General features: G+C 65.3%; 49 protein-coding genes and 1 riboswitch (2 of these 50 running past the window's edge). Of the genes, 28 read left to right on the top strand and 21 right to left on the bottom strand.

The features are described 5' to 3' along the window. Window positions 1–2638, bottom strand: partial view of a glycosyltransferase gene (locus C7455_RS06785; RefSeq protein WP_170119015.1) — the 5' portion only. The gene continues 983 nt to the left of window position 1, outside the view; only the first 2638 of its 3621 coding nucleotides appear in the window; its start codon is at window positions 2636–2638; its stop codon lies off the left edge, out of view. Window positions 2639–2823: 185 nt separating this feature from the next. Here C7455_RS06785 and gpmI point away from each other — a divergent pair, with 185 nt between their 5' ends. The 7 genes from gpmI to C7455_RS06750 all read left to right on the top strand — a co-directional run bounded on the left by gpmI (window position 2824) and on the right by C7455_RS06750 (window position 11325). Beyond that, window positions 2824–4350, top strand: coding sequence for a 2,3-bisphosphoglycerate-independent phosphoglycerate mutase (gene gpmI / locus C7455_RS06780; protein ID WP_109666743.1), 1527 nt, complete (start codon window positions 2824–2826; stop codon window positions 4348–4350). Further along, a complete protein-coding gene (locus C7455_RS06775) occupies window positions 4350–5480 on the top strand; it encodes a murein hydrolase activator EnvC family protein (RefSeq protein WP_109666862.1) in 1131 nt (376 codons plus the stop codon). Before gpmI ends, C7455_RS06775 begins: the two co-directional genes overlap by 1 nt. Window positions 5481–5498: 18 nt before the next feature. Beyond that, window positions 5499–6833, top strand: a complete 1335-nt coding sequence (locus C7455_RS06770; protein ID WP_109666741.1) for a S41 family peptidase — start codon at window positions 5499–5501, stop codon at window positions 6831–6833. Between the two features lie 3 nt (window positions 6834–6836). Beyond that, window positions 6837–7310 (top strand): RNA pyrophosphohydrolase, encoded by a 474-nt coding sequence (locus C7455_RS06765; RefSeq protein WP_109666740.1) that lies wholly within the window; start codon window positions 6837–6839, stop codon window positions 7308–7310. 81 nt (window positions 7311–7391) lie between these two features. After that, on the top strand, window positions 7392–7853 hold the full coding sequence (locus tag C7455_RS06760; protein ID WP_109666738.1) for a hypothetical protein: 462 nt from the start codon (window positions 7392–7394) through the stop codon (window positions 7851–7853). A gap of 20 nt (window positions 7854–7873) precedes the next feature. Beyond that, the gene (locus C7455_RS06755; protein WP_109666736.1) at window positions 7874–8329 is read left to right on the top strand and encodes a hypothetical protein; all 456 of its coding nucleotides are present in this window, start codon (window positions 7874–7876) and stop codon (window positions 8327–8329) included. Between the two features lie 56 nt (window positions 8330–8385). Further along, a complete protein-coding gene (locus tag C7455_RS06750) occupies window positions 8386–11325 on the top strand; it encodes an error-prone DNA polymerase (RefSeq protein WP_109666735.1) in 2940 nt (979 codons plus the stop codon). On the opposite strand, the gene pip is transcribed toward C7455_RS06750, so the two are convergent. Next, window positions 11276–12265 (bottom strand): prolyl aminopeptidase, encoded by a 990-nt coding sequence (pip, locus tag C7455_RS06745; RefSeq protein ID WP_109666733.1) that lies wholly within the window; start codon window positions 12263–12265, stop codon window positions 11276–11278. The two genes, C7455_RS06750 and pip, sit on opposite strands and share 50 nt — an antisense overlap. A gap of 69 nt (window positions 12266–12334) precedes the next feature. Between pip and ubiG the strand changes: the two genes are divergently transcribed. Beyond that, window positions 12335–13081: a bifunctional 2-polyprenyl-6-hydroxyphenol methylase/3-demethylubiquinol 3-O-methyltransferase UbiG gene (ubiG, locus tag C7455_RS06740; protein ID WP_109666731.1), complete on the top strand. Its 747-nt coding sequence runs from the start codon at window positions 12335–12337 to the stop codon at window positions 13079–13081. Here the strand turns inward: ubiG and C7455_RS06735 are convergent. From C7455_RS06735 to C7455_RS06725, 3 genes are read right to left on the bottom strand one after another with little or no spacing between them, the layout of a single operon-like run. Continuing rightward, window positions 13078–13521, bottom strand: coding sequence for a MarR family winged helix-turn-helix transcriptional regulator (locus tag C7455_RS06735; RefSeq protein ID WP_109666729.1), 444 nt, complete (start codon window positions 13519–13521; stop codon window positions 13078–13080). The two genes, ubiG and C7455_RS06735, sit on opposite strands and share 4 nt — an antisense overlap. Before the next feature lie 59 nt (window positions 13522–13580). Beyond that, window positions 13581–13841: a glutaredoxin 3 gene (grxC, locus tag C7455_RS06730; protein WP_109666727.1), complete on the bottom strand. Its 261-nt coding sequence runs from the start codon at window positions 13839–13841 to the stop codon at window positions 13581–13583. A gap of 35 nt (window positions 13842–13876) precedes the next feature. After that, window positions 13877–14602, bottom strand: coding sequence for a ComF family protein (locus C7455_RS06725; protein WP_109666725.1), 726 nt, complete (start codon window positions 14600–14602; stop codon window positions 13877–13879). A gap of 57 nt (window positions 14603–14659) precedes the next feature. Between C7455_RS06725 and C7455_RS06720 the strand changes: the two genes are divergently transcribed. Then, the gene (locus C7455_RS06720; protein WP_109666724.1) at window positions 14660–15514 is read left to right on the top strand and encodes a methyltransferase domain-containing protein; all 855 of its coding nucleotides are present in this window, start codon (window positions 14660–14662) and stop codon (window positions 15512–15514) included. Window positions 15515–15524: 10 nt separating this feature from the next. Then, window positions 15525–16601: a ferrochelatase gene (hemH, locus tag C7455_RS06715; protein ID WP_425450628.1), complete on the top strand. Its 1077-nt coding sequence runs from the start codon at window positions 15525–15527 to the stop codon at window positions 16599–16601. 4 nt (window positions 16602–16605) lie between these two features. Here the strand turns inward: hemH and C7455_RS20090 are convergent, their stop codons facing one another. The 4 genes from C7455_RS20090 to C7455_RS06700 form a co-directional block, all read right to left on the bottom strand. Continuing rightward, window positions 16606–16746: a hypothetical protein gene (locus C7455_RS20090; protein WP_170119014.1), complete on the bottom strand. Its 141-nt coding sequence runs from the start codon at window positions 16744–16746 to the stop codon at window positions 16606–16608. A 134-nt stretch (window positions 16747–16880) separates the two neighbouring features. After that, window positions 16881–17279 carry an 8-oxo-dGTP diphosphatase MutT gene (gene mutT, locus C7455_RS06710; RefSeq protein ID WP_109666723.1) on the bottom strand — a complete coding sequence of 133 codons (399 nt, stop codon included), beginning with the start codon at window positions 17277–17279 and terminating at the stop codon, window positions 16881–16883. A 22-nt stretch (window positions 17280–17301) separates the two neighbouring features. Next, complete coding sequence (gene argJ, locus C7455_RS06705) at window positions 17302–18639, bottom strand: bifunctional glutamate N-acetyltransferase/amino-acid acetyltransferase ArgJ (protein ID WP_109666721.1); 1338 nt, start codon at window positions 18637–18639, stop codon at window positions 17302–17304. Between the two features lie 25 nt (window positions 18640–18664). Next, window positions 18665–19504, bottom strand: a complete 840-nt coding sequence (locus C7455_RS06700; RefSeq protein ID WP_109666720.1) for a peptidylprolyl isomerase — start codon at window positions 19502–19504, stop codon at window positions 18665–18667. A 220-nt stretch (window positions 19505–19724) separates the two neighbouring features. On the opposite strand from C7455_RS06700, the gene secA reads away from it, so the two are divergent. The 3 genes from secA to C7455_RS06685 all read left to right on the top strand — a co-directional run bounded on the left by secA (window position 19725) and on the right by C7455_RS06685 (window position 25075). Then, a complete protein-coding gene (gene secA / locus C7455_RS06695; RefSeq protein WP_109666718.1) occupies window positions 19725–22430 on the top strand; it encodes a preprotein translocase subunit SecA in 2706 nt (901 codons plus the stop codon). Between the two features lie 118 nt (window positions 22431–22548). Beyond that, a complete protein-coding gene (locus tag C7455_RS06690; RefSeq protein ID WP_109666716.1) occupies window positions 22549–23487 on the top strand; it encodes a hypothetical protein in 939 nt (312 codons plus the stop codon). An 82-nt stretch (window positions 23488–23569) separates the two neighbouring features. Then, a complete protein-coding gene (locus C7455_RS06685) occupies window positions 23570–25075 on the top strand; it encodes a phosphate ABC transporter substrate-binding/OmpA family protein (RefSeq protein ID WP_245904246.1) in 1506 nt (501 codons plus the stop codon). Between the two features lie 155 nt (window positions 25076–25230). Here C7455_RS06685 and radC read toward each other — a convergent pair whose 3' ends face one another. Both radC and map read right to left on the bottom strand, forming a co-directional pair. Then, a complete protein-coding gene (gene radC / locus C7455_RS06680; protein WP_109666712.1) occupies window positions 25231–26016 on the bottom strand; it encodes a RadC family protein in 786 nt (261 codons plus the stop codon). 37 nt (window positions 26017–26053) lie between these two features. Further along, entirely contained in the window at window positions 26054–26863 is an 810-nt protein-coding gene (map, locus tag C7455_RS06675) for a type I methionyl aminopeptidase (RefSeq protein ID WP_109666711.1), read from the bottom strand. A gap of 217 nt (window positions 26864–27080) precedes the next feature. On the opposite strand from map, the gene C7455_RS06670 reads away from it, so the two are divergent. From C7455_RS06670 to C7455_RS06660, 3 genes are all read left to right on the top strand, one after another. Next, a complete protein-coding gene (locus C7455_RS06670) occupies window positions 27081–27809 on the top strand; it encodes a competence/damage-inducible protein A (RefSeq protein WP_109666709.1) in 729 nt (242 codons plus the stop codon). Window positions 27810–27815: 6 nt separating this feature from the next. Beyond that, complete coding sequence (locus C7455_RS06665) at window positions 27816–28541, top strand: GNAT family N-acetyltransferase (RefSeq protein WP_109666708.1); 726 nt, start codon at window positions 27816–27818, stop codon at window positions 28539–28541. A 76-nt stretch (window positions 28542–28617) separates the two neighbouring features. Beyond that, window positions 28618–29514: an OmpA family protein gene (locus C7455_RS06660; RefSeq protein WP_170119013.1), complete on the top strand. Its 897-nt coding sequence runs from the start codon at window positions 28618–28620 to the stop codon at window positions 29512–29514. 124 nt (window positions 29515–29638) lie between these two features. Here the strand turns inward: C7455_RS06660 and C7455_RS06655 are convergent, their stop codons facing one another. Next, window positions 29639–30544 carry a LysR family transcriptional regulator gene (locus C7455_RS06655; RefSeq protein WP_109666858.1) on the bottom strand — a complete coding sequence of 302 codons (906 nt, stop codon included), beginning with the start codon at window positions 30542–30544 and terminating at the stop codon, window positions 29639–29641. Window positions 30545–30781: 237 nt separating this feature from the next. Here C7455_RS06655 and mtgA point away from each other — a divergent pair, with 237 nt between their 5' ends. Genes mtgA through C7455_RS06630 form a run of 5 tightly spaced genes read left to right on the top strand, consistent with a single transcriptional unit; the run spans window position 30782 to window position 34725 of the window. Beyond that, window positions 30782–31549 (top strand): monofunctional biosynthetic peptidoglycan transglycosylase, encoded by a 768-nt coding sequence (gene mtgA, locus C7455_RS06650; protein WP_425450627.1) that lies wholly within the window; start codon window positions 30782–30784, stop codon window positions 31547–31549. A gap of 54 nt (window positions 31550–31603) precedes the next feature. Continuing rightward, window positions 31604–32269 carry an FtsZ-binding protein FzlA gene (gene fzlA, locus C7455_RS06645; RefSeq protein WP_109666855.1) on the top strand — a complete coding sequence of 222 codons (666 nt, stop codon included), beginning with the start codon at window positions 31604–31606 and terminating at the stop codon, window positions 32267–32269. Beyond that, on the top strand, window positions 32266–33297 hold the full coding sequence (gene queG, locus C7455_RS06640) for a tRNA epoxyqueuosine(34) reductase QueG (RefSeq protein WP_109666704.1): 1032 nt from the start codon (window positions 32266–32268) through the stop codon (window positions 33295–33297). The genes fzlA and queG overlap by 4 nt, the downstream gene beginning before the upstream one ends. Further along, window positions 33294–34160, top strand: a complete 867-nt coding sequence (locus C7455_RS06635; RefSeq protein ID WP_109666703.1) for an SDR family oxidoreductase — start codon at window positions 33294–33296, stop codon at window positions 34158–34160. Before queG ends, C7455_RS06635 begins: the two co-directional genes overlap by 4 nt. A gap of 58 nt (window positions 34161–34218) precedes the next feature. Next, on the top strand, window positions 34219–34725 hold the full coding sequence (locus C7455_RS06630; RefSeq protein ID WP_245904244.1) for a L,D-transpeptidase family protein: 507 nt from the start codon (window positions 34219–34221) through the stop codon (window positions 34723–34725). Between the two features lie 6 nt (window positions 34726–34731). Here C7455_RS06630 and dalA read toward each other — a convergent pair whose 3' ends face one another. Then, on the bottom strand, window positions 34732–35289 hold the full coding sequence (gene dalA, locus C7455_RS06625) for a divisome-associated lipoprotein DalA (RefSeq protein ID WP_109666700.1): 558 nt from the start codon (window positions 35287–35289) through the stop codon (window positions 34732–34734). Window positions 35290–35475: 186 nt separating this feature from the next. Here dalA and C7455_RS06620 point away from each other — a divergent pair, with 186 nt between their 5' ends. Both C7455_RS06620 and C7455_RS06615 read left to right on the top strand, forming a co-directional pair. Continuing rightward, window positions 35476–36072 (top strand): L,D-transpeptidase, encoded by a 597-nt coding sequence (locus tag C7455_RS06620; RefSeq protein ID WP_109666853.1) that lies wholly within the window; start codon window positions 35476–35478, stop codon window positions 36070–36072. A gap of 148 nt (window positions 36073–36220) precedes the next feature. Then, the gene (locus C7455_RS06615; RefSeq protein WP_109666851.1) at window positions 36221–36406 is read left to right on the top strand and encodes a hypothetical protein; all 186 of its coding nucleotides are present in this window, start codon (window positions 36221–36223) and stop codon (window positions 36404–36406) included. A gap of 71 nt (window positions 36407–36477) precedes the next feature. Here C7455_RS06615 and rlmN read toward each other — a convergent pair whose 3' ends face one another. Continuing rightward, window positions 36478–37662: a dual-specificity RNA methyltransferase RlmN gene (gene rlmN / locus C7455_RS06610; protein WP_109666849.1), complete on the bottom strand. Its 1185-nt coding sequence runs from the start codon at window positions 37660–37662 to the stop codon at window positions 36478–36480. Window positions 37663–37746: 84 nt separating this feature from the next. Next, window positions 37747–38277: an invasion associated locus B family protein gene (locus C7455_RS06605; RefSeq protein WP_109666698.1), complete on the bottom strand. Its 531-nt coding sequence runs from the start codon at window positions 38275–38277 to the stop codon at window positions 37747–37749. Between the two features lie 162 nt (window positions 38278–38439). Between C7455_RS06605 and C7455_RS06600 the strand changes: the two genes are divergently transcribed. Then, window positions 38440–39450 carry an asparaginase gene (locus C7455_RS06600; RefSeq protein WP_109666696.1) on the top strand — a complete coding sequence of 337 codons (1011 nt, stop codon included), beginning with the start codon at window positions 38440–38442 and terminating at the stop codon, window positions 39448–39450. On the opposite strand, the gene C7455_RS06595 is transcribed toward C7455_RS06600, so the two are convergent. Continuing rightward, window positions 39419–41647: an ATP-binding protein gene (locus tag C7455_RS06595; protein WP_109666694.1), complete on the bottom strand. Its 2229-nt coding sequence runs from the start codon at window positions 41645–41647 to the stop codon at window positions 39419–39421. The genes C7455_RS06600 and C7455_RS06595 overlap by 32 nt on opposite strands. A gap of 163 nt (window positions 41648–41810) precedes the next feature. On the opposite strand from C7455_RS06595, the gene C7455_RS06590 reads away from it, so the two are divergent. Then, window positions 41811–47219, top strand: coding sequence for an alpha-2-macroglobulin family protein (locus tag C7455_RS06590; protein ID WP_109666692.1), 5409 nt, complete (start codon window positions 41811–41813; stop codon window positions 47217–47219). Beyond that, on the top strand, window positions 47216–49258 hold the full coding sequence (gene pbpC / locus C7455_RS06585; RefSeq protein ID WP_109666691.1) for a penicillin-binding protein 1C: 2043 nt from the start codon (window positions 47216–47218) through the stop codon (window positions 49256–49258). The genes C7455_RS06590 and pbpC overlap by 4 nt, the downstream gene beginning before the upstream one ends. Window positions 49259–49315: 57 nt before the next feature. Here the strand turns inward: pbpC and C7455_RS06580 are convergent, their stop codons facing one another. The 4 genes from C7455_RS06580 to C7455_RS06565 form a co-directional block, all read right to left on the bottom strand. Next, complete coding sequence (locus C7455_RS06580; protein WP_109666689.1) at window positions 49316–50491, bottom strand: acetyl-CoA C-acyltransferase family protein; 1176 nt, start codon at window positions 50489–50491, stop codon at window positions 49316–49318. Window positions 50492–50515: 24 nt separating this feature from the next. After that, complete coding sequence (locus C7455_RS06575; RefSeq protein WP_109666688.1) at window positions 50516–50989, bottom strand: MarR family winged helix-turn-helix transcriptional regulator; 474 nt, start codon at window positions 50987–50989, stop codon at window positions 50516–50518. Window positions 50990–51082: 93 nt separating this feature from the next. Then, window positions 51083–52678, bottom strand: a complete 1596-nt coding sequence (gene serA, locus C7455_RS06570) for a phosphoglycerate dehydrogenase (protein ID WP_109666686.1) — start codon at window positions 52676–52678, stop codon at window positions 51083–51085. 99 nt (window positions 52679–52777) lie between these two features. Next, window positions 52778–53932 (bottom strand): phosphoserine transaminase, encoded by a 1155-nt coding sequence (locus tag C7455_RS06565; protein ID WP_109666685.1) that lies wholly within the window; start codon window positions 53930–53932, stop codon window positions 52778–52780. A 378-nt stretch (window positions 53933–54310) separates the two neighbouring features. On the opposite strand from C7455_RS06565, the gene C7455_RS06560 reads away from it, so the two are divergent. Beyond that, window positions 54311–54745: a MarR family winged helix-turn-helix transcriptional regulator gene (locus tag C7455_RS06560; protein WP_211315453.1), complete on the top strand. Its 435-nt coding sequence runs from the start codon at window positions 54311–54313 to the stop codon at window positions 54743–54745. Here C7455_RS06560 and C7455_RS06555 read toward each other — a convergent pair. Then, entirely contained in the window at window positions 54730–55542 is an 813-nt protein-coding gene (locus tag C7455_RS06555; RefSeq protein ID WP_109666848.1) for an alpha/beta hydrolase, read from the bottom strand. The genes C7455_RS06560 and C7455_RS06555 overlap by 16 nt on opposite strands. 128 nt (window positions 55543–55670) lie before the next feature. Continuing rightward, window positions 55671–55863: riboswitch (cobalamin riboswitch) on the top strand. Between the two features lie 137 nt (window positions 55864–56000). On the opposite strand from C7455_RS06555, the gene C7455_RS06550 reads away from it, so the two are divergent. Further along, window positions 56001–57671 carry the 5' portion of a TonB-dependent receptor plug domain-containing protein gene (locus C7455_RS06550; RefSeq protein WP_170119012.1) on the top strand. It continues 156 nt past the right edge of the window, so only the first 1671 of its 1827 coding nucleotides appear in the window; it begins with the start codon at window positions 56001–56003; its stop codon lies off the right edge, out of view.

Raw genomic sequence — 57671 nt, 5'->3', positions numbered from 1 at the left:
TGACGGTCCAGACCCGGACACCGTCGCGTGCCGCACAAGCTACCTCGTAGGGCGTCGTCCCGCCGTCCAAGGTGGCGATCACGTCGATCTCGTAGCTCTCTCCGTAAAGCCGCATCAGGTCGGTGATGTTGTCTTGCACCACACGCGTCGCACCGCCGATATCTTGCGGCGGGTAGAAGACATTGACGATCAGGAGCCGCGCCTTGGGCGCAGGCAGGGGCGGGCGCACCGCATCGAACATGCCGGACAGGCGCGTGCCCATCGCAGCGATGGAATAGTCGCGCATCACGACGTCTCGGGCGGCGGTCCCGATCCGGGCGCGCAGACCGGCATCATCCACCAGCCGCAGGATTGCAGCAGAGAACCCGTCCTTCCCCTCGGCCAGAAGGCCGGTCACGCCATCCTCGATCACCGCGCGATGGGTGGCGGTGGGGCTGATCACCGAAGGCACGCCAAACATCGCGGCCTCCATCCACTTGATCTCGCTTTTCGCGTCGGTGATGGGCGAGGGGAAGAGGATCGACAGATTGATGTCGGCCTCGGCCACCTCGGCGCAGAACGCCTCGAAATCCCAGATCGGCGGCACGAGATGCACATCCGGGTGGGCGGGGTCGAGATGCCGGAACTCCGGGAAATCGCCGATGATGCGGATCTCGACCTTGCCGGGACGCTTGGCCAGAACCTCGGCCAGCGCGGGTTCCAGCACCTCTGCGAATTCGGCCTTGTGGGCCTTGGTTCCCGACCCGTAGTAGATCACCAGCTTCTCGCGGTCCTTCCGCGTCGGGGCGTTTTCCAGCGCGCGCAGATGCGGCAGGCCCAGCGCATTGGGGTGCAAGAAGACTTTGCCGCTGCGCACCACACCCGCCATCGCGTCCTGCATCGTCGGGGTCGAGGCGATGCCATGCGCGCACAGCGCCATCGCATGCCGGAACAGCGGAACACCGCAAGCGATGGCGGCATGGTCCTTGGCGGTGATCTGGCCTGCATAGGTCGACAATGGCGGCGGGAAAAGCGCGGGGTCAAAGATCAGGTCGTCGCAGTCGTAAAAGGTTTCCAGCCCTTGCTGGGCGGCATCCGTGATCAGGTCGATAATCGGCAGAAAGGCCGGGACCCGCATGAAGATCACGGCATCATAGACATCCAGACGCTGACGCAAACGGTCCAGATCGAGACTGTGGAGGAACAGGTCGGCCTCAAAGCCCGCGGCGCGCAACTGGTCGATCTTCTGGTCGGCGCGGTAAAGCTTGCATTGGTAGAGATCGTCGTTGGCCAGCACGGCGACCCGCCGGATCGGGGCGCTGCGCCGGGGCGCCTCGAAGGGCGGGGTGTAGAGCGCCAGCGCACGCGCCAGCAGGGATTGCACGTCGCAGACCAGCCTCGTTTCGATATGATCGCCGAGTTTGCCCCAAAGCGCGCCAAAGACGGCGGCCCCAAGGTTGCGTCGCCGCTGCCGCAGCGCGACATCGCCGAAGATCTCGGCGGGCAGGTTGTCGCAGACATCCATCGCCTCTTGTAGCCGGTCCTGGGCCACCAGCCGTTCTGCCAGCGTGATGGCATTGGCTCCGATGTCGAAATCGGCAGGCACTGCGCGACGCAACTGGATCTCGGTCCCGATCCGGTTCTGGCGATAGGCAATATCGGCCAGATCGAGGCTGGCGCGCGGATTGTCGGGCGCACGGTCGAGAACGCGCATCAGCAACCACTCGGCCGCGCCGGGGTCGCCGCCATTGCGTTTGCGCCGCGCCAGATCAAGCAAGAAGGCCTGAACCCCCGGTTCGCCAGCATCGAACACCGACGTCCCGGGCAACGGCACCGCGTCCAGATGGGCCAGCGTCGCGGGAAGGTTCGCGTCGGCGCTCAAATCGGCCGAGGCGTCGCGGAAGGCCCCAAGCCGGTCCAGAACCGCCGGCGGCAAGGTGACATCGGTGCGCATCTTGAACCATGTCTGCGGATTGGCATGCGCGCCCGCCCGCAACCCGATCCGCGCCCAGTGGCGCAAAAGCGTCCGCAGGTCGGCGCCTTCGGGGGCGGCGATCCCGGCAAAGGCGCAGGCGGCGCGGTAGAAGTCGGGCTCCAACCGATGATCGGGATGCGGCGGGATGCCAGCGGCAAGCCCGATGTCGCAAAAATGCGCGATGGCGCTGAACCGATCCTGCGCGGGCAGGGCATGGCCCGCAGCCTCGGCCAGCGCGGCATAGATCTCATGCTCGAAGATCTTGGCCAGAACCGGCCCATGCAGCCCGCGCGCCAGCCAAAGATGTGCCTCGCTCAGGACGGCCGCATCAATGGTAACACCGGCCATCGCAAGACGGGAGGCGGCGGTCTTGGCGGTCAGATCGGGCGGGAGGTCCAGACCATGCCAGCGCCGTACGAAGCCTGCGTCCCAGTCTTCGGGCGCGCCGTCGCGGTCTTCTGCAAGGCCGAATTCGAGATAGTGGAACACGGCCTCGCCCGGTGAGGCGACGACATCGGCGACATCGGGATTTTTCTCGAGATAGGCGCCAACGCTGAACCCCTCGGCCAGTATCCCCGCCTTCTCATGCCGTCCCAGAACCTCGGCCGGGGGCCACTTGCGCGTGGCCTGCCGATACCACGCCTGCCAGTCGAACGGGCTGTCTTGACCCATCAGGCGCGCCATTCGGCCGCCCAACCGTCTCAAGGTGCGCGATGCGTCCTGCCCGATCATGTTCTGCCATCCTGTGCCCGATTGCCCTTGGGCTTTGCTTACCCGCCGCAACGGCCTCTGTCATCCGCCGCGCGGCAGCCTTGCCGCCTTGCATGACGCCATGCCGCTGCCTACAACCCGCAGCCAAGGAGGTCGCCATGCCCAAGGATCAAGTGCCCAAGCCCGTCGTGCTTTGTATCCTTGACGGATGGGGCATCGGCCCGACGCTGGACGACAATGCCCCGCATCTGGCGCAGACGCCGAATTTCGACAGGTTGATGGCGACCTGCCCGCATGCGACGCTGATCACGCATGGGCGCGACGTGGGTCTGCCGCAGGGTCAGATGGGCAATTCCGAGGTGGGCCATACCAATATCGGCGCGGGGCGTATCGTGGCGATGGACCTTGGAATGATCGACCTGTCGATCGAGGACGGATCGTTCTTCCGGGCCCCTGCACTGGTCGATTTCATCGCCACGCTGAAGGCCTCGGGCGGGCGGGCGCATGTCGCGGGGCTGGCTTCGCCGGGCGGGGTGCACTCCCACCAGAGCCATATCGCGGCTGCGGCAAGGGCGCTGACGGACGCCGGTCTTGAGGTGCTGATCCACGCCATCACCGACGGGCGCGACGTGGCGCCCGTGTCGGCGGCCGACCAGATCGCCGCACTGCACGCCGGCCTGCCCGCTGGAGCGCGCATCGTCACCATCTGTGGGCGCTATTTCGCCATGGACCGCGACAATCGCTGGGACAGGGTGGAAAAGGCCTATCGCGTCATGGTGGCGGGCGTTGGCCATGCCCAACCGGATGCGCAGACCGCCATCCGCGGCGCTCATGCCCATGGCACCACGGATGAATTCATCGAACCCGCCACGATTGGCGGCTATGACGGGATGCGTGACGGCGACGGTCTGTTCTTCGTCAACTTCCGCGCCGATCGCGCGCGCGAGATCCTTGCCGCCATCGGCGATCCGGATTTCACCGGCTTCGACCGCGGCCATGGTCCCTCGCTGGCCGGGATGTTGGGCATGGTGGATTATTCCAAGTCACATGACCGCTACATGACCACGATGTTTCCCAAGCAAGAGATCGTGAATACGCTGGCCGAATGGGTGGGCAAGCAGGGCCTCAGGCAATTCCACATCGCCGAGACCGAGAAATACCCCCATGTCACCTTCTTCCTGAACGGCGGCAAGGAACCCCCGGTGCCGGGCGAAGATCGCTACATGGCGCAATCGCCCAAGGTGGCGACTTATGACTTGCAGCCCGAGATGTCGGCCAGCGAGGTGACCGATCATCTGGTCGCGGCCATCGGCGCAGGCTATGACCTGATCGTGGCGAATTACGCGAACCCGGACATGGTCGGCCATACTGGTGACCTCAAGGCGGCCATCCGCGCCTGCGAGGCGGTGGATGCGGAGCTGGGCCGGGTGTTGGTGGCGCTGGACCACGCAGGCGGCGCGATGATCGTCACCGCCGACCACGGCAATTGCGAAACCATGCGCGACCCTGCGACGGGCGGGCCGCATACGGCACATACCACAAACCCGGTTCCCGTGATCCTTGCGGGCGGGCCTGAGGGCGCGCGCCTGCGCGACGGCATACTTGCCGATCTTGCGCCCACGCTGCTGCGTCTGATGGGCCTGCCGCAACCGCCCGAGATGACCGGAAAGTCGCTGATCGCATGATGCTGCGCGCCGCCTGTGTTGCCGTCCTGCTGCTGGCCACACCGGCGCGCGCCGAGCTTGATGCCGTGGCGACCACGGAACAGGCCGCCGAGATGCTGGAACAGGCCGCCTTTGCCCTGCTGGAGGCTGAAGGCGCGCGTGACCGTGTCGAGGCGCTGACCCAGACCGTCCGTGCCTACGAGGAGGGGCTTTTGGCGCTGCGCGAAGGCATGCGGCAAGCAGCCCTGCGCGAACAGACCATCCTTGCCGTCTTCGAGGCCGAACGTGACCGGCTTGCCCGGCTTCTCGGCGTCTTGCAAAGCATCGAGGGCGCGCCTGCGCCCTTGTTGCTGCTGCACCCCGAGGGGCCTTTGGGCACCGCACGCTCAGGCATGATCTTGTCCGATGTCACACCCGCCGTAGCCGCAGAGGCGCGCGCGCTCAGGGGACAGTTGCAGGAACTGGCCGACATCCGCGCCCTGCAGACCGATGCGCTGGACCGTCTTTCGCTGGCGCTCGACCGGGTGCAGGCCGCGCGGACGCAGTTGAGCCAGGCCATCGCCGACCGCAGGATGCTGCCCGAGAACTTTGTCCGCGACGAGACGGCGATGCTGGAACTGCTGGAAAGCGTCGACTCGCTGGATGGACTGGCCGCCGTCCTGTCGCAAGACACACCCGCCACCTCGTTCGACCTGCCCGATTTCGCCGCCGCGCGCGGCAGCTTGTCCATGCCGGTGTTGGGCACGGCGCTGCGCCGCTTTGGCGAGGCCGATGCCGCGGGCGTCACACGACCCGGGCTGGTGCACGCGACCCGGCCCCGCGCGCTGGTCACCGCACCCTGGGCCGCATCCGTGCGCTATGCCGGTCCGCTGCTTGATTACGGAAATGTCATTATCCTTGAGCCCGAGGCCGACTATCTGCTGGTGCTGGCAGGGTTGGGCTCCCTTTACGTCACCCCCGGTACAATCGTAGCCTCGGGCGAGGCGCTGGGGCTTATGCCGGGCGATCTTGAAACGGACAGCGAAGAATTGATCGTCGCAACGACGCAAGGTGGTGGCGCTGGACTTACGGAAACGCTTTATATCGAGATGCGGGAGGGGGGCGTGCCGGTCGACCCCGCCGCATGGTTCACCGCGCCCGGGCGCGACTGAGACGAAGGATGGAACACCATGAACAAGCTGATCATCGCCGCCATCGGTGGCATCGCGGGTGGGGTTCTGCTCAGCACGCAGGTGGCCGGACCGCTGATCGCGCAAGAAAGCCGCGCGAACGCGTCGGTTTACGAACAGCTTGACCTGTTCGGGGACATCTTCGAACGCATCCGCGCCAATTACGTCGAAGAGGTTGACGAGGCCGCTCTGATCGAGGCGGCGATCAACGGCATGCTGACCTCGCTCGACCCGCATTCCAGCTACCTGCCGCCCAATGATTTCGACGACATGCAGGTTCAGACCCGCGGCGAGTTCGGCGGTCTTGGCATCGAGGTGACGCAAGAAGATGGATTCGTGCGCGTCATCGCACCCATGGATGATACCCCGGCCATGGAGGCGGGCGTCGAGGCGGGCGATTTCATCACCCATGTGAATGGCGAGGCGCTGCTGGGCCTGACGCTGGAACAAGCGGTGGACATGATGCGCGGCCCGGTTGGGTCCGAGATCGTAATCACCGTGGTGCGCGAAGGCCGCGACCAGCCTTTTGACATCACCATCGTACGAGACCGTATCCGTTTGACAGCCGTGCGTGTCCGACTTGAGGGCAACACCGCGATCTTGCGCATTTCGACCTTCAACGACCAGACCTATCCCAATCTGGAACAGGGTCTGCGCGACCTGATCGCCGAGGTCGGTGGCCTTGAGAACCTCAACGGAGTCGTCATAGACCTGCGCAACAACCCCGGTGGGCTGCTGAGCCAGGCGATCCGCGTCTCGGATGCGTTCCTAGAACAGGGCGAGATCGTGTCGACCCGCGGCCGCAATCCCGAAGATGGCGAGCGCTACAATGCCACGCCGGGCGACCTGATCTCGGGGCTGCCGCTGGTGGTTCTGGTCAATGGCGGCTCGGCCTCGGCCTCGGAAATCGTGGCGGGCGCGTTGCAGGACCATCGCCGCGCCGTCGTCGTGGGCACCAACAGTTTCGGCAAAGGGTCTGTGCAATCGATCATGCCGCTGGCGGGTGATGGCGCGATGCGGCTGACCACATCGCTTTATTACACGCCATCGGGCCGGTCGATCCAGGCACTGGGCATCGCACCCGATATCTTGGTCGAACAGCGCGAACCGGTCGAAGTGGATGAGGATGCGGCCGAGGCTCAGACGCGCCGCAACGAGGCGTCACTGCGCGGTGCGATCCAGAATTCGACCCTGACCGAAGATCAGCGCCGCCAACTGGAAGAAGAACAGGCCATCGCCGAGGCGACAGCGACTCTGCGCAACGAGGATTATCAGCTGGCATACGCCATCGACATCCTGACCGGGCTGAATGCGCTGGGCCCGCGCGCGAACTGACCCGTGACGCCCGAGGATATCGCCCGCCTGCCCTATCGCCCCTGTGTGGGGGTGGTGCTGATGCACCCAGACGGGCGGGTTTTTGCCGGGCAGCGGTCGGACATGGAAACGCCCGCCTGGCAGATGCCGCAAGGCGGGATCGACGCAGGCGAAACCCCGGTCGATGCCGCGCTCAGGGAATTGCGCGAGGAGACGGGCGTCAAAAAGCGCCATGTCACCGTTCTGGACGAAACGGCCGAATGGCTGCCCTATGACCTGCCCGCCGAGGTGCTGCCTTACCGCGGCAAGTTTCGCGGACAGACCCAGAAATGGGTGCTGATGCGGCTCGATGCGGGCGACGAGGTGATCGACCTGAGCCATGAGGATGTGGAGTTTTCCGATTGGCGTTGGATGACCGGCGCAGAGCTGCTGTCGCTGATCGTGCCCTTCAAGCGGCCGATCTACGCGGCTGTGCTGGGCGAATTCGGGCTGGCCTGAGCGGGGGCGGGAAATCCCGTCTAGGGCGGCCCGGGCCTGCGGTGTAATGTGGCGATGCTTGCTCCCGCCCCGAGTCCCGCCATGCGCGCCCTGTTCCTGTGCTTCGCCCTTCTTGCCGCAGGCCCCGCCGCGGCCCTATCGTGCATGCGGCCCGAGATCGCCACGAGCTTTGCCATGGCTGCCGAAAGCCCGGATGATTTCGTCCTTGCCGTCGGGCGTCTGGTCCGCAGCGGCCCCGACCGCACCGAGGGCGTGCCCGGCCCGAACCCCGGCGAACGGGGCAGCTACAGTTTTGCCGCCCGGTTCGAGGGCAATCTGGCCAGCCCCCGCGGCTTCGACATTCCGCGCAGCTTCGATGTGACGGTCGAGGTGGAATGCTTCTCGGTCTGGTGCGGCAGCCCCTCGCTGGGCGAGAATGGCCTCTATTTCTTTCGCCGCGACGGGGCCGATGACCATGCCTTGATCGCGGGGCTGTGCGGCGGGTTCCATTTCGGCAATCCGACCCCGGCGCAACTGCGGCAGATCTTGTCACTGGCCCGGTGACAGAGCGGAGGATAGAACCCATGCGCCACATCGCCACCACCGCCCTGCTTGGCCTCGGCCTCTGCGGCCCCGCCGCTGGTTTCATCTGCCCCGAGCTTGATCCGGTGCGGGATTTCGCGGCCATCGCCTCGGCGCCGGAGAGTTACGTCGTGGTGTTCGGCACCCTGTCCGTCACCGGAGAGCAGCGGGAAACCGGCCGTTTTGCCGTCGCTCCGGCACGGGTTGTCGGGCGCCAACTGGGACGCAACGGGTTTGCGCGCCGGGTTTCTCTGGAGTTCGAGCTGCGGTTCGAATGCACTGCGCTGTCCTGTCCGATCCTGGGAACCGGTGGCGAGGCGCTGGTGTTCCTGCGCCGTGAAGCGGCAGGTTTGGTGCTGGAGTCGGGGTATTGCAGCCGGAATGAGCATTACGGCGTCGACCCGGCCACGCTTGAGGCGGTCGCGGCATGTCACACACGGGGCGCCTGCGGCGGCTGATGCCCGCGCGCGTTCGGACTCCACGTGAGAACAAAACGTGAATATACTCCTATTCCATGGGATTCGCGGAACTCTCCATCACCTCGAACTTCACCTTCCTCACCGGCGGGTCGCACCCCGAGGAGCATGCGCGGCGTGCTGCCCTGCTGGGACTGTCCGCGTTGGCGATTGCCGATGTAAACTCCGTCTCGGGCGTGGTGCGCGCCTGGTCCGAGCTCAAGAAGATCGCCGCCGACATCGCCGATGCGCAGGCCGCGCGTGCCGATCTGACCGGCCCGCCGAAACCCACGCATCTGCCGGACCCGCCGCGCGCGCCCATCGACCATCTGCCGCGCCTCTTGCCTGCGGCTTGCCTTGTGCTGATGGGTGGCATGACATTGACCGCCCTGCCGCGCGACCGGACCGGTTGGGGCAACCTGTGCCGCATCCTGTCGGCGGGGCGGCTGCGCGCGGACAAGGGCGATTGCCACCTGACCCCCGACGATATCCTGCGCTTTCCCGAGGGGCTGGACCTGCTGCTCCATGCCCCCGACCGGCCCTGCGCGGACTGGCAGCGCGATGCCGCAAGGCTGATCGCGGCCTTGGGGGCACAGATGCACCTGCTGATGGCGCCTGCCTATGACGGACAGGATGCCGCAAGGCTGGACCGCGCTGCGCGGCTGGCCGTGGCCCTTGGCCTGCCGACCATCGCCTCGGCCCGGCCGATCATGCACCACGGGGCAAGGCGGCGGCTGACCGATATCCTGACATGCATCCGGGAAGGGTTGCGGATCGAGGATCTGGGCACCGCCGCGCAGGCCAATGCCGAACAGCGCCTGCGGTCCGAGGGGGAGATGCGGCGCATCTTCAAGGGGCATGAGGGCGCGGTGGACCGTGCCGCGGCGCTGGCCGAAAGGCTGGAATTCGACATCGCCAGCCTGCGCTACGAATACCCGTCGGAAATCGCGGATGGCGAAACCGCCGCTGGCCGGTTGCAACGGCTGGCACAGGCGGGCCTGCATTGGCGCTACCCTCAGGGCATCCCCGAGCGCGCGCAAACCCAACTGGCCCATGAGCTGCGCCTGATCGGCAAGCTGGGCTATGAGCCTTATTTCCTGACCGTCCACGACATCGTGGCCTTTGCACGCTCGCGCGGCATTCTGTGCCAGGGGCGTGGGTCGGCGGCCAATTCGATCACCTGCTACGCGCTGGGCGTCACCTCGGTCAGCCCGGAAATCGGCACCATGGTCTTCGAGCGATTCGTATCCGAGGCGCGGAACGAGCCGCCCGACATCGACGTGGATTTCGAACATGAACGCCGCGAGGAGGTGATCCAGCACATCTACGAGCGCTACGGCCGCCACCGCGCAGGGCTGTGCGCCACGGTCATCCACTACCGCGGCAAGCGCGCCGTGCGCGAGGTTGGGCGCGCCATGGGCCTGTCCGAGGATGTGCTGTCGGCTCTCAGTTCCCAAATCTGGGGGTCATGGTCCAAGACCGGGCCGGAAATCGCCCGGATGCGTGAAATAGGCCTCGACCCTGACAGCCCGCGCCTGAAGCAGACGATGCAGCTGATCGAGGAGATCATCGGCTTTCCCCGCCACCTGTCCCAGCATGTCGGCGGCTTTGTCATTACCGAAGGGCGGCTGGACGAGCTGGTGCCGATCGAGAACGCAAGCATGGAGGATCGCACCGTCATCTGCTGGGACAAGGATGACATCGACGCGCTGGGCATCCTCAAGGTCGATGTTCTGGCGCTGGGGATGCTGTCGTGCATCCGCAAAGCCTTCGACCTGCTCAAGCAGCACCATCAGACCGAGTATACGCTGGCCACCCTGCCGCCCGAGGACCCGGCGGTTTACGACATGGCGTGCCGGTCCGATACGCTGGGCGTGTTCCAGATCGAGAGCCGCGCACAGATGAATTTCCTGCCGCGCATGCGCCCGCGCTGCTTCTACGATCTGGTGATCCAGGTCGCCATCATCCGCCCCGGCCCGATCCAGGGCGACATGGTCCATCCCTTCATCCGGCGGCGGAATGGCGAAGAACCAGTCAGCTTTCCCTCCGACGATCTGGGGCGGGTCTTGGGCAAGACGCTGGGTGTGCCGCTGTTTCAGGAACAGGCGATGCAGATCGCCATCACCGGCGCGGGGTTTACCCCGGACGAGGCTGACCGGCTGCGCCGCTCGCTCGCCACCTTCAAGAAACATGGGAGCGTGTCGGATTTCCGCACCCGTTTCCTGCGCGGCATGCGCGCCAATGGCTACGATCAGGATTTCGCCGAACGCTGTTTTTCCCAGATCGAAGGGTTCGGCAGCTACGGCTTTCCCGAAAGCCACGCCGCCAGCTTTGCGCTGCTGGTCTATGCCTCCGCATGGTTGAAACGGCATCACCCCGGCATCTTCGCCTGCGCGCTGCTGAATTCGCAACCGATGGGCTTTTACGCCCCCGCCCAGATCGTGCGCGACGCCCGCGAACATGGGGTGGAGGTGCGACCGGTCTGCATCAACCGATCCCGCTGGGACACTGTTATGGAACGGACCGAGCGCGGCGATCTGGCGCTGCGGCTGGGGTTTCGCCAGATCAAGGCGATGCGCGAGGAGGAAGCCGATTGGCTGACGGCGGCGCGCGGCAACGGCTACACGGCGGTCGAGGATGTGTGGCGCCGCGCAGGGCTCGCGTCCAAGACACTGACCATCCTGGCGGAAGCCGATGCTTTCGCGTCACTGGGCATCTCGCGGCGCGATGCGCTTTGGGCCGCGCGCGCGCTGACACCCAAAAAGGAACTGCCGCTGTTTTCCGGCGATCTGGACGGCGAGGGGATCGTGGAACCCACCGTCTACCTGCCAAAGATGACCGAGGGCGAGGCGGTGGTGGAGGATTACGTTGCGATGCGCCTGACGCTCAGGTCACACCCGGTGGCACTGATCCGCGACAGGTTGAGCCCCGGCATAGACCCCCGCCTGCTCACATCCCGTATTTCTCACGGCGTTCACCAACCTGTTTCATCACTTTAACCAGTTCTTGACTGATTCCGGGCTCCGACAGGGCGTGACCCGCCGCCTTGATCATGTGCAACCGTCCCGCAGGCCAGCCTGACAAGAGTTTATGCGCCGAAAGCGGCGGACAAATCATGTCATAGCGCCCCTGCACGATGGTGCCGGGCACCTGCGCAATACGGTACAGGTCGCGCAGGATCTGACCATCCTCCTCTAGAAAACCTTTATTTGCGAAATAATGGTTTTCCAGCCGCGCAAAGGCCCGCGCATATTCCGCCGGGCTCTCACCACCGCCCCCGTCACTCTCCATCGAGGCCAGCGCATTTTCCCATGACGCCCACGCGCGCGCATAGCGCGTTTCCACCATCAGGTCCCCGGAAAACAGGCGGCGGTTGTAGGCCGCGATCAGATCGCCGCGTTCCTCCTCGGGGATCAGCGCGCAAAACCGCGCCCATTGGTCGGGCCAGAACTGCCCCGCGCCGCCGCCATAGAACCAGTCAAGCTCCCGCTGCATCGACAAGAACACGCCGCGCAGCGCCAGATAGGCGACGCGGTCTGGATGGGATTGCGCATAGATCAGGCCCAGCGTGGCGCCCCAGCTGCCGCCAAACACCGCCCAACGCTCGATCCCCAACGTCATGCGGATGCGCTCGATATCGGCCACCAGATGCCAGGTCGTGTTCGACCGCACGCTGGCGTGGGGCCGCGACCGGCCGCAGCCACGTTGGTCGAACAGGATGATCCGCCATTGTTCCGGGTCGAAGTAGCGACGCATCGCCGGCGAACAGCCACCACCCGGCCCGCCGTGCAACACCACGACCGGCGCGCCGTCAGGATTGCCGCATTGTTCCACGTAGATGTGATGCCCGTCGCCCACATCCAGCATACGCTGATCGAACGGGTCGATCGGCGGAAACAGGTGCGCAACTGCGCGCTTTTGGCCGGAGAACTTGTCCATGCCGCTCCTATATAGATCGGGTGACGCGGTCCGTCGGGCCCAAAGTGACAGAATGCGAGGGGATATTCCATGGCAGAGGTCAATCAAACCGTCGACAGCGGCGAAATCGCCAAGTTCGAAGCGATGGCCGCCGAATGGTGGGACCCGAACGGCAAGTTCAAGCCGCTGCACATGCTCAACCCGACGCGGCTTGACTACATCACCCGCCAGATCGCCGCGGAATTTGGCCGCGACCTGAAGGCACCCCGCCCGTTCGAGGGGCTGCGTCTGCTCGACATCGGCTGCGGTGGCGGGCTTTTGTCGGAACCGATGGCGCGACTGGGCGCGACCGTCGTGGGCGCCGATGCAGCACCACGCAATATCCCGGTGGCGCAGGTTCATGCCGAGCAGTCGGGCCTGTCCATCGACTACCGCCACACGACGGCAGAGGCTCTGGCTGCCGATGGCGAACAGTTCGACGTGGTGCTGAACATGGAGGTGGTCGAACATGTCTCCGACCCTCTGGCCTATCTGACGGCCTGCCAGCAGCTTTTGAAACCGGACGGGCTGATGATCTGCTCGACCATCAACCGCAACCCGAAAAGCTTCCTGATGGCGATCATCGGGGCGGAATATGTCATGCGCTGGCTGCCAAAGGGCACGCATGAATGGCAGAAATTCATCACGCCCGACGAACTCTATGACCTGATCCGGCAGGCTGGACTGGACCCAGTTGACCGCAAGGGATTCGTCTTCAACAAGCTGACTTGGACGTGGTCGATTTCGGACAGCGACCTTGGCGTGAATTACGTCACCGCGTCGGTGAAACGCAGTTAACCCTCATTCTCCAGCCGCAGGCGCAATTCGCGGATCACCGGGATTGCTGCCCGAACACGGTCGGCCCCGATCTCGCGCACACTGTCGGACAAGATGGGCGCGATGGCCGACACCGCGGCCTCACGCGCGCGGCGGCCCGCGGGGCTGATCGACACCATCTTGCGGCGTGCATCATCCCAATCGGGGCGGATGTGGATGTACCCCGACCATTCCAACCGATTCAGCGTATTGGTCATGGCACCGCGTGTGACGTGAAACACGCGCGCCAATTGCGCCGGAGATTTCTCCTCGCTCGACGCGACAAGGTGGTTCAGCACGGAAAAATGGCTCAGCTCCATGCCCTTGGGCAGGGCACGGCTCAACCGGTTCCTGGCCAACTGGTCGGCCATGAACATTTCGCTGAACAATGCGACCGACAGGGGATCGTCTGGGGATGCCATGCCGCGCAGTAGGCCATCGCCTTGCCCCTCGTGGCAAGCGGCGAAGGGTCGCAAGTGGTTCAGGACGCGGCCAAAAGCGGGTCGAGTTTCCCGTTGCGATCCAGCGCCGCCATATCGTCATAGCCGCCCACATGGGTGTCGCCGATGAAGATCTGCGGCACCGTATGCCGGCCATTCGCGCGAGCCATCATTTCCTGCCGCTTGGACGGGTCGCGGGCGACATCGTATTCGACGTAAGCCGCGCCCTTATCGGCCAAAAGCCGCTTTGCCGCATGGCAATAACCGCACAGCGGCGAGGTGTAGATCTCGATCGTCGGCATCGTGGCACATCCTTTTTTGGCACAACGCAGCCGATCTAGACATCGCGGGCCACGCGCGCCAGTGCGATCACGCAAACCTGTTGTGCTCCGGCCGCATGGCAGGCCTGGGTCGCGGCCGAAAAGGTCGCGCCCGAGGTCATGACGTCATCGACCAGCAGCACTCTCCGACCGGACAGGGCGGCCGCACGCCTAGGATGCACCAAGATCGCGGCGTCGAGGTTGGCAAAACGGTTGTCCCGGTCGCGCCCGTCTTGCGTGCCGGTGTTACGCACCCGGATCAACGCATCGGGCAACCAGTCGCACCCGCTGGCCTCGGCCAGTGCCTTTGCCAGCAAGGCCGACTGGTTGAACCGCCGCTTTGCCAAACGCTGCCAATGCAGTGGAATGGGCACAATCAGGGGGGCATCAGCCAGAAGATCCGACGCAGCCCGCGCCATCCACGGACCGGCGGCACGCGCGATCTCGGCCCGGTCACCGTGTTTGAGGCCCAGCACCAGCTTGCGCCCGTTGTCCGCGTAATGCAGCACCGACCGCCCGCGCGCCCAAGGCCGGGCGACCATATGGCATTCCTCGCAAATGAGGGGTGCGCCATTCCCACGCTGGCCCGGCAAACCCACCCCGCACAGGTCACAAGACGCGCCCAGAACGAAGGGCGTATCGCGCCAGCAGGCGCCACAGATGGCGAAATCGGTCTCGACCCGCGCGCCGCAGCACAAGCATTCCGGCGGAAATACCGCATGCAGCAACGTTTGCAATCTCATCCCAGCCCTCTAAGTAGCACAAGATCAAGCAACAGGACCTGCGCCGCCGTGCCCGAGATGACCACACAGCCCCGTCTTGTGGACCAAACCCTCCTTGCACGGGCGCGGTCCCGCGCGCGGCTCGAGGTGGCAGGCTTCCTGCATGACGAGGCCATGGCCGAGCTTCAGGAAAGACTGATCGACGTTAACAGAAGGTTTACAGCGCCTGCGCTCGTGACCCCGTTTCCCGATTTTTGGGCCGCTCTGCTGCCCGCTGCCCGCATCGTGACACCGTCCGAGACGCTGGACCTTCAACCCGGCGCCCATGATCTGGTCGTGCATGCCATGGCGCTTCATTGGGCCGATGACCCCGTGGGGCAGATCGTGCAGTGCCGCCGCGCGCTGAAGCCGGACGGGTTCTTCCTGTCAGTGGCCTTTGGCGGCGAGACGCTGACCGAATTGCGTCAGGCGCTTGCGCTTGCGGAAACAGAAATACTTGGCGGTCTGTCGCCACGCGTCGCGCCAATGGCCGAGATTCGCGACATGGGCGCGCTTTTGCAGCGGGCGGGCCTTGCCCTGCCGGTGGCCGACCGCCTGAAAAAGACCGTGACCTATGCCAACGCCATCGCGCTGATGGCCGATCTGCGCGCCATGGGCGAAACCAACGCTTTGGCCGACCGCCACCGCGCACCCGTTCCGCGCAACCTGTTCGGGCGCGCGGCCGCGATCTATGCCGACAGCTTTGCCGCCCATGACGACCCGACCCGTATCCGCGCCACCTTCGAGATGATCTTTCTCTCGGGTTGGGCGCCGCATGACAGCCAGCAAAAACCGCTCCGCCCCGGGGCCGCCAAGGCGCGCCTTGCCGCCGCACTGGGGACATCGGAGTTTGACGAGACCGCGCAACCGGTCCTACACCCGACCGACGATTGAGGCCGCAAAGATGAACATGATGTCCGAAACGCAAGCCGCCCAGCCCGCCACCGACCTGCCCCACGCCCCCGCCGATCACCCCAGGGTGAAGATGGGCAAAGTCGGCGTGCTGCTGGCCAATCTCGGGACGCCGGATCATTACAGCTACTGGCCGATGCGCCGCTATCTGAACGAGTTCCTCTCGGATCGCCGGGTGATCGACTACAGCCCGTGGATCTGGCAGCCGCTGTTGCAGCTTGTGATCTTGACCAAGCGGCCGTTTTCCTCGGGTGCGAACTACAAGTCGATCTGGAACGAGGAGCGGAACGAAAGCCCGCTGATGACCATCACCAAGGCGCAGACCGCGCTGATGGCCGAACGGATGAAGGCGCGTTATGGCGACGACGTGGTGGTCGATTTCTGCATGCGCTATGGCAACCCCTCGACCAAATCCAAGGTCGATGCGCTGGTCGCCCAAGGTTGCACCAAGATCCTGTTTTTCCCGCTCTATCCGCAATACGCGGGCGCGACATCGGCCACCGCCTGCGACCAGTTCTTTCGCAGCCTCGAGAACATCAAGTGGCAGCCGATCGTGCGCACGGTAGAGCCTTATTACGAGGACCGCCGCTATATCGAAGCCTTGGCCCAGTCGGTCGAACGGGCCTATGCGGGGCTGGAACACCGGCCCGATGTGCTGGTCTGCAGCTACCACGGGGTGCCCAAGCGCTACCTGATGGAAGGCGACCCCTACCATTGCCAGTGCCAGAAAACCACGCGCCTGCTGCGCGAACGTCTGGGCTGGGACAAGACCGACATCGTAACCACTTTCCAGAGCCGCTTCGGCCCCGAGGAATGGTTGCAGCCCTACACCGTCGAGGAAGTCGCGCGACTGGCCGAGCAGGGCAAGAAGCGTATCGCCGTGGTCGCGCCCGCCTTCAGCGCCGATTGCATCGAAACGCTGGAAGAGATCAACGAAGAGATCAAGGAAAGCTTCGAGCACGCCGGCGGTGAGGAGTTTACCTACATTCCCTGCCTCAACGATGATGCCGCGCATATCGATGCGCTGGCCGCCGTGGTCGAAGACAATTTGCGGGGCTGGCTGGGCTGATCTATCAGGCAGCCAAGCTTGCGCTGACAGGACGACCGGTGAACAGCTGGTCGCCGACGCGCACCGTCACCAGACCGCCCGCCGTGCGCCGCACGAAAAGCCCCTGAACGGAAACGCAAGTGCCCATGATGATGGTTGCCAGCACAGTCCTATCCCCCAACACGACCGATTGAGGGGATGTTACGGCAAACCATCCGAAAATCACGCGGAATTTGTGCGCAATCGGCAATATGTTGCACAAATACTGTGCCAATGTGAAACTTTGATGACGTTTCGCGATCAGAGCCAGTCGCGCAGGATCGGGATCAGGGGAATGTCGGCGGGTGGCATCGGGTAGTCGCGCAGTTCGGATTTCTTCGCCCATGCCAATTTCTGCCCCTCGCGTGGCTGCGGGATGCCCTGCCATTTACGACAGGCAAAGAGCGGCATGAGCAGATGGAAATCGTCGTAGCTGTGGCTGGCAAAGGTCAGCGGCGCAAGGCAGGAGGTCCAGGTGTCGATCCCCAGTTCTTCTTGCAACTCGCGGATCAGGGCCTGTTCCGGAGTCTCGCCCGCCTCGACCTTGCCGCCCGGGAATTCCCACAGACCGGCCATGGATTTCCCCTCGGGGCGCTGCGCCAGAAGCACCCGGCCGTCGCGATCGATCAGCGCGACGGCCGAGACAAGGATCGTTTTCATCCGCGCCCCTCTGGGTCGACATTCAAGACCGGTAATCCGCGTTGATGTCGATGTAGGCGTGCGTCAGGTCGCAGGTCCAGACAGTGGCGGTGCCACGACCAAGCCCGAGGTCGACGCCGATCAGCAACTCCTGCCCCTTCATGTAAGCGGCGCACTCAGCCTCGGAATAGCTTTCCGACCGCCAACCCTTTTCAGCAACGACAAGATCGCCAAAGCGGATGGTCAACAGATCCCGATCAGCGGCCGCGCCCGATTTGCCCACCGCCATGACGATCCGGCCCCAGTTCGGGTCCTGCCCGGCGATGGCGGTCTTGACCAAGGGCGAATTGGCGATGGCCCGCGCCACGCGGTCGGCATCGCGGGCCGATTTCGCGCCGGTCACCTGAACCTCGACCAGCTTGGTCGCGCCTTCGCCGTCGCGCACGATCTGCAGCGCGAGGTCACGCATCACCGCGCCGAGCGCCTTTGCAAAGGCCCGCCCTTCAGCCGAACGGCCCGAGGCAATGGGGGTGTTGCCCGCCTTGCCCGTCGCCGCCAACAGCACGGTGTCCGAGGTCGAGGTGTCACTGTCCACCGTCACCGCGTTGAAACTGCGGTTGGTCGCGGCCTGCAGCATCGCCTGCAACGCACCCGGCGTCACGGCGGCATCGGTGAAGATATAGCCCAGCATCGTCGCCATATCGGGCGCGATCATGCCCGAGCCCTTGGCGAACCCTGCGATCTTGACCGGCTTGCCCTCGATCTCAAGCGTCGCCACAGCGCCCTTGGGGAAGGTGTCGGTGGTCATGATCGCGCGCGCCGCGACCGCCGCCTTTCCGGCATCCAGCCCGTCGGCCAGCACCGGCAGGATCGTGGTGATCTTGTCGGCGGGCAACGGTTCGCCGATCACGCCTGTGGACGAGGTAAAGACATGGGCTGCGGGGATCTTGAGCGCGGCGGCGGCGGCCTCGGAGATAAGCGCCACATCGCTTGCCCCGCGCGCCCCCGTGAAGGTGTTGGCGTTGCCAGAGTTCACGACGATGGCAAAGCCCTTCTTCGACTTGCCGGGTAGTGCTGCCAATTTCGCCTGCCCGTCCAGCACCGCCGCCGACCGGGTGGCCGATCGGGTGAAGACGCCCGCGATGGCGGCGCCTGCCGCGATTTCGGCCAGCATCACATCGGTGCGGTTGAGGTAGCGCACCCCCGCCTCACCGGCGGCGAAGCGGACGCCATCGATCACCGGCATATCGGGGAAGGATGCGGGCGCAAGGGGCGAGACCTTGAGCGGCGCCTTGCCCGCAGGCTTGGTCCCCTTGTCCTTCTTGGCGGCCTTGTCCTTTGACTTGGCCTTTTTCTTCTTGTCGTCCTTGACCTTTGCCATCGTCGTGTTCCCCTGAAACCTGCCGTCAGTCGCCGAGCAGATCCAAATCCCGGATCACGGACGGGTCAATCTCTATCTCGGGGCGGATGACATCTGCCTCCGCCGAAAGCTCGGTGATCGCGGCATCGACACGGGCGCGGCGCAACCCATCCTCAAGTTCGGCGCGGACCTGTTCCAGCCCCGGAGGCTCCACCGCGCGGCTGTCGTTGAGCACGATGACATGCCAGCCGAACTGCGTCTCGACAGGCGCGGAGACCTCGCCAACCTCGAGCGCGAACACCGCCGCCTCGAAGCTCGGCACCATCATGCCGGCGGTGAACCAGCCCAGCTCGCCGCCATTCGGCCCCGACGGCCCCACAGAGCGTTCTTGCGCCAATTCGGCGAAATCGGCACCTTCGGCCAGTTCCGTGATCAGGGCCTGTGCCTCTTCCTCGGTTTCGACAAGGATGTGGCTGGCGTTGAATTCCATCGCCGCCCCCGCGCTGCCGTATTGCGCGTCATACTCGGCCTGCACCTCTTCCTCGGGCAGGTCGGCCATGCCGATCTGGTCAAGCAGCATTGCGGCAAGGAAGGCGCGGCGCTCATTGTCGAGACCCAGTTCCATCCGGCGCGTGATGTCCTGCGCGGCCACGGCAGCCAGAACTTCCTGCTGCACAAGCTGTTCCAGCAACCCGTCAAAGAGCACGTTGTCGGGCAGTTCCTGATACTGCGGGGGCAGCATCTGGCGCATGGCGATCAGGTGGCCCAGCGTGATGTCGGTACCGTTGACGGTGGCCAGCACGGTTTCGGCATTGGGGGCGTCTTGCGCCGTGACGGGCAGGGCCAATAGGGCCGTCACGGCGACGGTGGCGAGAAACTTCTTCATGGAACGCGTCCTTTTGCTTGGTCGCGGACAGGGCAGCCCGCGTTGACACACTTGTAGCGGGCCCTTATGTCGCTTGACGGATCGCAACGGTGCCCTGACCTGTTGACGCCTTTGATAGACCGGCGCGATGGGCCGAACAACCCGGATGCCCCACACGATCGTTTGAGATTTCCGGCCTGCGCGATGTCCCGCGCCATGGCCACCACAGAAGGCGCGTCACATGCTTGGATTGGGTTCGCTGGCGAAAAAGGTTTTCGGCAGCCCGAACGACCGCAAGGTCAAGTCCGTCCGCCCCATCGTGGCGCAGATCACCGCGCTGGAGCCCGAATACAAGGCCAAGTCCGACACTGAAATCGTGGCAAAGACCGCAGAATTGCGGGCCCGCGCCCAGAACGGTGAAACGCTCGACGCGCTCTTGCCCGAGGCCTTCGCGAATTGCCGCGAGGCCGCGCGTCGTGCTCTTGGCCTGCGCGCCCATGACGTGCAGCTGATCGGCGGAATCTTCCTGCATCAAGGCAACATCGCCGAGATGAAGACCGGTGAGGGCAAGACGCTGGTTGCGACATTTCCCGCCTATCTGAACGCATTGACGGGCAAGGGCGTTCATATCGTGACCGTCAACGACTACCTCGCCAAGCGGGACGCCGACTGGATGGGCAAGGTCTATGCCGCCCTTGGCCTGTCGACGGGCGTGGTCTATCCGCGCCAGCCCGATGACGAAAAGCGCCGCGCCTATGCGGCCGACATCACCTACGCGACGAACAACGAGCTTGGCTTCGACTACCTGCGCGACAACATGCGCGCCAGCCTCGAGGATATGGCGCAGCGCGGCCACAACTATGCCATCGTGGACGAGGTCGACAGCATCTTGATCGACGAGGCGCGCACGCCGCTGATCATCTCGGGCCCGACGCAGGACCGGTCCGACCTGTATCTGTCCATCGACAAGATCATCCCCGAGGTGAAGGACGACCACTTCACCATGGACGAAAAGACCCGCAACGCGACCTTCACCGACGAGGGCAATGATTTCCTCGAGGATCGCCTGCACGAGGTGGGCCTGCTGCCCGAGGGGCAGAGCCTGTACGACCCCGAGAGCACCACCATCGTGCACCATGTCACCAACGCGCTGCGCGCCCACAAACTGTTCCACAAGGATCAGCAATACATCGTCCGCTCGAACGAGGTGGTGCTGGTCGACGAATTCACCGGCCGCATGATGCCGGGCCGCCGCCTGTCGGACGGTCTGCATCAGGCCATCGAGGCCAAGGAGGGCTGTCAGATTCAGCCCGAGAACGTGACCTTGGCCAGCGTCACCTTTCAGAACTACTTCCGCCTCTATGACAAGCTGGCGGGCATGACCGGCACGGCCGTGACCGAGGCCGAGGAATTCATGTCGATCTACGGGCTTGGCGTGGTCGAGATCCCGACCAACGTGCCCGTCGCGCGGCAAGACGATGATGACGCCGTCTACCGCACGGCCCGCGAGAAATACGAGGCCATCGTCGAAACCATCCGCGAGGCGCATGCCAAGGGGCAGCCGGTTCTGGTCGGAACCACGTCGATCGAAAAATCCGAGATGCTGGGCCGGATGCTGGAAGCGGCCAAACTGCCCCACAACATCCTGAATGCGCGCCAACACGAGCAGGAAGCGCAGATTGTCGCCGACGCGGGCAAGCTGGGCGGCATCACCATCGCCACAAACATGGCCGGCCGCGGCACCGACATCAAGCTGGGCGGCAATGTCGAATTCAAGATCATGCAAGCCATCGCCGCCGACCCCGAGGGCGATCACGCCGCCATCCGCGCCCGGATCGAAGCCGATCACAGAGCCGACGAACAAAAGGTCAAGGACGCGGGCGGCCTTTATGTTCTGGCCACCGAACGCCATGAATCCCGCCGCATCGACAACCAGTTGCGCGGCCGCTCGGGCCGTCAGGGCGACCCGGGCAGGTCGTCCTTCTTCTTGTCGCTCGAGGATGACCTGATGCGCATCTTCGGGTCCGACAAGCTCGACAAGATGCTGTCGACGTTGGGCATGAAAGAAGGCGAGGCGATCGTGCACCCGTGGGTGAACAAGTCGCTGGAACGCGCGCAGGCCAAGGTCGAGGGGCGCAACTTCGACATCCGCAAGCAATTGCTGAAATTCGACGACGTGATGAACGACCAGCGCAAGGTCATCTTCGGCCAGCGCCGCGAGGTCATGGCGGCGCAAGACATCGCCGAGGTCGCGCGCGACATGCGCCATCAGGTGATCGAGGATCTGGTCGCCACCCATATGCCGCCGAAATCCTACGCCGATCAGTGGGACATCGACGAGATGACGCAAGCCCTGCGCGACACGCTAGGCATCGACGTGCCGCTGGCCGATTGGGCCGGTGAGGATGGCGTCGATCAGGAGGTGGTCGAGGAACGGTTGACCAAGGTCGCCGACGAATACATGGCCTCCAAGGCCGCGCAGTTCGGCCCGGACCAGATGCGCAGCATTGAAAAGCAGGTGCTGTTGCAAACCATCGACGCCAAATGGCGCGACCATCTGCTGACGCTGGAACATCTGCGGTCGGTCGTGGGCTTCCGCGGCTATGCCCAGCGCGACCCGCTGAACGAATACAAGACCGAAGGCTTCCAGCTGTTCGAATCCATGCTCGACAGCCTGCGCACGGATGTGACCGCGAAACTGGCGCGCATCCAGCCGCTCAGCCCCGAGCAGCAGGACCAGTTGATCCGCCAGTTGCAGGCGCAGCAACAAGCCGCCCAGCGCGCGCTGGAACCCGTGGCCGCCGAAGCGCCGGAAGACGCGGCAGGGCCCGCGCGCGATGGTTTCGACGAAACCAACCCCGAGACCTGGGGCAATCCCGGCCGCAACGATGCCTGCCCCTGCGGATCGGGCAAGAAGTTCAAGCATTGCCACGGACGTCTGACCTGAACCGCCAAAATCCTGCGCCTTGGCGCAGGTTTCATAAACAATGTCCAATTCGACCGTGGTTTCGCCTCAATCTCGGAACAATAAGCCTCTGACCAGAAGTTCCAGAGGCATCGTGTTCATGTCTGTCCGCAAACTGTTGCTGCGCTCCATCACCCTTGCCGCCCTGTGCGGGTCCGGGGTCGCGGCCTTCGTGCATTACGATCTGGCCGCAACGCCCGTTCGGGCCGAGGTCGGCGCGGTCGTCCTGACGGCAGGCCCCGCGCCCGCCAGCACACCGCCAGCGCAACCCGAAGCGCCGACGCAGGCTCTGGAGCAGGGCGGCCCAATCCCTCCGACCGCCGAAACCCCGCGCGAAGATGCCGTGGCGCTGAGCCCGCTGGGCCTGCCCTGCGGCCTGAACGTCAGCGCCGAAGCCATGCCGGGCGCGATGGTCGCCCTCGACATCATCGACCCCTGCGCGCCCGAGACGCGGGTCGACATCACCCATGGCGCGCTGCGCTTCAGCGGCAGGACCGATGCCATGGGTCTGCTGACGCTGGACATTCCGGCGCTCGAGACACCCGCCTTCTTCACCGTCCGCCTTGAAACCGGGGCTGAGGCAACGACGCTCGCCGGTCTGCCCGACCTGATCGACCACGCGCGGGCGGCGATCACATGGACCGGCGACATCGGCCTGCAACTGCACGGCTATCTGGGCGAAGCCACCTTTGGCCAGACCGGTCACGTCTGGCAGGACAGTCCCGGCAGCGTGGCCGACGCCTCGATCGGGGCGGGGGGCTTCTTGAGCATTCTCGGCGATCCCGGTCTTGCGCAACCGCAACTGGCGCAGGTGTTTACCATCCCGCGCGCCCTGCGCGACGACCTGTCCCTCGTGGTCGAGGTGCCGATCACCGAAACGACCTGTGGCCGGCCCGTGCGTGCACAAAGCCTGCAGATCACCCCCGGCGAGGCGATCGAGATCCGGCCCGTGACGATGACATTGCCCGGTTGCGAAGCCGTGGGCGAGTTTCTGATGTTGCAAAATCTCTTTCTTGACCTGAGACTCGCCTCGAACTGAAGCCTGTCGCGCAGCATACATGCCATATCTCCGGGGGGCGGCCATCTGTGCCGCCTTGACCCTATTCAGCCTTTCCGGCCCCATGACTGCCATCGCGCAGGATGTGCAACTGCGCTCGCTCGACGGCAGCGTGACGTTGGAGGGCAACCTCATGGCCTTTGACGGGGCCTATTACCGTCTAGACAGCATCTACGGCCCGCTCACCATCGCCGCAGAAGGGGTGCAGTGCGCAGGGCCCGGATGCCCCGACCTTGAACGCTTCGTGGCCGAAGCGCGCATCGCGGGCGAGGCCACGGTCGTCGAAGGCCTGCTGCCCGCCCTGCTGGCGGGCTTCGCCGAAAGCCGCGGCATGGTTCTGGCCACGCCCGAGATCACCGACAATGGTCTGTCCTATGCCCTGATCCGGGCCGATGGCAGCCCGGCCGCCCGCTTTGACATCGCAGCGGGCACCAGCGACACGGGCATGCTGGCGCTACTGAACGGCGAGGCCGACCTGGCCATCAGCCTGCGAGAGGCGTCCGAGGCGGAACGCCGCGCCGACCGCGCAGCGGCGCCCGACGATCCCGCCCTGATCCGGCGGGTGCGGGTCATCGGGCTTGAAGCGCTGGTGCCCGTGGTGGCGGCGCAGAACCCGATCAACGCGATATCCCTGCCGCAACTGGCGCAAGTCTTTACGGGCGAGATCGACAACTGGCAGGCACTTGGTGGACCGGATGCGCCCATCGCGCTGCATCTGCTGGATGCCGATCTGGGGCTGGCGCAGGTCTTCGAGACCCGAATCCTGCCACCCGGCATATCCACGCTCGGCACCGAGGCGCTGACCCGCCACGCCAGCGCCCGCGATCTGGCCAGCGCCGTGGCGCGCGACGCCTATGCCATCGGTATCACGGCGCAATCGGCGCGCGGCCCGGCGCAAAGTCTGCCACTTGCGGGCAGCTGCGGGTTTTCGCAGGCGGCTGATGCCAATGCCGTCAAGGCCGAGGATTATCCCCTCACCGCGCCGGTCTACCTGTATCTCGCGCCGCGCCGCTTGCCACAGTTGGTGCGCGATTTCCTGATCTGGACCGAATCTGAGGCCGCCGAGCGCACCGTGGCCGCGGCCGGTTTCGTGAACCAGAGCCTGACGCGGACACCAATGGCCCTGCAGGGCAGCCGCATCGCAAATGCCATCACCGCCGCCGGTGACGAGGTGCCGCTTGCCGAGTTGCAACGCCTTGTCGCAACACTGGGACAGGCCGAACGTCTGTCATCGACCTTTCGGTTTGACGACGGGTCGATCGACCTAGATGCGCAATCGCGCGCCTCTGTCGCGCGTCTGGCCGCCGCCATCGAACGCGGCGCGTTTGACGGGCGTCGGCTTGTCTTCGTCGGATTTTCCGATGGCGAGGGACAGGCTGAGCTGAACCTGCGCTTGTCGCTGCGCCGCGCGGAAACGGTGCGAAACGCCATCCAGGCCGCCGCTGAGGCCGCTGAGCCCGACCGCGTGACGCTCGACATCGATGCCTTCGGCGAGGCGATGCCGATGGCCTGCGAGGACAGCGACTGGGGGCGCGCCGTGAACCGTCGGGTGGAGGTCTGGCTGGAGTGAGCCCTCAGGCGGCGTTACGCCTTGGATCAGACGGCTGTTGTTCGTCGGCTTTCGCCTGATCGGGGCGGCGGACCGGCGCTGGCGCCTCGGTCTCGGTCTCGGTCTCGGATAGCGGTGGACGGGAAAACACGGGAAAACACGGACGACCCAACATACTACAGATACCCTTCACTGCGAAAACTCAACTCACGCGCCTTGCCGATGATCAGATGATCATGGATGACCAGACCCAGCACATGCGCAGCATCGCGGATCGCAAAGGTCATGTCGATATCCGCCTGACTGGGGGACGGATCGCCCGACGGATGGTTGTGCACAAGGATCAGGGCCGACGCGTTCAGTTCCAGTGCGCGCTTGACCACCTCGCGCGGGTAGACCGGCACGTGATCCACAGTGCCGTCCGCCTGCGCCTCATCCGCGATCAGCACGTTCTTGCGGTCGAGGTAGAGCACACGGAATTGCTCGAGGTCGCGGTGCGCCATGGCCGTCTGGCAATACTCCAGCAGCGCATCCCATGATGACAGGATCGGCTTTTTCAAGACACGTGCCCGCGCCATGCGGTGGCCCACAGCCTCGATCAGCTTCAGCTCGAAGATCACCCGTTCGCCCACCCCCTCCACCTCCTTGAGGCGGGCGGGCGGGGCGGCCAGAACGTGGTTGAGATCGCCAAAGCGTTTCAGCAGCGCCTTGGCCAGCGGTTTGGTATCGCCGCGCGGCAGCGCGCGATAAAGGATCATCTCCAGCAGTTCGTAATCCGGCACGGCCTCGGCCCCGCCATCGGTGAAGCGTTGGCGCAGCCGGTCACGATGGGCGTGGCGGTGCAGCTCGGCCCCTGTTGACGGGCCGCCGGCCTTGCGCGCTGCAGATCGCGGCATGTCGGCCTTGGCGGGCACGAAACGCGGCGACACCTCGCCAAAGGAAAAGGACGGCTGATCGGACATGCGACCAGCCTCCGCAAAAAAGGTTAACGGTCTGTTATCAGGTCCAGGTCGGGTGGAATTTTCCGCCGGGCGACAGGGTGAAGATATCGGCCCCGGTCGCGGTCACGCCGATGGAATGCTCGAACTGCGCCGACAGCGACTTGTCGCGGGTCACCGCCGTCCAGTCATCGGCCAGAACCTTGGTTTCCGGCCTGCCCAGATTGACCATCGGCTCGATGGTGAAGAACATGCCTTCTTCCAGCCGGGGGCCCGTGCCGGGGCGGCCGTAATGCAAGACGTTGGGCGGTGCGTGAAACACCTGCCCCAGCCCATGCCCGCAGAAATCGCGCACAACCGACATACGCTGCGCCTCCACGAAGCTCTGGATGGCGTGGCCGATGTCACCGAAGGTATTGCCGGGCCGGACCGCCTCGATCCCCTTCATCAGGGCGTCATGGGTGACTTGCACCAAGCGCTCGGCCTTGCGGCCCAGCTTTCCGGCGACGTACATCCGGCTGGTGTCGCCAAACCAGCCATCGACGATCACGGTCACGTCGATGTTGAGGATATCGCCCTCTTTCAGCACCTTGGGTCCGGGAATCCCGTGGCAGACCACATGGTTCACGCTGATGCAGGACGCATGCTTGTAGCCACGATAGCCGATGGTGGCCGAGACAGCGCCTGCATCCGCCACCATCCCTTCGATCGCGGCGTCGATCTCCTCGGTGGTCTGGCCGGGGAACACCATAGGGGCCACATCGTCGAGAATGCGCGCGGCCAAGTGTCCCGCGCGGTGCATCCCGGCGAAATCCTCTGCCCCGTGTATGCGAATGCCGTCTTTTGTGAGACGGCCCTTGAAATCGTCCAAACCCCGGACCTCCGAACGCGTGCCGATGGCTAAGTTAGTCGCCTTGCGTGACAATTTCCAGTCAGGCAGGCCTGACAATCGCGTGGGCCCCAAACCCTTGCCGACCAGCCCGTTTCGACCGGCGGCGGATAGGGGCCGTACCGATGAGAGGGCTTGGAAACCGCATGGGCAGGGGCCTATACCGATCTTGCAGGGATGGACAAGCGAAGGGCACAGAATGCATACCCCCACCGCCGCGATGCTGGTGATCGGCGACGAGATCCTGTCGGGCCGCACGCGCGACAGCAACACCAATTTCCTCGCCCGCGCGCTGACCGATCACGGCATCCGCCTGACCGAGGCGCGCGTCGTCGCCGACGAGCATGACAGGATCAAACAGGCCGTACAGGCCCTGTCTGCCGCCTATGACCATGTCTTCACCTCGGGTGGAATCGGCCCTACCCATGACGACATCACCGCCGATGCCGTCGCCGATGCGATGGGCGCGCCGATCGACATCCGCGACGACGCGCGTGCGATCTTGCAAGCGCATTATGACGCCCGTGGACAGGAGCTGAACGCCGCCCGCCTGCGCATGGCCCGCATCCCGGCAGGGGCCCGCCTGATTGACAACCCGATTTCCGCGGCACCCGGCTTCACCATCGGCAATGTCCATGTGATGGCAGGTGTCCCCAGCATCTTCGAGGCGATGGTGGCCAGCGTCATGCCCACCCTCACCGGCGGGCCGCCGATGCTGTCGCAATCGCTGCGCGTGGTCCGCGGCGAAGGCGACATCGCCGAGGCGCTGGGCCGGCTCGCCGCCGATCATCCCGAGGTCTCGATCGGGTCCTACCCGTTCCAACGTGACGGGGTGCACGGGTCCAACATCGTGGTGCGCAGTCAGGACGGCCCGGCCGTCGACGCCGTGATGGGCGCGCTGGTGCGCCTGTTCCCCGCAACAGGGTGACGCGGCATGCGGCTCGTCGATCTTGCCCCGGTCATCGCTGCCACTTGGCCCCCTGCCGCAGTGCGGACCATAGGGCCCTTCACGGTGCCGACAGGGGCGGGCGGCGGCCAGCGGGTCAGCGCCGCACGCCTGACCGATCCCGACGCCACCGACGCCAGCGAGGCAGAGATCGACGCGGCCCTTGCTGCGCAGGCCGATCAGGGGCAGGCGCCACTGGTCATGGTGCAAGATCATCAGACCGCGCTGGATGTGCGGCTGTCCGCGCGCAGGTTTGCCATCCGCGACACGACCCATGCGATGATCGCGCCCACAGCAACACTTGCCGCCCATCCACCACCCGTCACCTGCTTTGCCACATGGCCGCCGCTGGCCATACAGACCGAGATCTGGGCGGCCGCAGGCGTGGGCCCCGGCAGGTTGGCCGTTATGGACCGTGCGACAGGGCGCAAGATGTCCTTTTTCGGCAGGGTCGATGACAAGCCTGCAGGCACGGCCTTCGTCGCCATCCATGACGGCATCGCCATGCTGCACGCGCTGGAAATCGCGCCCGCGCAGCGTCGGAAGGGTCTGGGTCAGATCATGATGCGCGCTGCCGCCGATTGGGCACAGGCCGAGGGCGCTGCGCGGTTCGCCATCCTTGTCACCGGCGAAAACCAGCCGGCGCTTGGGCTTTATGCTTCCTTGGGGTTCGAGGCTGTGGGAACATACCACTACCGATCCCCGCAAGCCTGACAGGCCCATGACGCAAAACGGCCGCGCGCAGCCCATTGTCCGATGTCTGACCGCAGTGCTTGTTTCCTTGTGTGGCGTGCTGCCTGCCGCGGGGCTGGATCTGGATTGGCCGACAGGGGCAGAGCTTGTCCGGATCGAGACCGACAGGGTGGCAGGGTTCCGCATCGCCACGGGCCCCTTCGACGGCCGCGCCGTGCCCACGCTCGAGTTTGCCGGCGACCTGTCGCAGGAAATATGGGTCCTGCCCGACGAAGCAGGCGACTCGACCCGGATTTTTGCGACGATCGAGGGCCAGCTGACCGCGCAAGGCTACACGATCGGGTTTGCCTGCGCCGACATCGGCTGCGGCGGCTTCGATTTCCGCTTTGCCCTGCCCATAGCGGATGGCCCGTCGATGCATGTCGATCTGGGCCGGTTCCACTATCTGACCGCCTCGCGCGCGCTGGTCGACGCGGTGGAACATCTGGCCGTGACGATCTCGCAAGGGGGTCAGCATGGCTATGTGCATGTTGCGCGCGTGACCCCGGTGGGCGCCTTGGCCGTGCCGGTGACATCCTCCACCCGGCAGACCGACCCGCACGAAGGTGCCGCGGACGCCGAGGGGGTGATCGCGCGCCTGACCACCACCGGCTCTGCCGTCCTGAGTGACGTGACCTTCGCCACGGGCGCCTCTGCCTTGGCGGGCGACCGCATTGAAAGCCTTGTGGCGCTGGCCGCCTATCTTGCCGAAGACCCGAGGCGACGGATCGTTTTGGTCGGGCATACCGACACCGAAGGCTCGCGCGAGGCCAATATCGCCGTCAGCAGGGCCCGGGCCTCTGCCGTACGCGCATATCTGGTCGATGCTCTCGGCGCGGACCCGGCCCAGATCGAGGCCGAGGGGATCGGCTATCTTGCCCCCCGCGCCTCCAACAGCACGACCGCCGGCCGCGAGGCCAATCGGCGGGTCGAGGCCGTCTTGATCGCCTATTGACGAAAAAACGCCCGGATCGGCGCGGAGCCAATCCGGGCGCAGTCAGGCACGCGCCCCGGAACAGAAGACAGGGCGCAGGCACGGCATCAGGCAAAAAAATCAGCGGGGCAGGCGCGACAGCGCATCACCAGTCGGTGGGTCCCTTGTCCTTGAAGGCGTCGACAAGAAAGTCGATGAAGGATCTTACCTTGGGCTGCGTGTAGCGGCCGGGCGGATAGATCGCGTATACGCCTTGGATGTCGACCGGCAGATCGGGGATCACATCCTCGATCAACCCGGCACGAAGCGGGTCAGCATAAAGGAAACTGGGCAGGTAGGCGATGCCCAGCCCCCCGATCGCGGCATTGAGCAGCGACTGGCCGTCGTTCACGGTCAGCCAGCCACCGCTGCGCACCTGCCGCTGTTCGCCCGAAGGGGCGGTGATCTTCCAGACGTTGCCATTGGCGTTGTTGGAATAATGCAAGAGCTTGTGTTCGTTCAGGTCGTCGATCTTTTCCGGGCGGCCATAGCGCTGGAAATAGGACGGCGCCGCGATCATCCGGCGCTGCGTCTCGCAAATCTTGCGGGCGCGCAGGCTGCTGTCCTCCAACTCGCCCACCCGGATCGCCATGTCGAACCCTTCCGAGATCAGTTCGACATAGCGGTTGTTGAGCACCATGTTGACGGTGACATCGGGGTATCTGTGCAGGAACTTGCCCAGAATGGGCGAGACATGATTCACCCCGAAATCGGTGGCGATGGACACGCGCAATGTGCCCGACGGAGCCGATTGCATCGCGGTTACCAGCGCGTCGGCCTCGCCGGCGTCGTTGAGCACGCGGCGGGCGCGGTCGTAATAAGCTAGGCCGATCTCGGTCGGGCTGACGCGGCGCGTGGTGCGGTTGAGCAGTCGCGCGCCCAAACGCGTCTCAAGACTGGAGACATGCTTGGACACGGCGGATTTGGAAATCCCCATCTTCTTCGCGGCATCGGTAAAGCCACCCTGGTCCACCACCATGGCGAAGGCTTCCATTTCCGTAAGTCGATCCATCTTTACTACCTGCTCGGGCTTGTTGGTCTTCTCCTGTTTGACCCCCAAATGCGGCGCGATTGCGGAAGCGGGCGGGCCAAAGCCGGGTAATTCAACGGATCGTTCGTGGTGCCGCATCAATTTGGCGTCGACGCGAGGCGAGAACACGGGCAAGGGATCTGTCCGCCGGGGTATTGGCCTTCCTGCCCCACAGGAACTAGCCTGCCCGCGCAAGGGCATGAACGACATGAGGTCAGATTGGCCAGAAAATCCGATCCGGACAGCGCGGTGAAATCCGCGATCCGTGGCAAGCCGCACAAACGCGCACAGGCACGGCAGCCCTCTCGCCTGCGCCGTGCGGCGATATGGCTGCGGCGCTGGCTTGTGCGGTCGGTCGCGGCGCTTATCGTCCTTGGGCTTGGATGGGTCATTCTCTATGCCTTCATCCCGGTACCCACGACGGCCTACATGATCGGCGAAAGCCGTCGGCTGGGCGGAATCGAGCGCCAATGGATCCCGATCGAGGAGATTTCGGTCAATCTGCAACGAGCCGTGGTCGCGGCGGAAGACGCGAATTTCTGCCGGCATTGGGGCTTTGACATGGATGCCATCCGAGACGCCATCGCCGAAGGCGGGCAGCGCGGCGCGTCTACGATCAGCCAGCAGACGGTCAAGAACACCTTTCTGTGGCATGGCCGGACATGGGTGCGAAAAGCGCTCGAGGCGGCATTCACCCCGGTGATGGAACTGCTTTGGTCCAAGCGGCGCGTGCTCGAGGTCTACCTGAACGTCGCCGAATTCGGCGAAGGTGTCTTTGGTGCGGAGGCCGCCGCGCAGCATCATTTCGGTGTGTCTGCCGCCGATCTGTCGCTGCGGCAGGCTTCGCTGCTGGCCGCCGTCCTGCCCAGCCCGCAGAACCGGATCGCCTCGGCGCCCTCGGGATTTGTCGACCGACGCGCGCGGTCCATCGCGGGCGGGGCCGCCACCATCGCCGCCGATGGGCGCGATGATTGCTTTGCGAATTGAAGTCGGACACTCTTTCGCGCCATAGAAGGTCAGCCTAACATGATCGAGCAGTCCATGGCGCGCCTGTACCATTTTGCCCTCTCCCCCTTTTGCCGCAAGGTCCGGCTTGTGCTTGCCGAAAAGCGGATCGAGGTGGAATTGCTCGAAGAACGCTATTGGGAGCCCACGACCGAATTCCTGCGTCGCAATCCCGCAGGCAAGGTTCCGGTCCTCAAGATCGACGGAATGCACCTGACGGAATCGAACGCGATCTGCGAATACCTCGAGGAAACCCGGCCCGAACCGCCCCTGATGCCCTCGGACCCCAAGGGCCGGGCAGAGGTGCGGCGGCTGGTGCATTGGTTCGACGACAAGTTCCACCACGAGGTGACGGCGAATCTGGTCTATGAACGGGTCAACAAGAAGATCATGCGCGGCGGCTATCCTGATGGCAAAGCGGTGAAAACCGGCGCACAGCAGATCAAGTACCATCTCGATTACATGGCATGGCTGCTGGATCACCGGCGCTGGCTGGCGGGCGACAAGCTGACGCTGGCTGATTTCACCGCCGCCGCCCACCTGTCGTGCCTCGACTATATCTCGGACGTCGACTGGAACCGGTCCGAGATCGTCAAGGACTGGTATGCCAAGGTGAAATCGCGCCCCGCGTTCCGGTCGATCCTCGCCGACCAGATCCCCGGCTTCATCCAGCCGCCCCATTACGCGAATCTCGACTTTTGAGCGACCTGAAGGCAGCCCTTCTGACCGAGGCCCGCGCGGCGGGCTTCGCAAAGATGGGCGTGTGTCGTCCCGACGCGATCCCGCAGGCCGCCGGGCGGTTGGCGGGCTTCGTCGAGGGGGGACGGCACGGTCAGATGGGCTGGATGGCGGAGCGGATGGGATGGCGCGGCGACCCTGCCGCGCTCTGGCCCGAGGCGCGGTCCGTCATCATGCTGGCGGAGGTCTACACACCCGACGCCGACCCGCTGGAGGCGCTGACCCACCGCGACCGGGCCACGATCAGCGTCTATGCGCAGAACCGCGATTACCACGATCTGGTCAAGAAACGGCTCAAGCGCGTGGGGCGCTGGCTGCTGGATCAGGCGCCGGGGCATCAGATCAAGGTCTTTGTCGACACTGCGCCCGTGATGGAGAAACCGCTGGCCGAAGCCGCAGGGCTGGGCTGGCAGGGCAAGCACACCAACCTTTTGTCGCGCGATCTGGGCAACTGGTTTTTCCTCGGCGCGATCTTCACCACCGTGGACCTGCCCCCCGACACGCCCGAGGCCGAGCATTGCGGCAGTTGCACCGCCTGCCTCGACATTTGCCCGACCGATGCGTTTCCGGCACCCTTCCAACTCGACGCGCGGCGCTGCATTTCCTACCTGACGATCGAGCACAAGGGCCCGGTCGATGCCGACTTGCGCCCGCTGATGGGCAACCGCATCTATGGCTGCGACGATTGCCTTGCCGTCTGCCCTTGGAACAAGTTCGCCCAAACGGCGACCGAGATGCGCTATGCCGCGCGGCCCGAATTGGTCAGCCCGCGTCTGGTGGATCTTGCAAGGCTGGATGACGCGGGGTTCCGCGCGCTTTTCGCAGGCAGCCCGATCAAGCGGATCGGGCGCGACAGGTTCGTGCGGAATGTGCTCTATGCAATCGGCAATTCGGCTGACGCAGGGCTGGCGCCTGTGGCGCAGAGCCTGACCGAGGATGCGGATGCGACGGTCGCCGATGCGGCGCGTTGGGCGGTGGAGAGGCTGCGATGAACCTTCTGATCTTCGGCTATGGCTACAGCGCCCGCTTTTTGGCGCGCGAACTTGCCCAACCCGCCGGCACGATCCGCGTTACAACCCGCAGCGCCGACAAGGCCGCGCGGCTGGAGGCAGGGGGCCTGACCGCCCGCGTCTTTCCCGGCGCCGACATGGCCGCCGATCTGGCATGGGCCACCCATGTCTTGATCAGCGCCGGGCCGGAAAACGGGGGCGATCCGGTGCTGGCACATGCGCGCGAGGCCATCGAGAACGCCGCCAACGGGCTGGTCTGGGTCGGCTACCTGTCGACCACCGGCGTTTACGGCGACCATCAGGGCGGCTGGGTGGACGAGGCCACGCCCCTGACCCCCTCGACCGAGCGGGGGCGTGCACGTGTCACGGCCGAAGCCGAATGGATGGACCTGCACGACAAGCATGGCCTGCCCGTGCACATCTTCCGCCTTGCCGGCATCTATGGCCCCGGTCGCGGCCCGTTTGAAAAGGTCCGCGACGGCACGGCGCGGCGCATCCTCAAGCCCGGACAGGTGTTTTCCCGCATTCATGCCGAGGATATCGCGCAGGTGCTGTTCGCCTCGATGGCGCGGCCTGATCCGGGCGCGGTCTACAATGTCTGCGACGACGATCCGGCCCCGCCGCAAGACGTGATCGCCCACGCGGCCACCCTTCTGGGTCTGCCCCTGCCGCCTGAAATTCCCTTCGACACGGCAGATCTTTCGCCCATGGCAGCAAGCTTTTACGCTGAATCGAAGCGGGTCGATAACCGCAAGATCAAGGAGGATCTGGGCGTCACCCTGCGCTATCCGGATTATCGCGCGGGGCTTGCTGCCGTGCTGGCTGCGGAAACCGCGAAAACGTGACTTCGCGGGCACGGCGTTTTGGTGTATGCGCCGAAAAAAGCCTGAGCCGAGCAGCACCATGATCCCCAGTTTCACCCGGCGTTCCACGCTGTCGCTACTCCTTGCCTCCGTCGCTGTCGCGGGCTGCGAGCCGTCACGCTTCATCGAGTACAACGGTCCTGAAGTGACCCGGATTGAGGTGCAGAAATCTGCCCGCCGGATGTATCTGATGCACCACGATCAGGTGCTTGCGGGCTACGATATAGAACTGGGCTTTGCCCCTGCAGGCCACAAGACCACCGAAGGGGATGGCCGCACGCCCGAGGGGCGCTATTACATCGACCGGCGCAACCCCAACAGCGCCTTCTACCTGTCGCTTGGCATCAGCTATCCCAATGAGGAAGATCGCGCGCAGGCCCGCGAACGCGGCGTCAGCCCGGGGGGTGACATCTTCATCCACGGGACGCCGCGCCCGTTCCGTCGGCAAGACGACTGGACCGTGGGATGCATCGCCGTCACCGACCGCGAGATGCGCCACATCTATGCAATGGTCCGCGACGGCACGGCAATCGACATCTACCCCTGACGCTGCTCAGCGGCCCGGCGTGTTGGCGGGCCCGGACGTGCCGCCATCCCCCACAACCAGCGTCCACCAGATCTTGCCGCTGTCTTCCTGAAAGAAGGCGACCCCCAGATCGCGACCAGCAGGGTCGGTGATGACCTCGCGAGTATCCGCCTGGGTCATCCATGCGGCGATGGTCTCAAGCTCGGATTCATAGGTTTCCGAGATGTTTTCGCCCAGAACCGTGCCGCGGTAGCCAGCCGTCTGCGCCCGGTCGATTGGCGACGACCCGTCAGACCCGAAATGCCAGGGTCGGTTCTGCGACGCCATGTCGCGCGAATGAGTGGCGGCAGCCGCGGTCAGTTCGGCATTGAGTTGCAGCGCGGGAACCCCCGCCGCCGCACGCAGGGAATTCACGCTGTCGAGCACGCGGAACTGGATGCGTGAGGTATCGGCCGGATCGATTCGATACAGAACCGGCAGGGGTTGCCCATCAGCGCCCAAGGTGACCCGCGCCAGCGGATCGGCGCAGGCCGACAGCGCCAGAACCCCGGCCAGAGAAACAAGAAATGATCTGCGTGTATCCATGGGTGCCATCGTTTAACGAAAAACTTTTGCCAATCCGTTTACAACTGCCCGTCTTGGCCGCTGCGACCATTCCACCACATCCGTTGCCAAATCGACGCAAGCGCCGCGCAGGCTGGCCGCGTGTGTGGTATGATCACGCCATCGAGGCAGAAACATATAGCCCCCGGCTACAAGGAGGCAGACATCATGAGCAGCTCAGACCGTGGCGGCATCAGCCGTCGCGTGGTCCTTGGTGGCGTGGCCAGCGGCCTTGCCGCACCCGCCATCGGACAAGCCATTCCCGATTCGACCGAATTCGAGGCTGCGCTGGATCAAGGCGCGCGGCGCAACATCTCAAGCTTCCGGTCCATGGACTGGCGCCCCTATTTCGACGATACGCGCAATGGCGCGATCTTGGTCGATCTTACCTCGCGCGTTTTGCACTACTGGAGCGAGGACCGCAGCATCTACCGTCTCTATCCGACCTCCGTACCGATGTCGGAGGACCTGACCCGGCGCGGTCGGACCGAGGTGGTGCGCAAGGTCGAAGGCCCATCTTGGCGCCCAACACCCGCGATGCGGCAGCGCAATCCGGAATGGCCCGAATTCGTGCCGCCGGGGCCCGATAACCCGCTGGGCACCCATGCGCTGCACCTGAGTTGGGAGTATTACCGCATCCACGGCACCCATGACACACGCAAGATCGGGCGGCGGTCATCGAACGGCTGTGTGGGACTGTACAACGAACATATCGCCGAACTTTTCGGCTTTGCGCGGTTGGGCACTCAGGTGTTGCTAATTTGACGACAACAGGGCAATCCTGCGCTCAGGACGATTTCGGACGGATTGCAATCGCTAGGTATTGCTGCTTAAAGAAATTGTACGAGGTACAGTCTTGGGTGCCCTGACCTTGCGCATAGTGCGCGAAAAGGGGCGTATCTTGGAGGATACAATGAAGAAACTCGCTCTCGCTGCTGTTCTGACGGTCGTTGCCACTGGCGCGTTCGCAGGCGGCTATGTTCAGCCCGTCATCGACCCGATCATCGTCGTGGAAGACACGTCTTCCTCGGCCGGTGGCATCCTGGTTCCGATCCTGGCGCTGATCCTGATCGCTGCAGCTGTCGCAGCCAACAACTGATCCGACGAAAGTCGCTTGGTTTCGAAAAAGGCGGTCCTCACGGGCCGCCTTTTTCACATCTTGGGTTTGCGTCAGCTGTCCAGCCCGGTTTCCGCTGCGATCTGCGCGCGGGATTTGCGGGCGCGCTCGGTCGCTGATTTCAACTGGCCACAGGCCGCCATGATGTCCTCCCCCCGCGGCGTGCGGATGGGCGAAGCGTAACCGGCTTTGTAGACGATGTCGGCAAAGCGTTCGATGCGGGCCCAATCCGACCGAGTATAGGGTGCGCCCGGCCATTCGTTGAACGGGATCAGGTTGATTTTGGCAGGAATACCCGCAATCAGCTTGACCAGCCGCCGCGCGTCATCGTCCGAATCATTCACGCCCTTGAGCATGACGTATTCAAAGGTGATGCGCTCCGAGTTGCTGGCCTTTGGATAGGCCCGCAGCTCGTCCAGCAGGGTAGCGATGTTCCAGCGCTTGTTGATCGGCACCAGACGGTCGCGCACCTCGTCAGTGGTGGCGTGAAAGCTGACGGCGAGCATGCAGCCGATTTCCTGAGCCGTGCGCGCGATTTCCGGCACCACGCCCGAGGTCGACAGCGTGATCCGCCGACGGCTCAGCGCGATACCTTCACCATCCATGGCGATCTTCATCGCGTCGCGCACATTCTCGAAATTGTAGAGCGGCTCGCCCATGCCCATCAGCACGATGTTGGAAATCAGCCGTGGACGCAGGCCCATGCCTTCGCCCGGTTCGGGCCATTCGCCCAGATCGTCGCGCGCCATCATCACCTGACCCACGATTTCGCCCGCGGTCAGGTTGCGCACCAGTTTCTGCGTGCCGGTATGGCAAAACGAACAGGTGAGCGTGCAGCCCACCTGGCTTGAGATGCACAGCGTGCCGCGGTCTTCTTCGGGGATGTAGACCACCTCGACCTCGTGGCCGCCCGCGATCCGCACGAGGTATTTCCGCGTGCCATCGGCGGAAACGTCACGGCGCACCACCTCGGGGATCTCGATCACGAAACGTTCGGCCAGTTCGGCGCGATAAGCCTTGGACAGGTTCGTCATCGCGTCGAATTCGCGCGCACCCCAATGATAAAGCCACTGCCAGATCTGCCCGACCCGCATCTTGGCCTGTTTCTCGGGTGTTCCGGCGGCGATCAGCGCGTTTCGCATGCCCTCGCGCGTCAGACCGACCAGATTGATCGGCCCCTCGGGCAGCTTGCGGGGAATGGTAAGGACATCCTGCGTGATGGGCGCAGAGGCGGTCATGGGCATCATCCTTGGTGGCTCGGGGCAGATATAGGCATCTCTGCCCCGGCGCAAAGCTTTTGAGCTATGACCGGTTGGCCAGCGTCAGTTGGCGCAGCGCTGCTCGGCATCCTCGACAGCGGCGGTGAAACCCATCAGCGAGAAGGTATCTTGCGTCTGGGTGCCCCGGGCCGACCGCGCGGTCATCACGGCATTGGCGCCGCGCTTCATCGCGGTGATGATGCGCTGGTCATCTTGCGGCGACGCGGCCCAGGCCATTTCGCCATCAGTGAACAGCTCGAACGTCGTCTCTCCCACGCGCATCGATACGGTGGACCCATCCGCGAAAGGATAGCCGCCAGTGAACGACACCTCGCCCAAACGCTCCTGTCCGGGCCAGAAACTGACGAACATCAAGATCTCGCCGCGGTTCACCGACACGACGCGGCCGTCGCGGGTGTTGACCGTCGTGCGCGGGGTCGACACCACCCAGCACTGCGTCGGATCATCCTCGACGAAAACGGACCAATCCGTCGCAGCGTTTACGCGGTTCGTGGATTCCTCTTGCGCCAAGGACAGGCTGGGCGACACCGCCAGAACAGTCCCCGTCAGCGCACCGACAAGCCAGTGTTTCATGTCTCAGGAGCCTCCGCTCTCGTCTGCCTCTGGTCTACGCCCGGTTCTTGCTTCAAGTAAAGGCCAGGCGGCAGACCTTATCGTGCGCTAGATTAGAGGAAACCGCCGTTCAGCAAAAGCCCCGGTGGCGGAAAATCGCCGGGATGTGAAAGGGATGGGATCATGGCACATGCAGCAGAGCGTCTGGTCGAGGTCTGGCGCGGCGATTTTTGCGAAAGCGTGCATCACGGTCATGTCGCAGTCTGGCATGCCGACAGCGGATTGATCTGGGGTCTGGGCGATGTCGATGGCGTGATCTTGCCGCGATCCTCCTCCAAAATGATTCAGGCTTTGCCCCTGATTGAAAGCGGGGCGGCAGATGCCCACGGCCTGACGCAAGAACAACTGGCGATCTCCTGCGCGTCGCATCAGGGCGCGGCGGTGCACACCGATCTGGTGACGCGCTGGCTGGCCGATCTGAACCTGTCCGAGGCCGATCTGCGATGTGGCGTGCAATGGCCGAGTGACGAGGCGGCCCGCGACGGGATGATCTGCGCCCATTGCGGCCCGGACCAGCGGCACAACAACTGCTCGGGCAAGCATTCGGGTTTCCTGACGCTGACCAAGCACCTCAAGGCCGGGCCAGAATATGTCGATCCCGATCATCCGGTGCAGCAGGCGGTGCGCGCAGCATGGGAGGATGTGACCGACGAGACCACGCCGGGCTATGGCATCGACGGTTGTTCCGCCCCGAATTTCGCAAGCTCGCTCAAGGGGTTCGCGCGCGCCATGGCGATGTATGCCGCCGCGGTCGAGGGTGCTGATGCCCGCCAGACCGCGATGGTGCGCCTGCGCAACGCGATGATGGCCCATCCCCATCTGGTCGCGGGCGAAGGGCGATCTTGCACCAAGCTGATGCGCGTCATGGGCAATCGCGCCGCGATCAAGACCGGGGCGGAGGCGGTGTTCGCCGCGATCATCCCCGAACGCCGGATCGGCATCGCGCTCAAGATTGCGGACGGCACCACACGTGCGTCCGAGGCCGCCATCACGCAGATCCTTGGCGCGCTTGGCGTGATCGACCCGGCCGATCCGGTGGCGCTGTCCTACACCACCGGCCCGATCCGCAACTGGCGCAAGTTAGAGACCGGGCGCTACCGCGTTACACCGGCACTGGGCGACTGGAGGCCGTAAGTCCGCCGACCTTGCCCACAGCCTCGGGCGCGTAGGCCCGGATCATGGCATGCAACTCCGCCTTTTTGAGCGGTTTGGTCATGTAACCGTCGATGCCCGCCGCAAGGATGCGGTCGCGGTCGCCGTCCATCGCGTGGGCGGTCATCGCAATGATGGGCACGGGCGGCAGGCCATGCGCGGCCTCCAGCGCACGAATCGCGCGTGCCGCTTCGGTGCCGTCCATTTCGGGCATGGAGATATCCGTGAAGATCAGGTCCGGTGACGCCGCGCGGAAGGCTTCGACGCAAAGCACCCCGTTTTCCACCATGTGCAGGTCGATTTCGACACCCTTGAGCATGGTCCGGAACACGAGCTGGTTGGTCTTGTTGTCCTCGGCCGCAAGAATCCGAAGCCGCCGGCTGGGCGCGGGATCAAGCAGCGCAGGGGTCGGTTCCGGTTGCGGCTCAGGCATGTGTTCCGCTGCGTCGACGACGTTGGCATGACTGCCCGGATCGGGGTCGGGCACCAGTGCGGCACGGAACTCCTGCAGCGACAGGGTCGGGCTTATCGGCCGGACACCGGGCAAGGGGTCGGCGCGCGGGGCGGTCGGGCACAGGCACAATATGGGGCCGCCATAACCGCCCAACCGCAGCGCCGCGATCGGATCGTCGCCATCGCCCGACATTCCTGCGATCAGCACGGCAGACGGCACGGCAGGCCCGCCCACCGGGCCGACCGTCTCGGTCAGCCGCGCACGCAACCGCATCAGATGCGCAAGGATCGTGTCGGGCAGCATCCGGCCCCCCGTGATCGCCCAGACCTCGGCCCTGTCGGACGGCAAAGGTTCCACCGGCTGCGCCTGGGCATCGGGATCAGCGGCAAGGCTGACGGCAAAGCCGAAACTCGACCCTCGCCCGACCTCCGACTCGAGCCAGATCTCGCCCTCCATCAGCGCGACCAGCTTGCGCGTGATGGCCAGACCCAGCCCGGTGCCGTCGAACCGGCGATTCGCCTCTGATTCGACCTGATTGAATTCGCCGAAGACATGCGCCTGCATCTCGGGCGCGATGCCGATCCCGGTATCCTCGACCACGACGCGCACAGGCACCTGCCCCGGCGGATGGTCGCGCGGCGCGCCCACGACGCGGACGGTCACATGCCCCTTTTCCGTAAATTTGACCGCATTGCCGATCAGGTTGGTCAGGATCTGCCGGATGCGCCCGCGATCCCCGATCATCCGGTCAGGCAGGAAGATGTCGTAATCCAGCCGCAGCTCCAGCGCCTTGCCCTCAAGCCCCGGCCGCATCAGCTGGAATATCTCCTGGATCATCTGCTGCAGATCGAAGCTTTCGGGGTGCAGCACCAGCTTGCCTGCATCGATCTTGGAATAGTCGAGGATGTCGTTGATGATCACCAAGAGCGCCTCGCCGGAATTGCGGATCGTGTCGGCGAAAAGCCTTTGTTCCTCGGTCAGCATTGTGTCGCGCAGCAGGTCGGCCATGGCGACGACCCCGTTCATCGGCGTGCGGATCTCGTGGGACATGTTGGCGAGGAAGGCGGATTTCGCCCGGGCCGCCGCCTCGGCCTCGTCGCGGGCGCGCTCCAGATCGCGTTCGCGCCGGATCGTGTCGGTGATGTCGACCGCAAGGCTGACCATGTCACCCTCGGGCGTGCGCTTGTCGATCAGGCGGACATAGACCCCGTTGAACAGGCGGATGTCGGTCTGCGGCACGTTCGGCGCCTCCCAGCGGGCGATCATGCGGTCGATCCAGTCGACGGGCGCGGTACCTTGCAGATCGACCAGCCCCTCGTCGGCTGCAATGCGCAAGATCGCCTCGTAGCTGGCGCCGGGCGCGACATCGGCAGCCCCGTCAAAGGCGCCCAGCCACGCCGGATTGGCCACCACCAGCCGCCAGTCGCGGTCAAAGATGGCAAAGCCGTCCTCCACCGCGCTTAGAGAATCCCACAGCCGGCGTTCGGCGACATCGGCCTTTTCGGTCGCCACCTCGAGCGCCGCCTGCGCCTGCGTCGTGCGGCCGATCAGCGCCGCGTTCGCCTCGCGCTGTTCGATGACGGTATGCGACAGGGCGTGGGCGTGTTCGGCCAGCTTGCGATGAGCGGAATACAGCTCCTCCGACCGTTGGGCGAGCAGGCGCTCAGCCTGCAGCCGCGCGCGCCGTTCCCGCGCCAGACGGTCGTCGAACCCATGAATACTCATCCCGCTTCCCACAATGCCGCGCCTTTTTCAGGCAATCTGGCAGGCGCCGCTGAACATGCGGTTAACCCCACTTGCCGCACCTTTGGCCGGGGGAATCATCGACAGCGGGAAGCGGCGCTGCCAGAGTCTGAACCGTGTTCGTCACCACCCAAGCGAGGTTCCGATGCGCCTGTCCGCCGCCGTTCTCGCCGCGCTGCTTGTGTTGCCGTTTTCGGCCGCCGCGCATGAAGCGATCCCCGACCGCTTCGTGTCGATCACCCGCGATGTCGATTTCCCCGGCGGCGACCTGCGCCCGATCCTCGACACGACGCTTTCGGCCTGCGAGGCCGCCTGCCGCGCCGATCCGGACTGTGTCGGTTTCACCTACAACGGGCGCAACGGGTCCTGTTTCCCCAAATCCACCATTGGCGCGCCCGTGGCCTATGATGGCGCGCTGTCGGGCGAGGTGTTTGCCACCGATCCAGCCGTGCTGGCCCGGCTCGACGCAAGGCTGGCTGCGCTGTCCTTTCTGACCTCAGCTGACCTTGCCAGTGCGCGCGAGCAGGCTCTGGGCATGGGCCGCGCGCATTACGCCGGTCCCTTCAGCGCGCAGGACTGGCGCGAGGCGGCTCTGCGCGAAGAATCCTCAGGGAACCTCTCCGGCGCGATGCGCATGTACGGGGCCGCAGCCTCGCGGGGCGATCTGGCGCAGGATTGGGCCGATCACGCGCGGCTTTTGCTGAGCATGGACAGCAATTCAAGCAGCGAACGCCGCCAGCGCGAGGCCGAAGCCTTCGCCGCCGCGATCAACGCCAGCCTGCGCGCCGCACCGGGAACGGATCTGGCCAACGCGCTTGACGTGCTGGCCGAGGCGCTGGAACGTCAGGGCCGCGGGCGCGACACGGTCCCGACCTTCAGACTTGCCGTGGCGGAGGCCGCGAGCCCTGTGCGGACCCAAGCGCTTGACCGGGTTCTGGGCCTCTACGGGTTCCGGATGATCGAAACATTGGTCGATCTGGACACAGATTTTCCCCGCATCTGTGCCGTGTTTTCCGAAACGCTGGCCGCAGGCGGCGTTGTCTGGGACGATTACCTCCAGACCACCACGCCCGGCCTGAGTGCCGAGGCCGAGGGGCAGCAGCTGTGTGTTTCGGGCGTCCAGCATGGGTCGCGCTACGATCTCACCTTGCGCGCGGGCCTGCCCGCCGCCTCGGGCGAGGTGCTGCGTGCCCCCGTTCCCGTCCGTCAATACGTCCGCGACCGCGCGCCCTCGGTCCGGTTCGCGGGCCGCGCCTATATCCTGCCCGCAAGCGAGGGCGCGGCCCTGCCCATCGTCGCGGTCAATGCCGATCTGGTCGATCTGACGCTTTATGCCGTGTCCGACCGCAACATCTTGCGCACCCTGCAAGACGAGTATTTCGGCCAGCCTTTGCGCGATTGGCAGTTCGATTTCCTCGCCCGCGATCTGGCCGAAGTGGTCTGGCAGGGCGAGGCGGATGTCGCACGCGCGCAAAACCGCGCCGTGACGACGCGCCTGCCGATGGGCGATGTGATGGCCGGGCTTGCGCCCGGGGTCTACGCGCTTCAGGCGCGGGTGGGCGGCGCGGGCGACTTCGGCACGCCTGCCACGCAGTGGTTTCTTGTCAGCGATCTGGGCCTGTCGGTGATGACGGGCGCGGATGGGGTGCATGTCATGGTGCGCGCGCTGGCCGATGCCGGGCCGCGCGCGGGCGTCACTGTGGCGCTGGTGGCAGACTCAAACCGTGTGCTGGCCGAGGCCATCACCGATGCCGACGGCTATGCCCGGTTCGAGGCGGGTCTTGCCCGCGGGCAGGGCAGCGCCGCGCCCGCTTTGGTGTCGGTGCGCGATGGTGAGACGGATTTCGCCTTTCTGTCGTTGCGCGAGGCAGAGTTTGATCTCTCGGATCGCGGCGTCGAGGGGCGCGCGCCCGCAGGGGCCATTGATGTCTTCCTCACCACCGACCGCGGTGCCTATCGCGCAGGCGAGGTGATCCATGCGACCGCCTTGGCTCGTGACGGTCGGGCGCAGGCCATAACCGACCTGCCGCTGACCGCCATCCTGACCCGCGCCGATGGCGTGGAATACAGCCGCCACGTCCTGACCGAGGTCGGCGCGGGTGGCTACGTCTTTTCCTTGCCCATCGGCGCGCAGGTGCCGCGCGGCACATGGCGGCTGGCGCTGCATGCCGACCCGGATGCGCCCGCGCTGGCGACGCGCACCGTGCTGGTCGAGGACTTCTTGCCAGAACGGCTCGACATGGTGCTGTCGATGGCAGGTGGCCCCTTTGCCCCCGGCGACCGGCCCATGCTGGGCGTGCAAGCCGATTACCTCTTTGGTGCGCCCGCCGCTGATCTGACCGTCGAGGGGCAAGTGGCGCTGCGCCCCGCCACAACACTCGACGCGCACCCGGGCTACCGTTTCGGGCGCCACGACCAGCAGCCGCAGCCGGAATTCGCGGGGATTGCGGCGCTGGCTACCGATGCCACAGGCGCTGGGAATACCCGCATCGATATCCCGACCCTCAGCGGCGCACCTCAGCCCGCGACCCTGACCGTGACCGCCACGATCACCGAAGGCTCGGGCCGCCCGGTCGAACGCCGGATCACACGGCCCGTCCTGCCCGATGCGCCGATGATCGGCATCCGCCCGCTGTTCGACGAGACGCTTCCCGAAGGGGCCGAGGCAGGGTTCCAGTTGATCGCCGTGGGGGCCGAGGCCCTGCCGGCCCGCTGGACGCTCAACCGCGTCGACCTGCGCTACCAATGGTATCAGCAAAACGGCAACTGGTCGTGGGAACCCGTCACCACTCGCGCACGCATCGCCACCGGCGAGGCTGTGCTGGGCGCGGAACCCGTGGCCCTGAACCTGCCCGTCGATTGGGGCAGCTACGAGTTGCGTGTGGAAACGGCAGGCGAAGGGTTCTCGCTTACCTCTGTCGGTTTTGACGCGGGCTGGTATGGCGCGGCCAGCGGCACCGACACACCCGACGTGCTGGAGATTGCACTGGACGCGGCCGCCTACGCCCCCGGCGACACCGCCAATCTGCGGATCGTGCCGCGTCAGGGTGGCATCGCCTTGGTGCAGGTCGTGTCGAACCGCCTGATCGAACAGCGCATCGTGACGGTCGGCGAAGAGCCCATGACCATCCCCCTCACCGTGACCGAGGAGTGGGGCAGCGGCGCCTATGTCACCGCGACCCTGATCCGGCCGCTGTCGACCGTCTCGGGCCCCGTGCCCGCCCGCTCGCTGGGTCTGGCGCATGCGACCGTGGCACCGGGCGACCGCGCGCTGACCGCCACGCTGGACCTGCCCGCGACCGCAGAACCGCGCGGCCCGCTGGAGGTTGCCCTGCGCGTCGAGGGCGCGCGGCCCGGTGAGACGGTCCATGCCAGCATTGCCGCCGTCGATCTGGGCATTCTCAACCTGACCGGCTTCGACGCCCCCGATCCGCAGGCGCATTACTTCGGCCAGCGCCGGCTTGGCGTCGCCTTCCGCGATGTCTACGGTCGCCTCATTGACGCCCGCGACGGCGCCGAGGGGCGCATCCGCCAAGGCGGAGACGCGGGCGCGGGCCTGCGCATGCAGGCCCCGCCGCCGACCGAGGAGCTGCTGGCCCAATTCTCCGGCGCATTGACCGTGGATGCCGATGGTATCGCGCGCGCCCGGTTCGACTTGCCCGCCTTCAACGGCACCGTGCGGGTCATGGCGATGGCATGGTCCGAAACGGGCGTTGGGCAAGCGTCGGGCGATGTGCTGGTGCGCGACCCTGTCGTGGTCACGGCCAGCCTGCCGCGATTCCTTGCGCCGGGCGACACGGGCAGGATGCTGCTGGAATTGTCCCACGCCGAAGGGCCGACAGGCGAGGTGACGCTTGCGATCTCATCGACCGCGGGCCTGTCTTTGAGCACATCCACTGCCCCCGTGACGCTTGGCACGCTGGAAACCGCGCGGCTGACGATCCCGGTCACTGCCGGGGACGCGACCGGGCAGGAGCGGATCACCGTCACCGCCACTCTGCCGGGTGGCCGGACCCTGACCCGCACATTATCGTTGCCGGTGCAGGTCAATGACCCCGAGGTGGCGGAAACCACCCGCCTGACCCTTGCCCCCGGCCAAAGCCTGCCCATCGACGCCACGCTCCTGTCCGGCTTCCGCCCCGGCACGGGCCGGGCGACATTGGCGGCTGGTCCGCTCGCGCGCTTCGACGCGGCGGGGCTGCTGGCGCGGCTTGATGCCTACCCTTGGGGCTGCACGGAACAGGTCACCAGTCAGGCCATGCCGCTTCTCTACCTGTCATCGGTGGCCGAGGCGCTGGACCTTGGCACCGCCGCCGATCTGGATGCGCGCATCAACAATGCCATCGCCCGCGTGCTGGTGAACCAGTCGGGCAATGGCGGCTTCGGCCTCTGGTGGGCCAGCGACGGAGATCTGTGGCTTGACGCCTATGTCACCGATTTCCTCTCCCGCGCTCGGGCCGAAGGGCATGACGTACCCGCCATCGCCTTCACCCTCGCGCTCGACAATCTTGCCAATCAGGTCGCCAGCCACCCCGATTTCGAGGATGGCGGCGAAGGGCTGGCCTATGTCCTCATGGTGCTCGCCCGCGAAGGTCAGGCCAGCATGGGCGACCTGCGCTACTACGCCGATGTGAAGGCCGGGAATTTCGCCACCCCGCTGGCCCTTGGCCAACTGGGCGCGGCGCTCGCGCTTTATGGCGACCAGCCGCGCGCCGATGCGATGTTCCGCGCGGGCTACGCGATGCTGCAAGGCATGCAGACCAACCCGCTGCCCGAGGTCTGGCGCAGCGACTATGGCACCGTGGCGCGCGATGCCGCCGGCCTGATCGCGCTGGCCGCCGCGGCGGGGTCGGATGCGATCCCCGACACGTCGCTGAGCACAGCCTCCGATGTCGTGTCCACGCAAGAAGCGGTCTGGACCCTGCTGGCAGCCCATGCCTTGATCGACAATCCTGCAACCGAGGGTCTGACGCTCGACGGTGCAGCGATCAACGGTCCGCTGATCCAAGCGGTCCGCGCGGGCGACACGACCACGCGGATGGTCACCAATACCGGGACGGGCGACGAGGTGCTTACCGTCACCCGCTTCGGCATCCCCGAGGGCGCGACGCAAGCCTTCGGTAACCGCTACCGGATCGACCGGGCCTATCTGAACCTCGACGGCCAGCCGGTCGATCCCGCGACGGTTGCGCAAGGCACACGGCTGGTCACGGTGCTGACCGTCACGCCACTGGGTGCGCCCGAGGGGCGGCTGATGGTCACCGACCCGCTGCCCGCAGGCTTCGAGATCGACAACCCCAACCTGCTGACCTCGGGCGATATCCGGGCGGTTCAGGGGCTCGACCTGAACGCATGGGCCGAACATACCGAGTTTCGGCAGGATCGGTTCCTTGCCGCCATCGACAACCGGGGCGATAGCTCATTACGGCTGGCCTATATCGTGCGCGCTGTCACGCCCGGCGACTTCCACCACCCCGCCGCCAGCGTCGAGGACATGTATCGCCCCGCCTATCGTGCCCAGACCGCATCGGGGCGCGTGACGGTGGCCGAATGATCCGCCAGATCGCAGGCACGCTTGCGATCCTTGTCGCGCTGTTCGTCACCGGCGCGACGCTCTGGCTCGATGACTGGATCGACGAGACGGATATCCCGCCCTTGGTCCTGCAAACCGGGGTGGAGGTGCTGGACCGCAACGGCGATCTTCTGCGCGCCTATACGGTCGAGGACGGGCGCTGGCGCCTGCCCGTCAGCCTCGATGCCGTCGATCCGGGCTTTGTCGAGATGCTGGTGGCCTACGAGGATCGGCGCTTCTACCGCCACCACGGCGTCGACCCGCGCGCTTTTGTCCGCGCGGCTTGGCAGGCGGTGACGACGGGCCGCGTGGTGTCGGGCGGGTCCACCTTGACCATGCAGGTGGCGCGGCTGCTGGAGAACTCGGGCACCGGCGTGTGGCAAGGAAAGATCCGGCAGATCCGGCTGGCGCTGGCGCTGGAACGGCGGCTCGGCAAGGACGAGATCCTGACGCTCTACCTGCACCTCGCGCCCTATGGCGGGAATATCGAGGGCATCCGCGCCGCAACCCTCACTTGGTTCGGCGTGGAACCCCACCGCCTGACCGCCGCGCAATCAGCGCTGCTGGTGGCGCTGCCGCAGGCGCCATCCTCCCGCCGCCCCGACCGTTTCCCCGAGGCCGCGCGCATCGCCCGCGACCGGGTTCTGGACCGCGCCGTGCGCTTCACCGGCCTGACCGAGGCCGAGGTGGAATGGGCCCGCGCCGCCCCCATCCCGACGCTTCGCCGCGATTTCCCGGTGCTGGCCGCTCATCTGGCTGACCGCGCGCTGACCCAGCGGCCAACGCAGGGCACCCACCGTCTGACGCTCGAGGCTGGTCTGCAAGGCCGGATGGAACAGCTTGCCCGCCGCGCCGTCGAGGGGCAGGGGCCGCAGATGAGCGCCGCAATCATGGTGCTGGACCACCGCACGGGCGAAATCCTCGCCTCGGTCGGATCGCCCGATTACACCGACATGGCGCGGCAGGGTTTCGTCGACATGACGCAGGCCGTGCGGTCCCCCGGTTCGGCCCTGAAACCGCTGATCTATGGCCTCGCCTTCGACGCGGGGCTTGCTCATCCCGAGACCCGGATTGCCGACCGGCCCACCGGCTTCGGCAGCTACCGACCGCAGAATTTCGACAACGTCTTTCGCGGCGAGGTCAGCGTGGCCGAGGCGCTGCAGACCTCGCTCAACATTCCCGCCGTGGCGCTGCTCGATGCCATGGGTCCTGCACAGATGCTGGCCGCGATGCGCCGCGCGGGGATGGAGGTGCGCCTGCCCGAGGGCGACGGGGGCGCGGGGCTCGCCATCGCATTGGGTGGCCTTGGGACACGGATGGAAGATCTGATGGGCCTCTACGCCGCGCTGGCCCGGGGTGGCACGGCGGTCGATCTGCGCTGGCGAGACGATGACCCGATGGCCGAGGGCGCGCGGGTGATGGGGCCGGTGGCCGCGTGGTATCTGGGCGATGTGCTGGGCGATGTCCCGCCGCCACCGACCGCCCCTCGGGTGCAGTTGGCCTACAAGACCGGCACCAGCTATGGTCACCGCGATGCCTGGGCGTTCGGCTATGACGGGCGGCATGTGGTGGGCGTATGGCTTGGCCGCGCCGACGGGGCGGCCGTGCCGGGCGCCTTCGGGGCAGAGGTGTCGGCACCGGTACTGTTCGAGGCCTTTGCCCGACTGGGCGCACCCATGACACCGCGCACAGGCCCGCCGCCCGGCGCGCTGACCGTGGGCTGGGGCGCTCTCCCCGCGCCCTTGCAACGCGCAGGGATGGGGGCGGATGCAACAGCGCCCGAGATCGTCTTTCCGCCCCCAGGTGTCGTGCTGGCCCATGACCCGACACTGCCCGTGCTGGCCCGCGTCGCCGAGGGCGCGCCGCCCTTCACATGGCTCTGGAACGGCGCGCCGGTGGCCACCGGCGCGGGCGACCGCGAGGTGATGCTGGAGGCACCGGGCGTGGGGTTCGGCGAGTTGACCGTGATCGACGCGGAGGGGCGCGCTGCGCGGGTCGCCGTGGAACTGGCGACGCCGTAGGGCGGGCAATCTGCCTACCAAACACGCGCAGGGTGAGCAGATCGCCCACCCTCCAATTCACATGCGCTCGATCGCCAGCGCGATACCCTGACCGCCGCCGATGCACATGGTGATGAGCGCGCGGCGCCCGCCGATGCGCTCAAGCTCATGCATCGCCTTGACGGTGATGATCGCGCCAGTCGCGCCCACCGGATGGCCCAGCGCAATGGCCCCGCCGTTGGGGTTCACCTTTGCCGGATCCAGCCCCAGACCCTTGTTCACCGCCAATGCCTGCGCGGCGAAGGCCTCGTTCGATTCGATCACGTGGAAATCGGTGATCTTGAGGCCCGTGCGCGCCAGCAGCGCCTCCACTGCGGGCACCGGGCCGATGCCCATCACCTCGGGGCGCACGCCCGCATGGGCGTAGCCGATGATGCGGGCGCGGGGCGTCAAACCTGACGCCTCGGCCGCCTCGGCGCGCGCCAGCACCAGCGCCGCCGCACCATCGTTGATGCCCGACGCATTGCCGGCGGTGACGCTGCCATCCTTCTGGAACGCGGGGCGCAGACCTGCCAGCGCCTCGGCCGTCGTCGCCTTGGGATGTTCGTCGGTGTCGAAGGGCACGAGGTCGCGCTTCACCCGCACCTCGACCGGCACGATCTGATCGCGGAACCGCCCCTCGGCAATCGCACGGGCGGCACGGCTCTGGCTTTCCAGCGCAAAAGCATCTTGCGCCTCGCGGCTGACCCCATGCTCGGCCGCGACATTCTCTGCCGTGACGCCCATATGGCCGGTGCCAAAGGGGCAGTGCAGCGCCCCGATCATCATGTCGAGCGCGCGGACATCGCCCATCTTCTGGCCAAAGCGGGCAGCAGGCAGGATATGCGGCCCGTTCGACATGCTTTCCGCCCCGCCGGCCAACCCGAACTGCGCGTCGCCCATGGCGAGGGACTGGATCACCGAGACGATGGCCTGCGCGCCGGACCCGCACAGCCGGTTCACGTTCATCGCCGGCACCGTATCGGGAATGCCCGCCTCCATCGCGGCAACGCGGGACAGGTACATATCCTTGGGCTCAGTGTTGATGACATGGCCGAACACGACATGTCCGACCTGTGCGCCCTCGACGCCGGCCCGCTCCAGCGCGGCTTTTGCGGCAATGGCGCCGAGCTTGGTCGGCGGCACAGCGGCCAGCGACCCGCCGAAGGTGCCGATGGCGGTTCGTGCGCCTGACAGGATGACAATCTCGTCCATGGATCTTCCCTCCCTTGTTCGGGCCTATTGGCCCTGATCCGCGCCAGTGTGACCAGCGTGACGCTGCGTTCCGTCCGCATCGCCCAGCGCCTCCAGCCCGGCGAGAAAGGCCGTCGCCCCCGGCCCAAGCCGCACGATAAGCTGGGCATGATAAGCCACCGCCGCTTCGGCCAGTTCGGCCATCATCACAGCACCCTTGTCGGTCAGGCCGAGGACAACCAGCCGCCGATCGCTGTCGCTGATACGTTTGGTGATGATCCCGGCCTCTTCCAGCCGTGTTGCGGCGCGGCTGACCTTGGACTTGTCCATGTCCACGCGGGCGTGGATCTCGCGCACCGATACCTCGGCCTCCTGGCTCAGATGCGCCATGACCCGCCATTCGGCACGGCTAAGGCCGAAGCGTTCCTGATAGACGCGGGAAAATTCGCGGCTGAGGCGGCCTGCAGTCACCGCGACACGATAGGGCAGAAAGCCGTCGAGGACGAAGGGATCGGGCATCGGTACCCCGCCTGATCGTTGCACATGCATCGAAGCATGCGCAAAAGACAGGCCCGCCGCAAGGTGAAGCAGCGGGCCGTTGGTATTGGCGGCTCAGGCTGCGTCGAACTGCAACGGGCGGACCTGCTGGAACAGGCCCGTGGCCTTGAGCTTGGCCAGCACATGAGCGGGCGGCTGTTCGTCAAGGTAGAGCAGCGCAATCGCCTCACCTTCGCGCACAGACCGGCCGAGCGTGAAGTTGGCGATGTTCACGCCATTCTCGCCCAGCGTCTGGCCCAAGGTGCCGATGATGCCCGGCACGTCCTTGTTGGTGGTGTAGAGCATGTGCTGCCCGATCTCGGCGTCGATATTGATGCCCTTGATCTGGATGAAGCGCGGCTTGCCGTCACTGAACACGGTACCGGCAATCGACCGGGTGCGCGTGGGCGTGGTCACCACCAGACGGATGTAGCCATCGAACACGCCAGTCTTGTCTTGCGTGGTGGTCGACAGCTCCACCCCCCGCTCTTTGGCCATGATCGGGGCCGAGACCATGTTCACGTCAGGGTTCGTGGCCTTCATCACGCCCGCGATGGCCGCACAGTTCAGCGCTTTCAGGTTCATGTCCTTGGCGATGCCGTTATAGACCACCTCGATCGTCTCAATCGGCTCGTCGGTCAGCTGGCCGACGAAAGCACCGAGGTATTCCGCCAGCTTCAGCCAGGGCCCCATGATCGCGGCCTCCTGCGCGGTCACCGACGGCATGTTCAGCGCGTTCGACACCGCACCGGTCAGCAGGTAATCGGCCATCTGTTCGGCGACCTGAAGGGCGACATTTTCCTGCGCCTCGGTCGTGGCGGCGCCCAGATGCGGGGTCACGACGACATTGGGCAGGTCGAACAACGGATTCTCGGTCGCCGGTTCCTCGGCGAAGACGTCGAAGGCCGCGCCTGCGACATGGCCGGATTTGATCAATTCGGCCAAGGCCGCCTCATCCACCAAACCACCGCGCGCGCAGTTGATGATGCGCACGCCTTTCTTGGTCTTGGCCAGCGCCTCGGCCGACAGGATATTGGCGGTTTTCTCGGTGTAGGGCACATGCAACGTGATGAAATCGGCCTGCGCCAGCAGTTGGTCGAGGTCGACCTTTGCCACGCCCATCTGACGCGCGCGATCCTCGGACAGGAAGGGGTCATAAGCCATGACCTTCATCTTGAGACCACGCGCCCGGTCGCAGACGATGGAGCCGATGTTGCCCGCGCCGATCACGCCCAGCGTCTTGGCGGTCAGTTCCACGCCCATGAAACGGGATTTCTCCCACTTTCCGGCATGGGTCGAGGCATTGGCCTCAGGGATCTGGCGGGCTGTGGCGAACATCATCGCGATGGCGTGCTCGGCCGTCGTGATCGAGTTGCCGAAGGGCGTATTCATCACGATGATGCCCTTTTTCGACGCCTCGGGGATGTCGACATTGTCGACGCCAATCCCTGCGCGCCCGATCACCTTGAGGTTGGTCGCAGCGGCGATGATCTTTTCCGTGACCTTGCTGGCCGACCGGATGGCGAGGCCGTCATACTGGTCGATGACGGCCAGCAGCTTGTCCTTGTCCTTGCCGATCGAGGGATCAAAGGTGACGTCGATGCCGCGATCCTTGAATATCTGGACGGCAGCGTCCGACAGGCTGTCGGATATGAGAACCTTGGGGGCCATGGGTGTGGTCCTTGAAATGGGAATATGGCGGGCAGGTGGGCAGATTGCCCACCCGACGAATGTGTTGGGGGCAGGGTGGGCAATCTGCCCACCAAACCGTCAGGCGGCTTGCGCCAGCGCCTCGATCTCTACCACGAAGGCCCAATCGAGCCACGGCAGCATGGCTTCGATATCCGCCGTTTCCACCGTCGCACCGCACCAGATCCGCAGACCCGGAGGGGCATCGCGGTAGGCACCGATATCCAGCGCAACGCCTTCGGATTCGAGCCGCTTGGCGACCGACTTGGCAAAGGCTGCGCCATCGGTGATGCGGGGATCGGTGAATTTCAGACAAACGCTGGTGTTCGACCGCGTCGCTGGGTCAATCGCCAGATTGTCGATCCAGTCCCGCGCCTCGCAGAAATCGAAGATGGCCTTCGCATTGGCATCGGCGCGCGCCATCAGGCCGGGCAGACCACCCACCGATTTGCCCCATGCCAAAGCGACAAGGTAATCCTCGACGGCCAACATCGACGGCGTGTTGATCGTCTCGCCGACAAAGATGCCCTCGATCAGCTTGCCACCCTTGGTCAGGCGGAAGATCTTGGGCAGGGGCCATGCGGGGGTGTAGCTTTCCAGCCGTTCGACGGCGCGGGGCGACAGGATCAGCATACCATGCGCGGCTTCGCCGCCCATCACCTTCTGCCACGAGAAGGTGGTGACATCGAGCTTGTCCCACGGCAGATCCTGCGCGAAGGCGGCGCTGGTCGCGTCGCAGATCGTCAGACCGGCGCGGGTCACGGGAATCGCATCCCCATTGGGCAGACGCACGCCCGACGTGGTGCCGTTCCAGGTAAATACGACGTCCGTGTCGAAATCGACTTGGGTCAAATCGACGATCTCACCGTAGCCCGCCTTGAGGACGGTGGCATCCAGCCTGAGCTGCTTGACCACATCGGTGACCCATTCGGCGCCAAAGCTTTCCCAGGCGATCATGGTGCAGGGTCGTGCGCCAAGCATCGACCACATCGCCATTTCGACCGCGCCGGTGTCAGACGCGGGAACGATTCCGATGCGATAATCTGCTGGAACGCCAAGGATCTCGCGCGTCAGGTCGATGGCCGCCTTGAGCTTGGACTTGCCAACGGATGCGCGATGCGACCGGCCCAAGGGCGCGTCGGCAAGCTGATCCAGCACAAATGTGGGGGGTTTGGCGCAGGGGCCAGAGGAAAAACGCGCATTGTCCGGGCGCGCTGCCGGTTTGGTCGGTGCCATGATCTGATACCCTCTCAGATATGTGCCCTTCGTTGGGGAAGGGTGTCCCACCGCCGCGTCTACGGCGGGCGCGGCGCTGCGACAAGACGGAAAATGCAGCTCAAGCGTCGTTTTTCGCGACCCGGCCTGCGTCGGCGGTGCCGATCGGAAACGCCGTCCTCTTTGCACGGCTCAACCGACTGCCGTGCAGAGCTGCGGCATTCCGCCCATAATATCGGCATTCATCATAGGATTTTGATCTCACGAAAGAAATCCTTTCTGTCGTGCCATTCAAACACAACACCTGTCCAGTTCACTGGACATTCTGCTTGCCGTCGCCGCACGCCCGACGCTAAACTCAGGGGAGAGTGACCTTAACCTAAAACAATCGGTAGGCGCGTGAGAGACCAGGCCCAAACCCTAACCTTCGACCTCACGGATTTCTTGCCGTTCCAGATGTCGGTGATCGCGTCGCGCGCATTCCAGCGCATCATGATCGCGGCCGGTCTTCAGGTGCCCGAATGGCGCATCATGATGGCGCTGCCCGCACATCAGCCCTGCTCCAGCCATGAATTGTGCGCCCTGACCGCCATGGATGCCGCCCGCGTCAGCCGGGCCCAGCGGCGGCTCGAAGATCTCGAGATGATCCACGTCGTGCGCGACAATGCCGACCGGCGCAGGCTGGTCGTGCAGCTCAGTGACAAGGGCACCGAAGAGGTCGCGCGCTTGCGCCATGCCGCCCGCGAGGTCGAATCCTCCATGCTCGACAATCTGGGCCCCGAGGATCGCGCCAACCTCAAGACCGCAGTGGGCGACCTTTACGGCAGGCTCTGATCCAGCAGCATCCGGGTCAGATCGCCATCTGGCGCGGCCAATCCGTCGATGACATCGAAGTGATGCAGGCCGGGCAGATGCACGGCCCGCACCTCGGCCCCAAGCCCCCACCAGACATTCGCCAAAAGGTCGGTCTGCCGGATGAACTCGGGCCGTTCATTGCCACCCACAACGCAGGTCACCCTCAGTCCGTCGCGTGGGATCAGCAGAGCAGGGCTTTCGACTTCAGCCTCGGCCGGGTCCAGCTGCAGCGTCTCGTTCATCTGCGTGCGCAGAAGCGGGCGCAGATCATGCACCCCGGATACCGAAACAACATGCGTGACACGGTCCGCAAGCGCATCCTGCAGCACCCCGCGACAGGCCATGCGGGTCACCAGATGCCCGCCCGCTGAATGCCCGGTCAGGGTGACAGGCCCCGACACAGCCTCCGCCGCCACGCCGATCGCAGCCGCGACCTCGGCGGTGATGGCGGCGATACGCGCGTCGGGCGCCAGCGTGTAGCGCACCAGCGCCACGGCCTGCCCATGGGCCAGCGGCCCCTCGGCCAGAAAGCCGAAATCATCGGGCGAAAACCGCATCCAGTAGCCGCCATGCACAATCACTGTGAGACCCTGAATGGCGCTTTCGGGTCGATAAAGGTCGATCGTCTGCCGCGCGCCGGGCCCGTAGCGGAGCCGGCCGGGGGTGATACCGGTGCGCAAGGCGGCGGTGCGCGCGGGCCAATCCGTCAGAAACCGCTCCGCATCCGGGATATGGGCGGCATTGGCATAGGCATCATCCCAATCGGTGATCGGCATCAAGGGCTCCCTCACGTCGTCGGAGGCCAGAAAGTCGCAAGCCTGCCCGCAATGCAAGCCGCCTGCGGCACTTTCGTTGCCCGCCCCATCCCCCACCTTCCGGTCTTGCGCCAAGACCGGCTGTCACGTTAGCGTGACACTGCTTCGGTCCGGGCGATTCACATCGTCCGGTGAAAAGGGAACGCGGTTCAAATCCGCGACTGCCCCCGCAACTGTAAGCGGCGAGCGTGACCGGCACATGCCACTGGGGGACACCCCGGGAAGGCCCGGCCCACGCGATGACCCGCGAGTCAGGAGACCTGCCGAAGTGATCACCCTGTCCGGGCGCGGTGGGCGCCATGGGCAACGGACCCTTCCGTTGTGGTGACGCTTCACCGTTCACGGGAGGGGTCTGTCTGCCCCCCCTCAAGAACATTGCATCAGAACCAATCGGGCCAAACGGCCCGCGAGGGGGCTATATGAAACACCACATAACGGCCGCGCTGCCCTTGGCGTTGCTTTTCCCGGCCATGGCGCCGGCGCAATCCGTATTTGATCTGGGGGAGATCGTGTTTTCGGCCGAATTCGGCGAAACCACGCTGGAGGAAACCGGCGCGACCGTATCGGTCGTCACCCGCGAGGAACTTGAGGCGACCGGGGAAACCCGCGTGATCGACTATATCGCGCGCCTTCCCGGCGTCGATGTGCGCGCACGCGGCCCGATCGGGTCTCTGACCTCGATCACCATCCGCGGTGCCGGGCAAAACTATGTCCGTGTGCTGGTGGATGGGATCGACGTCAGCGATTTGTCCGGCCCGCAGGCGGCCTTTGACTTCGGCAGCTTGACCACATCCGACATTTCCCGGATCGAACTGCTGCGTGGCGGGCAATCTGCGATCTACGGTTCGGAGGCGATCGGCGGCGTCATCAACATAACGACCCTCCGTGCCGAAGAAGAGGGCGTGAACCAGTTCGCCAGTATCGAGACAGGCAGCTACAACAGCTACCGTGGAAGCTATGGAGTTGCGGTTCGGCAAGGTCCGCTGGACTATGCCTTGACCCTGACGCGCACGCAGACCGACGGATTTTCTGCCGCCGACGAGAATGACGGCAATACCGAAGCTGACGGGTTCGAATCGAACCGGCTGAGTTTTTCGCTCGGGCATGATCTGGCGAATGGCGGCCGCGTCGGGCTGAGCGCCTTTGTCGAAAGCGCACGGGTGGAGTTCGACGAGCAGTTCCCGATATCGGACGGTTCGCCCGATGAGGTGTCCTACAATGACAGCTTCGGTTTGCGCGCCTATCTGGAACTGCCGACCGGGGCAGTCGACAGCACTTTTGCCGCCACCTACTATCAGATCGAACGCGATGTCCGGGGGTCGACCACATTCGGCCCGGCGGAGAACATATACACCGGCGAGCGGATCGCACTGAGCTATCTCGGCGCGCTTGACCTCGACCAGTCGACTTCGCTGAGGTTCGGGCTCGATGCCACGCGCGAGACTTTCTCGCAGGGAGGAACCTTTGGCCCAGGCGGCGGTGAAAGCGAGACTGTCGGGCTCTTCGGGGAGCTGGCGTGGTCGCCCAACGACAGCTTCGACCTGTCGGCAACCCTGCGTTACGATGACCATTCGCAATTTGGTGGCCTGACCTCGGCACGCTTTGCGGCCTCGTGGCGACCGGACGAGGCGTGGATCATTCGCGCGTCTGCAGCGCAAAGCTTCCGGGCACCTTCGCTCTACGAACTTTACGGGCCTTTCGGCGAACCGACATTGCAACCTGAAGAAAGCCACTCGTTCGATCTGGGCGTGGAACGGCGGTTGGCGCAGGATGCCTTTGTGCGGGCAACGCTGTTCTACAACCAGACCGACAATCTGATCGATTTCCCCTTTCCCTACGCGCAGGTGCCCGGCACGGTCCGCCGCCGGGGCGTGGAACTGGAATTCGGCGCACCTATCACGAACGCGTGGCGTCTTGACGGCAGCTATACGTATACGACCGGACGCAACCCGCCCCTTACGGCCGGAAACGCGTGGAACCTTGAGTTCCCTGAGAACGACCTGTCCTTGACCCTGACGGGCGACATGACCGAGCGGCTGTCAGCGGCGTTGTCTGTGCAATCTGTGTGGAACCGCCCGACTCTGAGCGAC

It is taken from the genome of Roseicyclus mahoneyensis, assembly GCF_003148775.1.
Taxonomy (GTDB): domain Bacteria; phylum Pseudomonadota; class Alphaproteobacteria; order Rhodobacterales; family Rhodobacteraceae; genus Roseicyclus; species Roseicyclus mahoneyensis.
This window is presented reverse-complemented; position numbering and strand designations above follow the sequence as displayed.

Bases quoted from the DNA above. Each gene is read 5' to 3' on its own strand.
- gpmI (WP_109666743.1), top strand. From the start codon at position 2,824: ATGCCCAAGGATCAAGTGCCCAAGCCCGTCGTGCTTTGTATCCTTGAC.
- C7455_RS06775 (WP_109666862.1), top strand. From the start codon at position 4,350: ATGCTGCGCGCCGCCTGTGTTGCCGTCCTGCTGCTGGCCACACCGGCG.
- C7455_RS06770 (WP_109666741.1), top strand. From the start codon at position 5,499: ATGAACAAGCTGATCATCGCCGCCATCGGTGGCATCGCGGGTGGGGTT.
- C7455_RS06760 (WP_109666738.1), top strand. From the start codon at position 7,392: ATGCGCGCCCTGTTCCTGTGCTTCGCCCTTCTTGCCGCAGGCCCCGCC.
- C7455_RS06755 (WP_109666736.1), top strand. From the start codon at position 7,874: ATGCGCCACATCGCCACCACCGCCCTGCTTGGCCTCGGCCTCTGCGGC.
- C7455_RS06750 (WP_109666735.1), top strand. From the start codon at position 8,386: ATGGGATTCGCGGAACTCTCCATCACCTCGAACTTCACCTTCCTCACC.
- pip (WP_109666733.1), bottom strand. From the start codon at position 12,265: ATGGACAAGTTCTCCGGCCAAAAGCGCGCAGTTGCGCACCTGTTTCCG.
- ubiG (WP_109666731.1), top strand. From the start codon at position 12,335: ATGGCAGAGGTCAATCAAACCGTCGACAGCGGCGAAATCGCCAAGTTC.
- C7455_RS06735 (WP_109666729.1), bottom strand. From the start codon at position 13,521: ATGGCATCCCCAGACGATCCCCTGTCGGTCGCATTGTTCAGCGAAATG.
- grxC (WP_109666727.1), bottom strand. From the start codon at position 13,841: ATGCCGACGATCGAGATCTACACCTCGCCGCTGTGCGGTTATTGCCAT.
- C7455_RS06725 (WP_109666725.1), bottom strand. From the start codon at position 14,602: ATGAGATTGCAAACGTTGCTGCATGCGGTATTTCCGCCGGAATGCTTG.
- C7455_RS06720 (WP_109666724.1), top strand. From the start codon at position 14,660: ATGACCACACAGCCCCGTCTTGTGGACCAAACCCTCCTTGCACGGGCG.
- hemH (WP_425450628.1), top strand. From the start codon at position 15,525: ATGAACATGATGTCCGAAACGCAAGCCGCCCAGCCCGCCACCGACCTG.
- mutT (WP_109666723.1), bottom strand. From the start codon at position 17,279: ATGAAAACGATCCTTGTCTCGGCCGTCGCGCTGATCGATCGCGACGGC.
- argJ (WP_109666721.1), bottom strand. From the start codon at position 18,639: ATGGCAAAGGTCAAGGACGACAAGAAGAAAAAGGCCAAGTCAAAGGAC.
- C7455_RS06700 (WP_109666720.1), bottom strand. From the start codon at position 19,504: ATGAAGAAGTTTCTCGCCACCGTCGCCGTGACGGCCCTATTGGCCCTG.
- secA (WP_109666718.1), top strand. From the start codon at position 19,725: ATGCTTGGATTGGGTTCGCTGGCGAAAAAGGTTTTCGGCAGCCCGAAC.
- C7455_RS06690 (WP_109666716.1), top strand. From the start codon at position 22,549: ATGTCTGTCCGCAAACTGTTGCTGCGCTCCATCACCCTTGCCGCCCTG.
- C7455_RS06685 (WP_245904246.1), top strand. From the start codon at position 23,570: ATGACTGCCATCGCGCAGGATGTGCAACTGCGCTCGCTCGACGGCAGC.
- radC (WP_109666712.1), bottom strand. From the start codon at position 26,016: ATGTCCGATCAGCCGTCCTTTTCCTTTGGCGAGGTGTCGCCGCGTTTC.
- C7455_RS06670 (WP_109666709.1), top strand. From the start codon at position 27,081: ATGCATACCCCCACCGCCGCGATGCTGGTGATCGGCGACGAGATCCTG.
- C7455_RS06665 (WP_109666708.1), top strand. From the start codon at position 27,816: ATGCGGCTCGTCGATCTTGCCCCGGTCATCGCTGCCACTTGGCCCCCT.
- C7455_RS06655 (WP_109666858.1), bottom strand. From the start codon at position 30,544: ATGGATCGACTTACGGAAATGGAAGCCTTCGCCATGGTGGTGGACCAG.
- fzlA (WP_109666855.1), top strand. From the start codon at position 31,604: ATGGCGCGCCTGTACCATTTTGCCCTCTCCCCCTTTTGCCGCAAGGTC.
- C7455_RS06635 (WP_109666703.1), top strand. From the start codon at position 33,294: ATGAACCTTCTGATCTTCGGCTATGGCTACAGCGCCCGCTTTTTGGCG.
- C7455_RS06630 (WP_245904244.1), top strand. From the start codon at position 34,219: ATGATCCCCAGTTTCACCCGGCGTTCCACGCTGTCGCTACTCCTTGCC.
- dalA (WP_109666700.1), bottom strand. From the start codon at position 35,289: ATGGATACACGCAGATCATTTCTTGTTTCTCTGGCCGGGGTTCTGGCG.
- C7455_RS06620 (WP_109666853.1), top strand. From the start codon at position 35,476: ATGAGCAGCTCAGACCGTGGCGGCATCAGCCGTCGCGTGGTCCTTGGT.
- C7455_RS06615 (WP_109666851.1), top strand. From the start codon at position 36,221: ATGAAGAAACTCGCTCTCGCTGCTGTTCTGACGGTCGTTGCCACTGGC.
- rlmN (WP_109666849.1), bottom strand. From the start codon at position 37,662: ATGACCGCCTCTGCGCCCATCACGCAGGATGTCCTTACCATTCCCCGC.
- C7455_RS06605 (WP_109666698.1), bottom strand. From the start codon at position 38,277: ATGAAACACTGGCTTGTCGGTGCGCTGACGGGGACTGTTCTGGCGGTG.
- C7455_RS06600 (WP_109666696.1), top strand. From the start codon at position 38,440: ATGGCACATGCAGCAGAGCGTCTGGTCGAGGTCTGGCGCGGCGATTTT.
- C7455_RS06595 (WP_109666694.1), bottom strand. From the start codon at position 41,647: ATGAGTATTCATGGGTTCGACGACCGTCTGGCGCGGGAACGGCGCGCG.
- C7455_RS06590 (WP_109666692.1), top strand. From the start codon at position 41,811: ATGCGCCTGTCCGCCGCCGTTCTCGCCGCGCTGCTTGTGTTGCCGTTT.
- pbpC (WP_109666691.1), top strand. From the start codon at position 47,216: ATGATCCGCCAGATCGCAGGCACGCTTGCGATCCTTGTCGCGCTGTTC.
- C7455_RS06580 (WP_109666689.1), bottom strand. From the start codon at position 50,491: ATGGACGAGATTGTCATCCTGTCAGGCGCACGAACCGCCATCGGCACC.
- C7455_RS06575 (WP_109666688.1), bottom strand. From the start codon at position 50,989: ATGCCCGATCCCTTCGTCCTCGACGGCTTTCTGCCCTATCGTGTCGCG.
- serA (WP_109666686.1), bottom strand. From the start codon at position 52,678: ATGGCCCCCAAGGTTCTCATATCCGACAGCCTGTCGGACGCTGCCGTC.
- C7455_RS06565 (WP_109666685.1), bottom strand. From the start codon at position 53,932: ATGGCACCGACCAAACCGGCAGCGCGCCCGGACAATGCGCGTTTTTCC.
- C7455_RS06555 (WP_109666848.1), bottom strand. From the start codon at position 55,542: ATGCCGATCACCGATTGGGATGATGCCTATGCCAATGCCGCCCATATC.